This is a genomic window from Neisseria sicca (assembly GCF_014054945.1).
Lineage (GTDB): Bacteria > Pseudomonadota > Gammaproteobacteria > Burkholderiales > Neisseriaceae > Neisseria > Neisseria sicca.
This window is the reverse complement of the sequence record NZ_CP059566.1, coordinates 172,088-229,758: the sequence shown is the minus strand read 5'-3', so window position 1 is coordinate 229,758 and position 57,671 is coordinate 172,088. Positions and strand designations below refer to the sequence as shown.

Sequence of the window (57,671 nt, the reverse complement as noted above, 5' to 3'; positions counted from 1 at the left end):
TTACTATCGAACATCTTTCAAGTAACAACCTAAGTGAATATAAATCATTAGTTAATTTTTTACGTTCCCAATTAAGTTAACTTCTATGTCAACTTGCAATGAAATATGCCCATGCGCCTAACCCAAATCCTATCCCCCGACCTGCCCCAACAAGACCTTATCGCTACCCATCCAAATTGGACGCGTGCTGATTTCAACCGTGCGGTTTTCCGGCTGTCAGGTCGTCTGAAAACAGCAAATGTGCAAACTGCCGCGTTGTGGTTTGACGATGCCGCGCTGTTTGCCTGCGCCGTGTTGGCGGTGTGGCATTCGGGCGGGCGGGTGTTGCTGCTGCCGAATCTGGCGCGGGACAATTTGGACTGGGGGCGGACGGCGGATGTGTTTTTGACGGATTCCGAAGATTTGCAAAGTAAGTTGGACAGTCAAACCGAACAACGCGATGAATCCGGACAGCCGTTGGATGTGCAACCCAACCCACCCGTGTGGCACCTGCCCGATTTGCTGACACACACGTCGCCTGAAAACTCGCCCCCCGCCCCTGAAAACCATCTGATTCCCGACCATGCCGAGGCATGGCTGAAAACGTCGGGTTCCAGCGGCGAGGCGCAGGTTATTGTGAAAACCGCCGCGCAGATGCAGGCGGAAGCCTTGATGTTGGCGGATGCGCTGCCATTCGGACGCGGCGGGGAAACGGTTATCGGCAGCGTCATTCCGCAACACCTTTACGGCTTCACTTTCCGTTTCGCGCTTGCGCTGACAATGGGCTGGCCTATGGAGCGGCGGCAGGCGGTTTATCCTGAAAACCTGCTCGCCAGTACGGCGGCGCATGAAAAAGTGGTGTGGATTGCCAGTCCGGCGGTACTCAACCGCTTAGGTGAAAACCGCAACTGGCAGAGCATCGGCCATAAAATCGCGGGTATCGTGTCGGCGGGCGGTGCGCTGCCCGAAGCCACGGCGGATTTGCTGCAACAGGCTGCCGTCCGCCCGTTTGAAGTGTACGGCAGCACCGAAACCGGCGTGATTGCGTCGCGTCGGGAAAGTTGCGAATGGCGGCCGTTTGCCGGTGTGGAAATCGGGCAGAACGAAGAAGGCGCATTGTGGGCATCTTCGCCGTGGTCGCCCGAACGCCGCCAGACCGCCGACTTAATCGAGCCGCAGCGCGACGGTTTCCTGCTGCTCGGCCGCCAAGACCGCATCATCAAATTCGAGGACAAACGCGTGTCGCTAACCCAAATCGAACACGAACTTTTACGGCATCCGTGGATCGCCGACGCCCATTGCGGCCGCCATCCGCAACATCAACGCATCGCCATATGGGCGGCGTTAAACGCGGACGGTATCGCCGCCCTGCGCGACCAAGGCCGAGCCGCCGTTGCCGACGCGCTCAAACGCTACCTTGCCGCCACGCAGGACACCATCGCCCTGCCCCGTTACTGGCGTTTCGCCGACAGCCTGCCGCGCAACGCTCAGGCCAAAATCGCCGCCGCCGATTTTCAGACGGCCTTTACCGTCGTCCAAACATCGCCCGTTTGGTCAAAAACATCATCTGAAGAAGAAACCGCCGCCGAAACCTTCATCGGCCGCGTGCCGCTCGATTTGGTCTATTTCGGCGGCCATTTCGCCACTTTCCCGCTCGTACCCGGCGTAGTCGAGCTGCAATGGGTACGCGATCTGGCGGCGCGGCATCCGTGGGGCAGGCAGCGCGTCGTCCGCGTGGAAAACCTGAAATACCAGCAGTTCGTCCGTCCGCATGACGAAGTGTCGGTGGAACTGAAATACGATGAAGCCAAAAACAAATTGAGCTTTAAAGTCAGCAATGGCGACAATCCCTGTGCATCGGGACGGATTGTGTTCGAGGTCGTCTGAAAATGCTTTTTTAGGTTCCGCCCTCTCCTGCGGGAAGAGGAAAACCTGCAAATCGGGGACAATCCCGCTCAAAAATATGCGGCCTCGGCATGACCCGTTTTTTAAATGGCCGCAAACCTAATAACAACCCATAATCAAATGAAAAGATAAAAAAATATGCAACTTTTTCCAGCACTAGCACAACGTTATTCCGAAGAACACCAGTCCGCAGGCGAAGCGCAGCGTTTGGCGCAGGAAATCGCCTTTGCGCCGATTGTGTTCCAAGTATCCCGCCTGATGGTGAAATTCGGCATTTTGGATTTGCTGAACGACCATTCAGACGGCCTTACTCAAGCCGAAATCGCCGAAAAAGCGCAAATCAGCGGTTACGCCGCGCAAGTGCTGCTTGAAGCCTCGCTCTCCATCGGCACGGTGCATACCCGCGACAACCGCTATTTCATCAGCAAAGCCGGCTGGTTCTTACTGAAAGACAAAATGGCGCGCGTGAACATGGATTTCACGCAGGAAATCTGTTACCAAGGCATGTTCGACTTGGAAAAAACCCTGCAAACGGGCAAACCCGAAGGGCTGAAAGTTTTCGGCAGCTGGCCGACGATTTACGAAGGCCTGTCCTCGCTGCCGAGCGTCGCGCAGGAAAAATGGTTTGCCTTCGACCACTATTATTCTGACAATTCCTTTGCCGAAGCCTTGAAAACCGTGTTCGCCAAACCGGTTAAAAAGCTGCTCGACGTCGGCGGCAACACCGGCCGCTGGGCGGAACAATGCGTCGGCTACAACGCCGAAGTCGAAGTTACCATCATGGATTTGCCGCAACAAATCGCCCTGATGCGCGAAGCGACCAAAGGCAAAACCGGCGCGGAACGCATCCATGCCCACCCTGCCAACCTGCTCGACCCCGAAGTTCCCTTCCCGACGGGTTTCGACGCGATTTGGATGAGCCAGTTTTTAGACTGTTTCAGCGAAGAACAAGTTACCGGCATCCTGCGCCGCGCCGCCGCTTCCATGAGTGCGCACACCAGCCTCTACATCATGGAACCCTGCTGGGACAGGCAGCAATACGAAACCGCCGCCTACTGCCTGACCATGACCAGCCTGTATTTCACCGCCATGGCCAACGGCAACAGCAAAATCTTCCATTCCGAAGACCTGATACGCTGCGTTGAAAACGCCGGATTGAAAGTGGCGGAAATTTCAGACGGCATCGGACGCGGACACAGCATTTTGCGCTGCGAGAAGGTCGTCTGAAAAACGGTATCCCCATGAAAACCCTAGTGTTAATCCCCCACTACAACCACCCCGCCGCCATCGCCCGCGTCGCACAGACCATGCACGGCTTCGGTTTGGACGTATTGATTGTGGACGACGGTTCGCGCGAAGAATGCAAACCCGTATTGCAGGCATTGGTTTCAGACGGCATCCACGTCCTTTACCGCCCCACCAACGGCGGCAAAGGCGCGGCGGTTAAAACCGGTTTGAAATACGCCGAAGAAAACGGTTACAGCCATGTTTTGCAGGTCGATGCCGACGGGCAGCACCATCTGGACGACACGCCCAAACTCTTGGCGGCGGCGGAACAAAACCCCGAAGCCGTCGTCTGCGGCTGGCCGCAATACGGCGGCGACGCGCCCAAAGCGCGGCTGTACGGACGCAAAATTACCGACTTCTGGAACATGCTGCACACTTGGTCGTGCGACATCAAAGACGGCATGTGCGGCTTCCGCCTGTACCCGCTCGCCCCCGCGCTTTCGGTCGTCCGCGAAGAAACCGTAGGCGACCGCATGGATTTCGACACGGAAATCCTCATCCGCCTGTACTGGCGCGGCGTCAAGCCGGTTTGGATTAAAACGCCCGTGCAATACGCCGCCGACGGCGTGTCCCACTTCAACGCCTTCGCCGACAACGTGCGCATCAGCAAAATGCACACACGGCTGTTTTTAGGGATGTTGCGGCGGCGTTTGGGCACTTTATTCGGAAAGGCCGTCTGAAACCATGACCGACAACACGCAAAACCACTGGGCGGCGCAGCCCGAACGCGGCAGCCGCCTGTTTCTCGCCCTGACCACGCTGATGGTGCGCTATCTGCCTGCCTTCCTGATGAGGCCGTGCATCTGGTTTGTGGTGCTGTATTTCTACGCCACCGCGCCCAAACCGCGCCGCCATATCCTGCGGTATCAAACCCGTCTTCAGACGGCCTTTCCCGATACCGTTTTGCCGAAACACGGCGTATTCAAACAATTTATCGCGTTCGGCGAGGCAGTATGCGACCGATTTGCCGTGTGGCAGCGCAAAATCCGTTATGAAGATTTGGTACTAGAAGACCCGGACGGCGTTTATACGCAAGTGAGCAATTCGGTACGCGGGCAGATTTTCGCCTGCTCCCACTTGGGCAACACCGAAGTCTGCCGCGCGCTGGTGTCGCACCATAAAGGCTTCAGGCTCAATGTGTTAGTACACAGCAAACACGCGCAGGCGTTCAACGAAGCCTTGCAAAAAGCGGGCGCGGAACACATCCGCCTGATTCAGGTCACGGATTTGGATCCCACCCTGATGATGGAGCTGAACCGCCGCATCGAAGACGGCGAATGGATAGCCATTGCCGCCGACCGTGTACCCGTGCGTGGCGAAAAAACCGCCGACATCAACTTTCTAGGCCATACCGCCCCCATGCCGCAAGGCGCATGGCTCTTGGCGGCGCTCTTAAAAACACAAGTGAACACGCTGTTTTGCGTCAAACAAAACGGCCACTACCATTTGAAACTGCGCCGCTTCACCGACACCTCCGACTGGAAACGCGGCAACCGCGAAGCCGCCGTTACCGCCGCCATGCAGGGCTTCGCCGATATTTTGGCGCAAGAATGCGCGCAAAATCCGCTGCAATGGTTTAACTTTTATGATTTTTGGAACGAGGAAGAAGAAAAGGTCGTCTGAATCCTGAACTGCCCCTAAATCTCGGGCATTCAATAAGAGCCTATTCAGGCGCTCCGTGTAGGCCGGGTCTGTAAACAACGCGGTTATTCTCTACACAGCTCAAATTCAGACGACCTTTGTATGTGAACAGGCGGTTTAGGCTTTGCCCGTGCTGCCGAAGCCGCCTTCGCCGCGTTCGCTGGCGGCAAATTCGTCCACGACTTTGAACGAGGCTTGGACGACGGGAACGATGACCATTTGCGCGATGCGCTCCATCGGCTCGATGGTGAACGCTTCTTTGCCCCTGTTCCACACGGAGACTTTGAGTTCGCCCTGATAGTCCGAGTCGATCAGTCCGACCAAGTTGCCCAAGACGATGCCGTGTTTGTGTCCCAGACCGGAACGCGGCAGCAAAACGGCGGCGTAGTCGGGATTGGCAAGGTGAACCGCCAGACCGGTCGGAACGAGATAAGTACCGCCCGGTTGCAGGGTAACGGCTTCGTCCAGACAGGCGCGCAAGTCCAGTCCGGCGGAACCCGGCGTGGCGTAGGCGGGCAGTTTGTCCGCCATTTTCGGATTGAGGATTTTCAGTTCGACTTCGGTTTGCATGATTTTTTCCGTTTCATTTGATTTGACGCGGATTATACACATATTCCCCCTCCCTATCGTTGGAGTCGTCTGAAAAAACGGGGTATGATTCATTCAAACAAACTTGAGTATCGGAGGACATCATGGATTTGCACAATATCCGCGAAGATTACAGCAAGCGCGAACTGTCGGAATCGGAATGCTATGCTGACCCGATTGTCCAGTTCGAGCAATGGCTGAACGAGGCGATTCATTCGCAAGTCAACGAGCCGACCGCCGTCAACGTCGCCTCGGTGGGCGAAGACGGCAGGCCGAACAGCCGCATGGTGCTGCTGAAAGAAGTCAATCCGCAGGGATTTGTGTTTTTCAGCAATTACTTAAGCCGCAAAGGACGCTCGTTTGACGCGCATCCGTTTGCCGCCATGACGTTTTTCTGGCCGGAGCTGGAGCGGCAGGTGCGCGTTGAAGGACGCATCGAAAAACTGGATGCCGCCGCTTCGGACGAATATTTCGACAGCCGCCCCTACACCAGCCGTATCGGTGCATGGGCAAGCGCGCAAAGCGAAGTGTTGTCGAGCAAAGCGATGTTGGTTGCCAAAGCCGCTGCCGTAGGCGCGAAACACCCGCTGCACGTCCCGCGCCCGCCGCATTGGGGCGGCTATCTCGTCATTCCCGACCGCATCGAATTCTGGCAGGGCCGCCCCAGCCGCCTGCACGACCGCATCCAATACCGTTTGGTTGACGGCAACTGGATACGCGAGCGGCTGTCGCCTTAAACTTTCCACAGCTTCAAGCCGATAGGGTAAAATTCCGACTCCAGCAAAAGGTCGTCTGAAATATAAAAACGTTTTAGCAAAACTCGTTTCATTCGTTTCAGGCGACCTTTTATCCGTAACTTATCCTGCCGCCACCGCCGCAGAAGAACCGTTTTCCACAGCGGGTTGAATTTGACTTGCTCAAATTCAACCCGCTGCCATCAAACGCGTTAGGAGAATCCCATGTCCAAGCAACCCACCAGCAAACGCCAATGGCGCGACGGCGCAGCCCCGTCTGCCAAGAAAACCGCCAAACCTTTCAAAAGCAAAGCCCGTCCCAAAGACGAAACGCGCAAAACCGCTTCCAAACCTTACGGACAAAAAGTTTCAGACGACCTCAAGCCGCAAAACACCCCCAAACAGCGTGCCGCCAAAGCCAGAAAACTCGTCGTCCGCAATCCCAACCAAAAAATCATGGAACGCGCGCGCGATTTGAAAGAGCGCCGCAGCGACCTGTCGCGCATGGAGCCCGAACGCCTGCAAAAAGTGCTTGCCGCGTCCGGCGTCGGTTCGCGCCGCGAAATGGAAGAGTGGATCAACAACGGCTGGGTAACGGTCAACGGCAAAACCGCGCAGTTGGGTGACAAAGTCACCCCCGACGACCACGTTACCGTCAAAGGCAGCATCATCAAACTCAAATGGGCAGACCGCCTGCCGCGCATCATCCTGTATTACAAACAAGAAGGCGAAATCGTCTCCCGCGACGACCCGCAAGGCCGCGTCAGCATCTTCGACCGCCTGCCGCAGGCCGCCAGCAGCCGCTGGGTCGCCATCGGACGCTTGGACATCAACACCAGCGGCCTGCTCATCCTGACCACCTCCGGCGAACTCGTCCAACGTTTCGCCCACCCCAGCTTCGAAGTTGAACGCGAATACGCCGTGCGCGTACTGGGCGGGCTGACCACCGAACAAATGCGCAGCCTCACCGAAGAAGGCGTGATGCTCGAAGACGGCTTGGCAAAAGTCGAACGCATCTACGAACAAGGCGGCGAAGGCGCAAACAAATGGTACAACGTCGTGATCAAAGAAGGCCGCAACCGCGAAGTGCGCCGCATTTTTGAAAGCCAAGGCCTCACCGTCAGCCGCCTCGTGCGCGTCGGCTTCGGCCCCATCGGCCTGCCCAACCGCCTCAAACGCGGACAGTTCTACGAACTCAACCCCGCCGAAGTCGCCAACATCATCAAATGGGCGGACATGCTGCTGCCGGGCGAACGCCGCCGGAAGAAAAGTTAATGTAAGATAAATCGGGGCTGAGACCTTTACAAAATCGTCTCAGCCCGACAAAATCTTGCCCAAGTCATAAACATAGTGGGTTAAGTTTAGACCAGTACCGCATTGCTCCGCCTTGTCCTGATTTAAACTTAACCCACTATTCACACATTAAAATCCAAATAAAAAGTGACCCTGCGCTATCGTTGAATCTGCCAATACACTGCTATCAATACTTTTAACAATCAGCATGTGATATTTCTATGGAGCTTGAATCATGCCCCGTTTTTTTCTAAAAACCGTTTCCATACTCACGTTAGCAGCTTTGGCCGCGTGTTCCGGTCCACTCGAACACTCAAGTTCCTCACCTGAAGGTCTTCAGAGTCCACCCAACGCAGCACTGTCTACTGCCGCCGTTGCTGAAGAAAATCTGCCTCTTGCAGAAAACACCGAACGCTACCAAGACCAACCCGACCAACCGGTCAAATCCGTTGCTCAAGAGCCTGTTTCCACATTCAGCATAGACGTCGATACCGGAAGCTACGCCAACGTCCGCCGATTTCTGACCAATGGCGAACAGCCGCCCAAAGACGCTGTACGGATTGAAGAAATCGTCAATTATTTCCCCTACAACTATCCACTGCCTACTGACAACCGTCCATTTGCCGTTCACACTGAAACCATTGATTCTCCATGGCAACCGGAAGCCAAACTCATCAAAATCGGTATCCAAGCACAAGACACCGCGAAGAAAGACCTACCGCCTGCCAACCTCGTTTTCCTTGTGGACGTATCCGGCAGTATGGATGAGGAAAACAAACTGCCGCTGGTTCAAAAAACCCTTCGCATCCTGACCCAACAATTACGTCCGCAAGACAAAGTGACCCTGATTACCTATGCGTCAGGCGAAGATCTAGTGCTTCCGCCCACCTCAGGTGCAGATAAAGAAACCATCCTGAGCGCCATCGACAAACTGCGTGCAGGCGGCGCGACAGACGGCGAATCCGCACTGCAAATGGCTTATGAGCAAGCGCAAAAAGCCTTCGTACCCAACGGCATCAACCGCATCCTACTGGCGACTGATGGCGACTTTAACGTCGGCGTATCCGACACCGAAACCCTCAAATCCATGGTTGCCGAAAAACGCAAAAGCGGCGTTTCACTCAGTACCTTGGGCTTCGGCATGGGCAACTACAACGAAGACATGATGGAACAAATCGCCGATGCGGGCGACGGCAATTACAGCTACATCGACAACGAAAAAGAAGCGAAAAAAGTCCTGCAACAGCAGCTGACCTCCACACTCGCCACCGTAGCGCAGGATGTCAAAATCCAAGTCGAATTCAACCCCGCCACCGTCAAAGAATACCGTTTGGTCGGCTATACCAACCGCACCCTGCGCAATGAAGACTTCAACAACGACAGAGTAGATGCGGGCGACATCGGCGCAGGCCACAGCGTGACCGCCCTCTATGAAATCATCCCGCAGGGCAAACAAGGCTGGCTTGAAGAATCGCGCTATCAAAAAGCTCCGGCCGCCAAAGGCAGCAAAAACGAATACGCCTTTGTCAAAGTGCGCTACAAACTGCCCGGACAAAAAGACAGTCAACTGATGCAGCAAGCCGTCCCCGTCGGCAGCAAACCGCTTGACCAAGCCGACAAAGACACCCTGCTCGCCCTTACCGCCGCTTCCTATGCCCAAGCCCTGCGCGGCGGAGAATACAACGGCAAACTCAGTTGGAGAGACATCGAAAACATGGCACAAAAAGTCCAAGGCGATGACCCGTTCGGCCTGAAGTCCGAATTTCTCCAACTGGTACGTACCGCCGCCGGACACGGAGGAACATCAGGTCCTTTAGTTAAAGAGTAAAATCTCAAAAGGTCGTCTGAAAACTTTTCAGACGACCTTTTATACACCCTGTCTCAACCACCATCAGGAGCCGCTTCATGTTCACACTCAAAACCGACAACGACCGCCTGCTGCTCGCCTCAGCCGATTTGCGCGCGGAAATTTATCTCTACGGCGGACTGCTCAACCGCTACGAAATCCGCCGCCCCGACGGCACATGGTTCAACATCGTCAAAGCCTACGACACCCCGCAACACGCCCGCGAGAGCCTGACCGAATGGTTCCGCAGCGGCAAGCTCAGCCCGTACGCCTGCCGCCTGCGCCACGGCAAATACAGCTTTGACGGCAAAGCATATCAGTGCGGCAAATTCAAACTCGCCGAACACGCGGCACACGGTTTGATGTATGACCGCGAGTTCGCCCTCGTCAACAGCCACGCCGACAGCCAATCCGCCGAAGTCGAAATCCGCGCAGATTACGCACAAGACGACAGCGGCTACCCCTTCCCCTTCAGCCTGACCGTCCGCTACCGTCTCAGCGCAGACGGCTTAAGCATCCGCTCCACCGTCCGCAACCAAGGCGCAACCGCCATGCCGCTCGCAGACGGCTGGCACCCCTATTTCACACTCGGCGGCAAAACCGACGATTGGTCGATGGAAATCGACAGCAGCAAACGCCTGGGTTTCGATGCCGATTTGGTTCCCGACGGCAGCATGATCGATGATACCCGTTTTCAGACGACCTCAAACTTGGCAGGCATCGAATTGGACAACAGCTTTGTCTTGGCACGCAGCAAACCCGCCGCCTGTACGCTTTCAGGCAACGGGCTGACCCTGAGCATTTACCCCGACGCATCCTATCCCTACCTGCAAATCTTCACCCCATCGACCCGCGACACCATCGCCATCGAAAACCTCAGCGGCGCACCCGACTGTTTCAACAACGGCTTAGGGTTAATCAAGCTGGACGCGGGAGAAGAAGCCGCATTTGAAACGCGCTACCATATCGCAGCCAACCGTCCGTAAGCAGCCCGAATCTTTACCGGCAAAGCAAAGGTCGTCTGAAAACGCCCAATCAGGTTTTCAGACGACCTTTTAACCAACTGATGCACTGGTTTCTTTGACTGAAAAACAAAAAACAGCCCGCGTCAATAAACCTAGCATTTTCAATCAAATATGCTGTATTAAATCATAACCTGACCGAAATAGCGTTGCCATATTTTTTCTTTTACCCCACTAAAAGCGAAGTCATACTGAGCGAACCGGCGACAAGGTTGTCGTTGAAAAACGTAATGGCATCATCCGGCTCGCGCAATGCCATAATACAAAGAAAAGGCAGATAATGTTCCGGCGTCGGCACTGAGAGCATCGCCTTTTCGCCCAGCCGTTCGTAATGAATCAAAGTATCGTCATCCCGCTCAACAATCGCCTGATTGACTGTTTCACGGAACGCAAACGCCCAGTCATAACCCGCGCCGATTTGATTAATATGCGCCCTACTCATCACGCTCAGATTATGGATAATATTGCCGCTGCCGATAATCAACACACCCTGTTCGCGCAAGGCGGATAATTTTTTCGCCAAATTGAAATGCCATTCCGCCGATTGCGAACGGTTAAGGCTGAGTTGTACCACAGGAATATCGGCATCGGGATACAGAAATTTCAGCACCGCCCACGCACCATGATCAAAACCGCGTGTCGGGTTCAGTCCGACATTTTCCGGCTGCAATAACGAGCGCACCTGCTCCGCCAATTCGGGCGAACCGGGCGCCGGATACTGCACTTGGCTGAGTTCTTCAGGAAATCCGTAAAAATCGTAAATCATTTCAGGATGTTCACCCGATGTAACCTGCAAACGGCTGCTGTACCAATGCGCCGAAATCATCAAAATCGCTTTGGGTTTGGCAAACTTTTGTGTAATCAGGCGGAGATTTTGGTTGAACGGATTTTCCTTATCCAGCACATTCATCGGACTACCGTGCCCGACAAACAATACAGGCATTTTTTTCATCATTGCCTCCTTAAAATATTTGATGAGGCGGATTGTACGGATAAATGATTAAGCAATAAATCTCAATTTATGAACAACATATTTTCCAAATAGGAAATAATGAAATATTCTTTGGCTTCGCTACAAATGAAACCAAGCGGTTAATATCAATGTAAAAATCCAACACAGAACTGCAAAACTAAAATTATTTCGCCTACCACCCCATGTTACAATAATCCATACATTTCTTAATAATATTTAATATCGATCTTGAGAAACCAAATATGGCTAAAAAAGAAATCAAAACCGATCTTTGGGTTTACGACCTGCTCAAAGAGGCAGAATTAAACTTATGCCCGCAAGGTAGCGATATTGCCGAACTGGATAAAGCATTAAAAACCGCTTCCAAAGCGCAAACAGGCAAAGCGGGCTATCCCGAATACTGCGGCGTTGTGAAAGATTTTGTGATTGTTATTGAAGACAAAGCCGATACCGCCGACCACATCAAACGCGACGATAACGACTTAATTTGTCAAACCGCCGCCAGCGTCAAAGATTTTGCCGTAAACGGTGCGCTGCATTACGGCATCCATTTGGCAAAAAACACCGGCTACAAGAAAATCATTGCCATCGGCGTATCGGGCAACGAAAAACGTCACAAAATCTCACCGCTCTTTATTGACGAACGTGGCGGCTATAAAGAACTGGAAGATGTGGAAACATTCACCTTGTTCAACGAAAAGAACATTGGCGAGTATTACACTAAAAACATCTTGAAAGAGCAGACAGACGAAGAAAAAACCACTGCCGAAATCCTAAAAGATGCCAAAGAACTGCACGAAGATCTACGCAATTACGGCAGTATTCAGGATAAAGACAAGCCGTTGATTGTGTCCGGCATTTTGCTTGCACTGCGTGAAATCGAACATAAAAACTTTGATATAGATAATTTAAACGGCGACGATGTAAAAACCGATGGGCAAAAAATTTACGAAGCCATTCAGTCAAACTTAGAGCGTGCCCAAGTCAAACCACAGGTAAAAAAAGACAAACTGCTCAGCCAGTTTTTGGTTATCCGCGATACCAAAGCCATCAATGAAACCAATTCCATATTGGGCAAAACCCCGCTCAAACACTACACTCAATTTATCTACGACCACATTTACAAAAACATCAAATACATCCATTCCGCTGAAGACTATTTGGGACGCTTTTACGGCGAATTTATGTCCTATTCGGGCGGCGACGGACAGACGCTGGGTATCGTACTGACCCCGCGCCATATTGTTGAACTGTTTTGCGAACTGATTGACATCAAACCGACTGATTCGGTATTCGACCCCTGCTGCGGCACGGCAGGCTTTCTGATTGCCGCCATGCACCATATGCTGCAAAAAACCGATAAAGAAGCTGAAAAACGCAATATCCGCAAAAACCAACTGCACGGCATCGAACTGCAGCCCTATATGTTTACCATCGCCACCACCAATATGATTTTGCGCGGCGACGGCAAAAGTAACTTGGAGCAGGAAGATTTTTTAAAACAAAACCCTGCCCAGCTCCAGCTTAAAGGTTGCAACATCGGCATGATGAATCCGCCCTATTCGCAAGGCTCGAAAGCCAATCCCAACCTTTACGAAATCTCCTTTACCGAACATCTTCTAGATTCTTTAACAGAAGATGGCAAGGCTATTGTGATTGTGCCGCAGTCTTCCATGACGGGAAAAACCAAAGAAGAACAGTCGATTAAAGAGAACATCCTCAAAAAACACACGCTTGAAGGCGTAATTACCCTGAACAAAAACACCTTTTACGGTGTCGGAACCAACCCCTGCATTGCCGTCTTTTCCACAGGCATCCCGCACGACAAAGACAAAACCGTCAAATTCATCAACTTTGAAAACGACGGTTTTGAAGTGCAGAAACACATCGGCCTAGTGGAAACCATCAGCGCAAAAGACAAAAAACAACATCTGCTGGACGTATGGTTCGGACGTATTCAGGCAGAAAGCAAATTCTGCGTGGAAACCACCGTAGAAGCCGATGACGAATGGCTGCATTCGTTTTACTACTTCAATGACGAAATCCCCGCCGAAGCCGATTTTGAGAAAGTGATTGCCGATTATCTGACCTTTGAAGTCAATATGATTACGCACGGTAGAGGGTATTTGTTTGGATTGGAGAATAGTGATGAGTAAATTGAAATTGACGGATAGAAATTGGGGAAGGTTTACGATTGGCGATTTATTCCATATTAAAATAGGGAAAAGTATTGATGGGAATAAGGTGAATCGAGAAAGTGGAAAAATCGCTTATATTACCCGTAAAGAACAAAATAATGGTTTAGATGGATTTATTGATTACGAATCTGACTTCTTAAATAACGATTATCCGGTCTTAACGATTGGCAATGAAACTGCCGAACCTTTTGTGCAATGCTACCCATTTTTTACAGGAACAAAAGTCAATATCTTAAAACCAAGACAAGAGCTTTCTGCGTCTGTTTTATCGTTTGTAGCGGTAAGTTTAAAACAACATAAATCTAAATATTCTTACTCGTTTACGATTAATTCAACACGTTTGAAAAAACAGGTTATTCTGCTCCCCGTCAATTCAGACGGCTTGCCCGACTGGCAGTTTATGGAAGATTTTATGAAGCAAATCGAACGGGATAAAATTGCCGCCGTGCTAAATTATTATAATAATTCATTAAATAACAATGGCTTGCAGGGGGGGGTAGAGCATTGGACACCGTCTAAAAACCGCTGGGCGGCGTTTGCGATACAGGATATTTGCGAGATTCATTCGGGCGTGCGCCTAACCAAGCAGGATATGCAGGAAGGGAAAATCCCGTTTGTCGGGGCAAGCGATTCAAACAACGGCATCACTGCCTTTATTGCGAATAAAAATGCCAGCTTGGATAAGGATGTTTTAGGCGTAAACTACAACGGCAGTGTGGTGGAAAATTTCTACCATCCCTACGAATGTCTGTTTTCAGACGATGTAAAACGCTTGAAAATCAAATCAAAACAGGCTGGGAAATATGCTTATCTGTTTTTAAAAACCATGATTTTGAAACAGAAATCCAAATACCAATATGGTTATAAATTCAACGCAACCCGCATGGCGAAACAGAAAATTCTACTGCCCGTCAATACCGGCAACCAGCCCGATTGGACAAATATCGAACGCTTTATGCAGCGAATCGAACTGGAAAAAATCATGTGTTATTTGAAAAACAGGCAGCACTGAAAGATTACGGCTCACCCTTTAACGGACTGTCCGAACTCAAAGACTGTCTGAAAAGGTAGCACACCTGTTCAAAACCTAAATGCAGGCTGTATCTGTCAATCACATACTACCTGTTTTCAGACGACCTCGTTATCGTTTGAATGTCGCATATCATTGTCGCAGCCGTTCTCAATTCTAGACAACTGGTCGAACTGTTGCCTGAATACGCCATCACTTACGATCCGGTTTACCTCTATTACCCCAGCTGCCGCAGACATTCCAATGTGTTTAAGCTGATTGTGGATGCGCTGCGGGTGGAGGTCGTCTGAAATTTGACGCCACCCTGTCCAAGTGTTATTAATAATTCCTATTCACAAACAAACAGGAACAAACATGAAAAAAGTTGGTAACAAAGTAGTCGTTGTGGGCTTGGGCGCGGTTGGGGTCAGCTATGCCTATTCGATGCTCAACCAAGCCTTGTGCGACGACATGGTTTTAATCGACATCAACCGCACACGCGCGGAAGGCGAAGCGCGCGACTTCCGCCACGGAATGCCTTATGCCGCCTCGCCTGCGCGTATTTACGTCGGCGATTACGATGATTGTTCGGATGCGGATATCGTGTGTATTTGTGCGGGCGCGGCGCAGGCTCCCGGCGAAACCCGTTTGGATTTAATCGACAAAAACCTGCGCATCTTCCGCGACATCGTTTCGAAAGTCATGGCCTCCGGCTTTGACGGCATCTTCTTGGTTGCCTCCAATCCTGTGGACGTACTGTCTTATGCCGTCCTGCGCTTTTCAGGTTTGCCCAAAGAGCGCGTTATCGGCTCGGGTACCATCCTTGACTCCGCCCGTTTCCGCGTTTGTCTGGGCAACGAATTCGACGTCGCACCTTGGAGTGTCGATGCCATGATGATCGGCGAACACGGCGACAGCATCATTGCGCTATGGAGCACCGCCAACATCGCGGGTATGTCGGTTCAGAAGATGTTGGAACAATCAGAAGACGGGCAGGCGCGTATGGACAAAATCTATACCACCGTGCGCAATGCCGCCTACGAAGTCATCGCCGCCAAAGGCTCGACCAGCCACGGCATCGGCATGGGCTTGAGCCGCATCTCCAACGCCATCCTGCACAATCAAGGCGTCGTGCTGCCCGTCTCCACCCTGCTTGAAGGCGAGTTCGGACAAAAGGGTGTGTATATCGGCGTACCGACCGTCGTCAACCGCCAAGGCGCGGTCCGCATCATCGACCTGCAACTTTCCGACGACGAAGCCGAACGCTTTGCCCGCTCGGCGGAGCTGTTGAAAAGCTATCAACGTAAAGTCGATGAAATGGTCGGGTAAACAGAATCGCCTCTAAGTAAAACAAAACGTCGTCTGAAAACTGGAAATTTGGTTTTCAGACGACGTTTTTTATTCACAAACCTAAGTCCTATTTTTCTGCTTTCAACACTCTTTGCCGGCGCGTTTCGCTCAACACCATGCCTGCGCTGACGGAGACGTTCATGCTTTCGACCGTGCCGAACATGGGTATCGACACCAGCATGTCGCAATGTTCGCGCGTCAGGCGGCGCATGCCTTCGCCTTCGTTGCCCATCACCCATGCCGCGCTGTCGGGCAGGTCGCAATGGTAGAGGTCGGAATCGCCGCCCATGTCGGTGCCGATGATCCAGATGCCGTATTCTTTCAGCTCGCGCAGGGTGCGGGCGAGGTTGGTTACGGTGATGTAGGGGACAGTTTCCGCCGCGCCGCAGGCGACTTTGCTGACGGTGGCGTTCAGCCCCGCGCTTTTGTCTTTCGGCGCGATGACGGCGTGTACGCCCATTGCGTCGGCGGTACGCAGGCACGCGCCGAGATTGTGCGGGTCGGTGATGCCGTCGAGTATCAGCAACAGCGGCGGTTCGCTCAGGTTTTCCAATACGTCTTCAAGGTGGACGTGGTTTTTGGAAGCGTCGATAAACCCGACCACGCCCTGATGCCGCGCGCCTTTGCTGATGGCGTTGAGGCGGTCGGCGTCGGCGAAGTGTACACGCACGTTTTCGTTTGCCGCTTTCTCCAACACGTCGCGCGTGCGGGCATCGTTTTTGCCTTCTTGAACATAGAGTTCAGTAATCGATTTCGGGTTTTGCCACAGGCGGGCGTTGACGGCGTGGAAGCCATAGATGAGTCTTTGGTTTGCCATGATTTTGCTTTATAAAAAATTTCAGACGACATTATAACAAGATAAGGTCGTCTGAAAGCAGGTGTAACCGGTCTCACTCAAACGCAGCCGCCTAGCGCATCAAATACCCCAACAACCCCGAACTGCCCACGCCGATCAACACGGTAACCAACATGGAAAACCTGCTTGCGGCAAGCACGGTCAGCGCAATAGCTATCAACTCGTGCGGCTTGTTGGACACGAAATAAGGCGCGATGACGGAAATCAACACGCAACCCGGCGCGGCTTCCATCACAATTTGTGCACGGCGGCTTAAAGTGCGATTGCGCAAGGCGAAAAAACCGATAAGGCGGGTGGAATACGTTACCGCCAGCATACTGGCAAACAGCAGGAACGACTGCCAAGAGAGCAAATCCTTCATTCCTTCTCTCCCCAAAGATAGGCGGCAAGCAGGCCGGAAATCGCACCCATCGGCACATACCAATGCCCGTCCACCGACAAATAAGTCCCGCCCGCCACAATCAGGCTGACAAACCAAGGGCGTGCCGCCTTAAAGCTTTTCCACATACCGCGCAGCAGCACCAAAAACACGGCGGGAAACGCCATGCCGAAACCCCATGCCGCGACATCGCCGAACATCGGCCCGACCGCCGCGCCAAACGCCGCAAAGCCAATCCAAGTGGTGTAGAGGATGAAACACACGCCCGCATAAAACGGCATATTGAATGCCGGCAGCCCCATCGCCTTGCGCTTTTGGATTTCCGCAAACGCCATCGCCCAGCTTTCGTCGCACATAAAAAACAGCGCGGGCATGGCTTTTTTCAGCGGCATATCCCGCATATAAGGCGCGATTGCCGCCCCCATCAAAATATGGCGCGAATTAATCATGAAGGTAACGGTAGCGATGATCAGTATCGGCAGCGGGTTTGCCCACAAGTTGACCGCTGCAAATTCCGAGCCGCCGGCAAAGTTCATGCCCGTCATCATCAGCATTTCCAGCCAACTCATCCCTTTCTGCCCGCCTTGTACGCCGAGTATCAGCGCCCACGGCAAAAGCCCGATAAGCATGGGCGAGGTTTCTTTGATGCCGCGTAGAAATTCGGATTGAGGGGAATTTGGGTGTGTCATTTTGTTGAGAAATTTAAATAGCGTGTGAAGATGAAAAATGAGGGAAGGTATTATAAGTGAAATCGTCAACAATCAGGAGTGCAAGACAAAATCGCAAACAAGGAAACGCCGTATTGATTTCAGTTTCATTTACGGGAACACCCAAAAATACAGCTTGAAATGAAAACAGCCGGATTCTGCAATATGACAGAATCCGGCTGATACAAATCAAATGAACAGGTTTTCAAGAATATCCGAAGTTGGTTGGGCTATTCACATTTTCAGACGACCTTCGATCATCTTTCCATTATTATGAATCCCTGCCCTGATTATAAAGCTTTCAGGCGGGCAATCCGGTTTTCCAAAGAGGGATGGGTGCTGAGCAAAGAATCTTTGGCATCGCTGGCGATACCCATCGCATTCATTTGCTGCGGCAAATCGCTCGGGTTGCCTTTCAAGCGTTGCAGCGCGGCAATCATTTTGGGCGCGCCGACCAGTTTGGCGGCGCCTGCATCCGCACGGTATTCGCGCTGACGGCTGAACCACATCACGATGATGCTTGCCAAAAAGCCGAACACGATCTGCAATACCATGCTGACTAAAAAATATGTGCCTTGCGAAGTGCTGCCGTCGTTGTTGCGTGCAATCATGCCGGAAACGATGCGGGCAAGGAAAACCACAAACGTATTGACCACGCCCTGTATCAAGGTCAGCGTAACCATGTCGCCGTTGCCGACGTGCGCCATTTCGTGCGCCAAAACGGCTTCGACTTCGTCCCGCGTCATGCGCTCGAGCAAACCCGTACTCACCGCAATCAGCGAACTGTTGCGCGTGGCACCGGTTGCAAAGGCATTGGGTTCGGGGGAATGGTAGATCGCCACTTCCGGCGTTTTCAGGCTCCACTGCCTCGCCTGTGCTTCCACAGTCGCCAACAACCACGCTTCCACTTGATTGCGCGGCTGTACGATGACTTCCGCACCGACAGAGTTTTTCGCGATGGATTTGGACATCAATAATGAAATGATCGAACCGGCAAAGCCGACGACGGCCGAGTACACCAGCAGGCTGCCGACCTGATCCGTACTGTGTATGCCAAGTACGGCCAAAACAACGCGGATGACGACCAAAACGGCAATATTGGTTGCGAGAAACAAGAAGATTCGTTTCACCGGGGAGATTCCTTTTTTGGGTATGGTTGGTTTATGTTTTTGATTGATATAAAAGAACAACAAAATTAAACAATATCGGAATATTGAAGTTTACTTTGCATGCTACGCTTTATATCGAAACCGGTTGGAATTCAAATTATCGGTTTGCCCTAAAATTTTCGAGCGAATTCACAATCAGGCTGTAAGACTTATACCGCATTACTGCTAATGCTGCGGTATTTTCTCAAAAAGAGGCGGATTCTAAAATGCCGTACTTGGAAAAGGTATGCAAAACCAAAGTATCATTTTGACTAAACAGGAGATTTAGCGTTAACAAAATGCCATTTTCCCCTCAAAAACGTATTGATTACCCGTCCGAATATACCTAATAAAGACCGTTACTCCTCTTTTGATTGCCACCCCACCCCGAAATCTGATAAATAACGAATATAACATTTACATTAAATCCGTGCGCAAATCATGAAACGCAAAACCTCCCTCAATCTCGTTCTTGCCAGCATTGCGGTTGCCATTGCCTTGATTACGGCTGCGGCTTTTTGGTTTTATCACAGCCCTTACGGTCCGACCATCCCACTTATCCGTACCGGCTCTTCACAATCCATTACCCAACCCGACCGCCCATCCCCGAAAATCGTCCAATCTGCGCGCAACCAAATCGGCAAGACCCTGCGTTATGACTCTGCCTATACCAAACTCAAATATCCGATGGGTGACGTACCGATGAAAAAAGGCGTATGCACCGACGTCATCATCCGCGCCCTGCGCGACCAAAATATGGATTTGCAAGAACTTGTCCATCAAGACATGAGCCGGAACTTCTCCGCCTATCCCAACCGTTGGGGCTTGAAACAACCCGATGCCAACATCGACCACCGCCGAGTGCCCAACCTCATGACTTATTTCACACGCCAAGGCTGGGCGGTACAGGATACGAATTATCAGGCAGGCGACATTGTGACTTGGGAGCTTAAAGGCAACCGTCCCCACATCGGCATCGTCTCCGACCGCAAAATCGGAGACAGACCCTTGATTATCCACAATATCGGTTTAGGAACCCGTGAAGACGACATCCTCTACCGCTATACTATTACCGGACATTTCAGGCTTCCCGTTCAGTAAATTTTCCATCGTGTTATAGTGAATTAAATTTAAATCAGGACAAGGCGACGAAGCCGCAGACAGTACAGATAGTACGGAACCGATTCACTTGGTGCTTCAGCACCTTAGAGAATCGTTCTCTTTGAGCTAAGGCGAGGCAACGCCGTACTGGTTTAAAGTTAATCAACTATACAAACAACCATCCCCAAAGGTCGTCTGAAACCCGATACTCTTTGACAAGGCATCCTGACAAGCGTACGGATGCCTGAATATTCTGACGCAGGCAGGAGGCGGCTGATCAATACATTTGATAACCAAGCCGGTAAGACGGCCCCACCATAGCCCTTTCACAACGTTTTTACTATAATCCCTCATTTCCTCCCCTGCCCCGTGCATCATGCCCAAAGCCACTTTCTACACCCACGCCGCCGACCCCGCCGCCTTCGCCTGCCGCCTGATTGCGCGCGCCATACGCGACGGCGGGCAGATATTGGTCTGGTCGGATTCCGATGAAACCATCCGCCGCCTCGACCGCGACCTTTGGCAGCAAATTCCCGAAAGCTTCATTCCGCATGAAATTTGGCAACCCGGCCAACCCATGTCGTCTGAAACACCCGTATGGCTCGCGTTCGGCGATACTTTACCCACCACCCCTGAAAACGCCACTGTCCTCAACCTCTCGCCCGACTTTTGGAACGAAGCCCCCGTCGTCCCCGCCCGCGTGCTTGAAATCGTAGGCAGCAGCTTGGAAGAGCTCGCCGACGCCCGCGAACGCTTCAGCGCATACAGAAAAAACGGCTTTACCATCGAACACCACGATATGACAGGTAAAGCCTAAAATCGAAGGTCGTCTGAAAACGGCTTTACACGATAAGCCGAAAATTTAAACAGCCTTGATTCCTTTTGATTCAAACTGGGCTATAATCCCGACTTTCTTTTACTGACCCCTTTTAAAAGACGAAAACATCATGAACAAAACTTTCAAATTCAGCGCATTGGCAATCGCCGCCGCATTGGCACTGACCGCCTGCGACAAAAAAGACGCCAATACACCTGCTTCAGCCTCTGCGCCCGCATCGGCATCCGCAGCTTCCGGCACATCTGCCGCAAAAGACGCATCCTCTATCGGCACACCGGTCCAACAAGCCAGCTACGCAATAGGCATGGACACTGGCAACTTATTGAAACAAATGAAGGATCAGGGCACTGAAATCGACATGAAGGTCTTCATCGAAGCCTTGCAGGCTTCTTACGAAGGCAAAGAAAGCAAAATGACTGAAGCCCAAGCACAAGAAGTCATGGTGAAATTCATGAAAGAACAACAAGCCAAAGCGGTGGAAAAACTTCAGGCTGACGCCAAAGCCAACTTGGAAAAAGGCGAAGCGTTCCTCAAAGAAAACGCCACTAAAGAAGGCGTGAAAACCACTGCTTCCGGCCTGCAATACAAAATCACCAAAGAAGGTGACGGCAAACAGCCTAAAAAAGACGACATCGTCGTTGTCGAATACGAAGGCCGCCTGATTGACGGTACCGTCTTCGACAGCAGCAAAGCCGGCGGTCCTGTCACCTTCCCCGTCAGCCAAGTTATCCCCGGCTGGGCCGAAGGCATCCAACTCTTGAAAGAAGGCAGCGAAGCCACCTTCTACATCCCGTCCAAACTCGCCTACCGCGACCAAGTCATGCCGGGCGGGAAAATCGGTCCGAATTCCACTTTGGTATTCGACGTGAAGCTGGTTAAAATCGGCAAACCCGAAGATTTCCAACCCGCTCCCGGTCAAGTTGACATTCAAAAAGTCCAATAAACCTGCGCTTTAACCCGATGCCCGAACCGAATCCGTTTCGGGCATTTCTGTTCTGTATATTCGCAAAACATGGTTTACCCCGTTTCAGACGACCTCCTATCCCATCAAACCCCCAATAAACCCGCGCCATAACATTGCGATTTTGTTTTGCTATACAATAAAACCTACCAACCTCCTACAACCGACGCCATGAAAAACATCGTTATCCTCATCTCCGGCCGCGGCAGCAATATGCAGGCCATCGTCAATGCCGCCATTCCAGACGCCCGCATCGCCGCCGTCCTCAGCAACAGCACAACCGCCGTCGGACTGGCTTGGGCAGCCGAGCGCGGCATCGCCACCGACAGCCTCAACCACAAAGACTTCCCCAGCCGCCTTGCTTTCGACCAAGCCATGATGGAGAAAATCGATGCCTATCAACCTGATTTGGTCGTCCTCGCAGGCTTTATGCGCATCCTCACGCCCGAATTCTGCGCCCATTACTCAAACCGCCTGATCAACATCCACCCGTCCATCCTCCCCGCCTTCACCGGCCTGCACACCCACGAACGCGCTCTTGAAGCCGGCTGCCGCGTCGCAGGCTGCACCATCCACTTCGTAACCCCCGAGCTGGACTGCGGTCCAATTATCTCGCAAGGCATCGTCCCGATCCTCGACGGTGACACGCCCGACGACGTTGCCGCACGCGTCCTGACCGTCGAACACCGCCTTTTCCCGCAAGCCGTTGCCGATTTCGTTGCAGGTCGTCTGAAAATCGAAGGCAACCGCGTATTCAATTCAGAACGCAACGCCGAAGGACAAACCTTACTCGCGTAATCCTGCCCAATGCGCAGCACCCCACAAGGAAACATCATGAGCCAAAACCGGTTGACCCTTTCGGATATCATTTCCGAATCCGACTACCGTAAACGCCAAAGCAAAGCCATCGATTTATTCAACCAAAGCCTCAAAAACAACCCCGAAACAACGCGGGCGGTATGCGATTTTGTTGTCGGAGACCCGCTCAATAACCGCTCTTTTTCTCCCGGTTTCAAGCTGCACTGCCTAAACTGGCTGATCGACCATCACTTGGACCGCTGTGACGAAAGCTACGAGCAGCATCCTGAAGACGACGGCTTTCCCGAAGGCTTCGACGATTTAATCGATTGTCAGTGGAAATTCAAATGGATCGTTCCCATGCTTGCCCGCGACCTCTTTCTCGACAAAAAGGAAATCGAGGAAGCGAACGAAACAATGCGTTACCACTATGAAAACATGCGATTCAGTCTTTCATCATTTTATAAAACCCTGATGCTGCAAAACATCCTGACCGGAGACCACGCCGCCGCCAAAGAAAATTTCCAAAAATGGCAGCAAACCGCCGCAGATGAATTTTCCGACTGCCCCGCGTGCGAACAGTCCGAGCAGGTCAATTTCTACCATTTTATCGGGCAGTACCAAAAAGCCATCGATACCGCCCAGCCCATCTTAACGGGCGAAATGACCTGCGCCGAAGTGCCGCACCTTACCTACTACCCCGTCATCGACAGCATGATAAGGCTGGGCAAATACGAGGAGGCGGAACGCCTTTTGGACGAAGCCATAGACAAAATCAACGTCGAAGAAGACGAAGAGTTCGTCCGCCTGATACCCCTCTTTTCCCAACTGGCGTACAAACTCGGACAGTCGCAACGCGCCCTCGATTTGATGAACCGGCACGGCGACACCATCATTCGACATGCCCCAAACGACAATATGCTCTATTTGGACTACCTCATCGCGCTTTCTCCTTTTGACGAAAAAGCGGCGCAACATGCCCGCGAGTTTGCCGCAGACTTCGACAAACGCAACGGCAACAGCTATTACCAAAGCCAGATAGAATTTATGTTCGGTTCGGGCAATCTCCAATAAACCCAAGCTCGTCTGAAATTCTTTCAGACGACCCAAAACAGGAGGAATGACACCATGAAAACACCCACCCTACTAATCGCCGCCGCCCTCTCCCTAAGCGCCGCAAACGCCTATGCCGCAGGACTGCCCCAATCAGCCACCCTGAAATACTCCGGCAGCTACGGCATACCCGCCACCATGACCTTCACACGCAGCGGCAACCAATACACCATCGTGTCCAGAATCAAAGTCCCGATGTACAGCATCCGCTTCGAATCCGGCGGCACCATCAGCGGCAACACCCTCCGTCCCAAATACTATAAAGACGTCCGCGGCGGCAAACTCTATGCCGAAGCCAAATTCAGCGGCAACAGCATCACTTACGGCAAAGTCGGCTCCAGCGAAACCGCCAAAACCGGCGGCACGACACTCGACCTCTTTACGCTGGCTTGGCAGCTTGCCGCCAACGATGCCCGCCTGCCGTCCGGCCTGAACATCACCAACGGCAAAAAACTCTACCCCGTCAGCGGCATGACCAAAGTCGGCAGCGAAAACTACAAAATCGGCGGCGGTACCACCACAGTCAACAAATACCGCGTCAAACGCGGCGACGACACCGTAACCTATTCGTTCGCCCCCGCCTTCAACAACATCCCCGCCGAAATCAATTACACCGACGACGGCAAAACTTATGACCTCAAACTCACATCCGTCACCATCAACGGAAAAGCCGTCAAACCATAACGGCGCCAAACCCTTCCCGACAAACGACCGTTTCCCAAAGGTCGTCTGAAACCGAACTGCACCCCAAAAGTTGGACATTCCCTCCAAACTATTAAGGTGCAGTTTTTTATCGCCAAACCATACCGATGCGCCTTTGGCGTATTTCCATCTCAAAAGCGTCCGCCGTTTTTTTTCAGACGACCTCGATTTTTCAGTTGAACCGTATGCGTTTACAGGTTGGCAACCTTAATCCACTATATTTTTCAGATTGTAAACAATATGTTTAGCCTGATTTGGCACACGCTTGAGGCATAGCGGCGAAAATCTTTTAAAAAAGAAAGATATTGTGTTCTTGAATATTCTGTGCTGAAATTACATGACACTACAAAAATAGTGGTGCGTAAAAAATATAAAACAGACAAAGGAGAAACTCATGCAATGGTTTTTAGACAACCTCAAAGCCTTTTTCGAAACCATCAGCGGCTGGGTCTGGGGGCCTGTCATGCTGGTGCTGCTGGTCGGCACGGGCATTTTGCTGACCGTCACGCTGAAGGGCTTGCAATTCACCATGTTGGGCTATGCGCTGAAGCAGGCTTTCGTGCCGTCAAAGAAGCATGAAGACGGCGAAGACCACGAAGGCGATATTTCCCATTTCGCCGCTTTGATGACTGCCCTGTCCGCCACCATCGGCACGGGCAATATCGCTGGCGTGGCGACTGCCGTAGTGACCGGCGGCCCGGGCGCGGTATTTTGGATGTGGATGACCGCCGTTTTCGGCATGGCGACCAAATACGGCGAAGGCGTGTTGGCGGTGAAATACCGCGTGACCAACTCCAAAGGCGAAATGTCCGGCGGCCCTATGTATTACATCGAAAACGGTTTGGGTAAAAACTGGAAATGGATGGCGTTGGCGTTCGCTTTATTCGGCACATTCGCTTCGTTCGGCATCGGCAGCTCCGTACAGTCCAACTCGGTTGCTCAAGCGGTTCAGACGAGCTTCGGCGTCGAACCTGTCTATACCGGCATTACGTTGACGGTTCTGACTGCCATCGTCGTTTTGGGCGGTATCAAAGGCATCGCTAAAGCCGCTTCTTTCATCGTACCCGCTATGGCGGTGTTTTATGTGGTGGGCGGTATTTCCATTATCGTCATCAATTCCGATGCGCTGGTGCCTGCCGTCAAGCTGATTTTCTCCGATGCGTTCAGCGCGCAGGCAGTGGCGGGCGGCGCTATCGGCACGGTAATCCGCTACGGCGTGGCGCGCGGCGTGTTCTCCAACGAAGCGGGCATGGGTTCTGCACCGATTGCCGCCGCAGCCGCGAAAACCGACCATCCCGTCCGTCAGGCATTGGTTTCCATGACCGGTACGTTTTTGGACACCATCGTCGTTTGTTCGATTACCGGCATCATTTTGGTGATGGGCCTGCTCGGCGCGGGCGGCGAGTTTGTCAAACCTGAATTGAGCGGCGCGGCACTGACGACCGTCACCTTCCAAAAAATGCTGCCCGGCATCGGCGGCTGGATTGTCACCATCGGTCTGATTTTCTTCGCCTACTCAACCATTTTGGGCTGGTGCTATTACGGCGAGAAATGCGCGGTTTATGTATTCGGCGAGAAGTTTGCCGGTTTGTACCGCGTCGGTTATGTCTCTTCCGTCATGCTGGGTACAGTCTTGAGCCTTGATTTGGTATGGCTGGCTTCGGATACGTTCAACGGCCTGATGGCATTGCCCAACCTGATCGCACTCCTTTTGATGATTAAAGTCATCGTCAATGAAACGCGCGACTTCAAACAAAAAGTCAAAGACGGAGCGTTGCCGCATTGATGCCTGAGGTCGTCTGAAAGGTGTTTCAGACGACCCGATATCTGTATTTATAGTGGATTAACTTTAAACCAGTACGGCGTTGCCTCGCCTTGCTGTACTATCTGTACTGTCTGCGGCTTCGTCGCCTTGTCCTGATTTAAATTTAATCCACTATATCAAACCAGTCGGCGGAGGAACAAAATGAAAGTGCTCGTTTTAGGTGCCGGAGTTGCCGGCGTATCTTGCGCGTGGTATCTGGCGGAAGCCGGACATGAGGTAACGGTAATCGACCGTGCCGAAGACGTGGCAATGGAAACCAGTTTCGCCAATGCGGGTCAGCTCTCTTACGGCTATACCACGCCTTGGGCGGCACCCGGCATTCCGGCCAAAGCACTGAAATGGCTGTTTAAAAGCCATCCTCCCCTGCTGTTCCGCCCCGACGGCAGCCTGTATCAAGTCGAATGGCTGTGGCAAATGCTGCAAAACTGCACGGCATCCTGCTATCAAATCAACAAAGAGCGCATGGTCAGGATTTCCGAATACAGCCGTGAAATGTTCCGCCGTTTTGAAGCGCAAACCGGCATGAATTTCGAAGGACGCAAAAAAGGAACTTTGCAGATTTTCCGTCAAGCCAAAGAAGTCGAAGCGGCAGAACAAGACATTAGCGTTTTGGAACGGTACGGCGTACCCTACCGTCGTCTGAAACCCGAAGAATGCGCAGAATTCGAGCCTGCACTTGCACGCGTTACCGCCAAAATTGCCGGCGGCCTGCACCTGCCTGCGGACGCGACCGGCGACTGCCACCTCTTCACCCAAAACCTGTACAAACTGTGTCTGGAAAAAGGCGTACAGTTCCATTTCAACCGAACCATCCGCCGCATCGAACACAACGGTCAGCGCATCAGCGCAGTCGAAACCGAAACAGAACGCTTTGAAGCAGATGCCTTCGTCTGCGCGCTCGGCTGCTTCAGCAGGACGGTTTTGGCGCAGTTGGGCCTCGATCTGCCCATTTACCCCGTCAAAGGCTATTCCTTGACCCTGCCCGTCAAAAACTCAGACGGCGCGCCGGTTTCCACTGTTTTGGATGAAAGCTACAAAGTCGCCATCACACGATTCGACAACAGAATCCGCGTCGGCGGCATGGCGGAATTGTCCGGCTACGACATCAAACTGTCCGAAAAACGCCGCGAAACGCTGGCTTTGGTCGTCAACGATTTGTTCCCCGAAGGCGGCGACTTGAATCAGGCATTGTTCTGGAGCGGTCTCAGACCGATGACGCCCGACAGCACGCCGCTAATCGGCCGCACCCGCTTTGACAACCTGTTCCTGAATACAGGTCACGGCACTTTGGGCTGGACCATGTCGCTGGGCTCGGCAAAATTGACCGCCGATATCGTGTGCGGCAAAGACACCGAAATCCGCAGCGACGACTTGAGCCTGTCGCGCTATCCGTCTTGAGCTTTAAACCGATAAGGTTTGAGCGGCACTATAGTGGATTAAATTTAAATCAGGACAAGGCGACGAAGCTGCAGACAGTACAGATAGTACGGAACCGATTCACTTGGTGCTTCAGCACCTTAGAGAATCGTTCTCTTTGAGCTAAGGCGAGGCAACGCCGTACTGGTTTAAAGTTAATCCACTATACAAACTCAAAGGTCGTCTGAAAACGCAATATGGTTTTCAGACGACCTTTCTCACATTCCCGCGAAACCCAACATCCCTAAAAGCAAACCTGACGGCTGCCTCTGAACACATTTAAGGTTTCGCCAGAAATCCGTCACGTTTAAAACTTAAAGTTCACGCCGCCGGTGAAGCTGCGTCCTATTTGCGGAGTGTCGGACAGGAAGCTGCTGTGGGCGTAAACGGACTGATTGAGCAGGTTGTCTGCTTTGACGTACCAATTCCACTCGCCATAGCGCGTATTGCGGCGGTAGTTTGCGCCGAGGTTGAGCATATGGTGTCCGGGCGTGCGCGTTTCGTAGCGGGCGAGTTTGTTTTGGGCGAACACGCGGTAGTAGTCGAGATGGGCATCGATGCGGTCGGTCAGCGCGGCATTCAGGTGGAAGCCGAGCCGTGCGGCGGGAACGCGCGGGGCGTTTTGGTCGGCTTGGGCGATGTAGGGACGGTTGCCGTAGGCGTCTTCCCTACCGGGCAGCGACGGGAGGTTTTTCAGACGACCTCTGACGTAGTCGCCGGAAAGTCCGATGCGGTAGCGCGGCGTGGGCTTGAAGTAGATTTCGCCTTCCGCGCCGTAGAAGTCGGCGCCGGATTGGTTGTAGCGCACGAGCTTCATTTCGCTGTCGTCTTCGATGGATTTGGGGCCCCGTCCGTCGTTTAAGGTTTGGGCGTAGATGTAGTTGCCGAAGCGGTTGCGGTAGAGTGCCAGATTGTATTGCCAGCGGTCGCCTTCGTAGCCCAGCGCGAGTTCGATGTTGTTGGAACGCTCTTTGTTGAGGTGTTTGTTGCCGACTTCAAAGGTGTTGGTGGCAACGTGTTTGCCGTGTGCGTACAGCTCTTGCGTTGACGGCAGGCGTTCCTGATGGGAGGCGGTCAGGCTGAGTTTGTGGTGTGGCGTGAAATACCAGTTGCCGGAAAGCGCGAACGAGCGGGCGGTTTGGCGGTGTGCACCGAGGTCGGGCAAGGGTTGGTTGTAGTAGTTTTCCCGATCAATCAGGGCTTTGTCGTACTGAATGGCGGCTTTTTGTTTTTCCACGCGCACGCCGCCTTCAAGCGAGAAGTTGTCCCAGTTTGCCTGTTCTACGCCGAAAAAGCTGTAATGATGCACATCGTTGTCGATCAACATCGGCTGTTGGACGGTTTCGGGAATGGCGGAAAGCGCGCTGGATTTTTGGGTGAGGTATTGCACGCCCCAACTGCCTTTCAGACGACCTATGGGCAGGTGGCGCAATTCGATGCGGGCGTTTTGCGTTTTGTTTTTGAAGAAGTTTTCCACCGCATCGCCCGCTTTTTCGTCGTGGCGGTAGTCGTTGCGGTTCAGATGCACGCGCAGGGCTTCGAAACCGGGGAGCGGCTGCTTCCATTCGGCGCGGATTTCGTAGCGTTTGTTGCGCAGGTCTATCCACGGTCTGCCGCTGTGGGTATGCGCGTGTGCATTATCGTCGTCGTGGAAGCCACAGCTCAAGCCCGGATTGTCGTAATCGATGTCTTCTTCGGTCAACAGGTGCGGATAAAGCTGCAAATAGCGTTTGTTAATCAAACTCTTCTGCCAGATGATGTCGGCGTGGCAGTCGTCGTAGAGGTGACTGTGCGCAGGCAGGCCGTAGCGGTCACGACGGTCGCTGTACGCCGCGCCGATAAAGCCTTTCTCGCCCACCCAAGACAGCCCGATGCTGCCTGTTTGCGAATCGGCATGGCTGTCGGGCAAGCGTTTCAGACGACCCTCTTCTTTGCGGTAACGCGGTACGGCGTAGTCGCCCGATTTGCGGTACAGCCCTTCCGTGTGCAACACGAAGTTTTTACCCAGTCCGACATTGATGCCGCCTGACGTGAGTTTTTCTAGATTGCCGCTGCTCAAACGCAGCCCCAGTTCGCCCGATACGCCGTTTTCAGGCATTTTTTCGGGGATTTTTCCGTCGGCAACATCCACCAGCCCCGCCACATTGCCCGAGCTGTACAACAGCGTTACCGGCCCGCGCAGGATTTCGACTTGTTGCGACAAGGCGGTGTCCACCATCAGGGCATGGTCGGGCGAGAAATCCGCCATGTCGCCCGTTTCGCCGTGATGGTTCAACACTTTAATCCGCCTGCCCGTCTGCCCGCGTATCACAGGCGCGGACGCGCCGCCGCCGTATTGCGAAGCATGGACGCCCGGCACGCCGTTGAGCGCGTCGCCGAGATTGACGGCTTTTTGCCGCAAAGTATCGCCGGCAATGATTTTGTCGGAGGCGGTTGAACTGTGCAGCAGCCCCGAAGTGGCGCGCGGATGGCTTTTACCGACGACGTTGACCGTTTCCAAGTCCACCGTCTGCTCGGTTTCATGCGCTTGGGCGAGAATGGGGGAACTGATTAAAAGAATAGATAAAACAATAGGTTTAAGCGTAGTTTGTGTCATTTTGGGTTTCCCGTCATATTTCAAATAGATTGTTATTATATAACATCACATCATTAATATGACAAGAATTCAAGGAACAAACCGCATTTGATTCGGCAAAACAGCCAAACCCAAGCCCATACAAACAGCGAAAACCAAAGGTCGTCTGAACCCAATATCTTGAAAATGATAAAAAAGACGGAAACAGCGGCAGCGCGCCATCCCCCCGTTTGCTTGGAACGAATCATGTTGCCTAAACAGCAAAAAAGGTCGTCTGAAAACGCAATACGATTTTCAGACGACCTTGTCGGTTTGATGACTGCTATTTGGCAGCTTGGGCGGCGGCGGTTTCGGCAATCAGGTCAAGGAAGACCAGCGGCTCTTTGCCGGTGTTTTTCAGCGCATGGGACTGACCGGGGCGGGCGATGGTGATGTCGCCGGCGCCGACTTCGGTCTGTTTGCCCGTGCTGTCGGTAAACACGCCTTTGCCTGATACGATGATGTAAACGTCTTCGTTGTCGGTGTGTTTGTGTTCACCGATGGATGCACCCGGCGGCAGGGTCAGCCAGCCGATTTCCCTGAACGCGTCTTGGGCGGCGGTCTGGTGGCGGTTGAAGGCGAAGCGGCCGAGCAGCGGGCCTTTGCCTCCGGCTGCGTTTTCGCGGTTCCACTCTGCCAAGTCGGCTTTTTTGTACACTTGGACGCTGCGGTCGGTAGGTTTGACCTGTTCCGCGGCGTGAACGCTGACGCTCGTGCCGAGCAGAAAGGCGACGGACAATGCGGCAAATAGCGGTTTCATCATGGTTCTCCGTTTGTTTTTTTGGGGCAGATAAAGCGCAGGCTGCATTCAGGCAGTTTTCGTATCAATATTGACGACAGGTAAGATTACATAGCATCATTTCCCAGCTTTTCAGCACAGGATTTTCCTTATTACCCAACATCGTTAAGAGACAAAAGCATGACCGAAACACAAAAAATCTATACTGCATGGACACAGATGTGGAATGGCAATCTCAACATTGCCGATGAACTGCTGTCAAACAACTTCAAAGCACATCTGACCGCTGATTCCACTCCACCACCCGCACCCGTAACTGACATAGCCAGTGCAAAGGCTTGGATAGCTACCATTCGTGCTAAAGCAGATTTGCATTATGAAATCGTACTCGGTCCGTTCCACGACGGCGACACAATTTCTGCATATTGGCGTGTAACCGCTACGCTCGGTAACCAAACCGCCGTCAAAGTCGGTACGGATTTTCTGAAAATCAAAGACGGTAAGATTACCGACTGCTGGACGATGAACAACAACGCTGCATAATGGGGTTACCAAACCCGATATGTTTTCGATCAGCCTGCATTAGTTGATGCGTTCCGTTTTCAGACGGCCTGCGGGGTCGGTTGCTTGCCCCGCAGGTGTCCAACTTTATTTCACGTTGCGCAGATAGTTCAGCAACAGGGGAACGGGGCGGCCGGTCGCGCCTTTTTCGCTGCCGGATTTCCATGCCGTACCCGCGATGTCGAGGTGCGCCCACGGGTAGTCTTCGGTGAAATAGGACAGGAAGGTGGCGGCGGTAATCGTGCCTGCGCCGGGCGTGCCGATGTTGGGAATGTCGGCGAAGTTGGATTTGAGCTGGTCTTTGTAGGTTTCAAAGAGCGGCAGTTGCCATGCTTTGTCGTCTACGTTGCGGGAAGCAGCCAGCAGGCTGTCGATCAAATCCTGATTGTTGCCCATCACGCCGCTGACGTCATGGCCCAAGGCGATGATGCACGCGCCGGTCAGGGTGGCGACGTCGATGACGGCTTTAGGCTTGAACTGCTCGGCGTAAGTGAGCGCGTCGCACAAAATCAGACGACCCTCGGCATCGGTGTTCAACACTTCGATGGTCAAGCCTTTCATGCTTTTCACGACGTCGCCCGGTTTGTTTGCCGCGCCGGAAGGCATGTTTTCGCAGGTGGCGACGACGGCGACGAGGTTGATCGGCAGTTGCAGTTTGACGGCGGCGCAGAAAGTGCTGATGACGGTTGCCGCGCCGCACATGTCAAACTTCATTTCGTCCATGTTCAGACCGGGTTTGAGGGAGATGCCGCCGGTGTCGAAGGTGATGCCTTTGCCGACCAAGACGACGGGGGCGGCTTCTTTGTCGGCTGCTCCGAAGTAGCTCAATTCAATCAGATAGGGGTCTTCCACGCTGCCTTTGGCGACCGACCAGAACGAACCCATGTTTTCTTTAATGTAGTCTTTTTCGATGATTTTGGCGTGTGCGCCCAGTTTTTCGGCTTCGGCTTTGGCGGTGCGCGCTAAGAATTCGGGCGTGCATTCGTTGGGCGCGGCGTTGCCCAAGTCGCGGCAGAGGCTTTGTCCGTAAACCTGCGCTTCGGCGACGCGCAGGGCTTCTTTGACGGCGGCTTCGTGTGCGGTGTAAAACACGGCTTGTGCGAATTTGGCGGGCTTGGCTTCTTTTTTGTAGCGGTCGAAACGGTAGGCGGCGTTGCCGAACGCGATGGCAAAGGCTTCGGCAACGGCGGCGGCTTGCGCTTCATCGAAGGCATGAATGTCCGCATTGACCGTTTCCTGATTTTGCGCCCATTTGGCGGCTTCGGCAGCGGCCTTGTTCAGCGCGGCGCGGTCGGTTTTTTCGAGGCGGACGACGGCGACTGCCTGCAAACCGTTGTCCGTCGGGATTTTGGTGTCGGCAAAAGTTTGACCTTCTTCAAGCGAAGACAAAAGGGCAAGGGCGGTCGGGTGGTTTAATTGCGCCTCTTCGGTGCAGACAAATAACTGCGCGCCTGCCTGTTGCGGCTGCAAGGTTCCGGCTTTTGTGCTAAATTCCACGTTTATTCTCCTGATTGAGATGGTTTCGGGTAGTTTCAGACGACCCTTTGCATTAAGGGGTCGTCTGAAAACGGTTGGAAAGATTGTACTCCATTTGAGAGGTCGTCTGAAACCTTGCGCAGACAATCCGCCTGCGCCGAACCGCTACCGCTCCTAGCCGCGATTCTATGATTTATCAAAGAAACTTCATCAAAGAACTCTCTTTTACCGCCGTCGGCATTTTCGTCGTCCTCTTGGCGGTGTTGGTCTCCACTCAGGCAATCAACCTGCTCGGCCGTGCCGCCGACGGGCGCGTCGCCATCGATGCCGTGTTGGCATTGGTCGGCTTCTGGGTCATCGGCATGACGCCGCTTTTGCTGGTTTTGACCGCATTCATCAGCACGCTGACCGTATTGACCCGCTACTGGCGAGACAGCGAAATGTCGGTCTGGCTCTCCTGCGGATTGGCGTTGAAACAGTGGATACGCCCCGTCATGCAGTTTGCCGTACCGTTTGCCCTGCTGATTGCCGTCATGCAGCTTTGGGTCATGCCGTGGGCGGAACTGCGCAGCCGTGAATACGCCGAAATCCTCAAGCAGAAACAAGAATTGTCCATGGTGGAAGCAGGCGAGTTCAACAGCCTGGGCAAGCGCAACGGCAGGGTTTACTTCGTCGAAACCTTCGACACCGAATCGGGCATCATGAAAAACCTGTTCCTGCGCGAACAGGATAAAAACGGCAACGACAACATTATCTTCGCCAAAGAAGGCAATTTCTCGCTGAACGACAACAAGCGCACGCTCGACCTGCGCAACGGCTACCGTTACAGCGGCACGCCCGGCAAAGCCGACTACAACCGCGTTTCCTTCCAAAACCTCAGCCTGATTATCAGCACCACGCCCAAACTCATCGACCCCGTTTCCCACCGCCGCACCATCCCGACATCGCAGCTCATCGGCAGCAGCAACCCGCAACATCAGGCGGAATTGATGTGGCGCATCTCGCTGACCGTCAGCGTCCTCCTGCTCTGCCTGCTTGCCGTGCCGCTTTCCTATTTCAACCCGCGCAGCGGCCACACCTACAACATCCTCGTCGCCATCGGGCTTTTCCTGATTTACCAAAACGGACTGACCTTCCTGCGCAATGCCGTGGAGGATGGCAAAATCCATTTCTGGCTCGGACTGCTGCCCATGCACATCATCATGTTCGCCATCGCCGTCGTACTCCTGCGCGTACGCAGTATGCCCAGCCAGCCCTTCTGGCGGGCGGTTGGCAAAAGTCTGACATTGAAAGGCGGAAAATGAACCTGATTTCACGTTACATCATCCGCCAAATGGCGGTTATGGCGGTTTACGCCCTCCTGGCCTTCCTCGCCCTGTACAGCTTTTTCGAGATCATCAACGAAGTCGGCGACTTGGGCAAAGGCAGCTATAACGGCGCAACCATGGCGCAATACGTCCTCATGCAGATGCCCGCGCGCGCCTACGAACTCATGCCCCTCGCCGTCCTCATCGGCGGACTCGTCTCCCTCAGCCAACTTGCCGCCGGCAGCGAACTGACCGTCATCAAAGCAAGCGGCATGAGCACCAAAAAACTGCTGCTGATCCTGTCGCAGTTCGGACTGATTTTCGCCATCGCCACCGCCGCGCTCGGCGAATGGATTGCCCCCGTCCTCAGCCAAAAAGCCGAAAACATCAAATCCGCCGCCATCAACGGCAAAATCAGCACCGGCAATACCGGGCTTTGGCTCAAAGAAAAAAACAGCATCATCAACGTGCGCGAAATGCTGCCCGACCATACCCTGCTGGGCATTAAAATTTGGGTGCGCAACGACAAAAACGAACTGAGGCAGGCGACGGAAGCCGAGTCCGCCGTTTTAAACAACGACGGCAGTTGGCAGTTGAAAAACATCCGCCGCAGCACGCTTAGCGAAGACAAAGTCGAAGTCTCGACTGCCGCCGAAGAAAACTGGCCGATCGCCGTCAAACGCAACCTGATGGACGTATTGCTCGTCAAACCCGACCAAATGTCCGTCGGCGAACTGACCACCTACATTAGCCACCTCGAAAACAACAACCAAAACACCCAGATCTACGCCATCGCCTGGTGGCGCAAATTGGTTTACCCCGTCGCCGCCTGGGTCATGGCACTCGTCGCCTTCGCCTTCACCCCGCAAACTACCCGCCACGGCAATATGGGCTTGAAACTCTTCGGCGGCATCTGCCTCGGCTTGCTGTTCCACTTCGCCGGACGGCTCTTCGGGTTTACCAGCCAACTCTACGGCGTCCCACCCTTCCTCGCCGGCGCACTGCCCACCATAGCCTTCGCCCTGCTCGCCGTTTGGCTGATACGCAGGCAGGAGCGGCGTTAAGCTCAAGAATATAGTGGATTAAATTTAATCCACTATAAAAAAACAGAACAGCGAAAACTGTTCTGTTTTTTTTGTTTTCAGACGACCTCATAGGGTTAGCCATTGAAGAGGTCGTCTGAAACGGTTTTACCTACTTATTAAACATTCACGGTTTCGGCTACTTCGTTGTAGCTGTCGATTTCGTTGAAGTTCATGTAGCGGTAGATTTGATCGCCCTGTTCGTTGATGATACCGATGTTGGCTTGGTATTCTTCAACGGTCGGGATCTTGCCCAGTTTGGAGCAAATCGCCGCCAACTCTGCCGAGCCGAGGTAAACGAAGGTGTTTTTACCCAAACGGTTCGGGAAGTTACGGGTGGAAGTGGACATGACGGTCGCGCCTTCGTGTACTTGGGCTTGGTTACCCATACACAGCGAACAGCCCGGCATTTCCATACGCGCGCCGGCGCGGCCGAGTACGCCGTAGTGGCCTTCGTCGGACAACTCTTTCGCGTCCATTTTGGTCGGCGGTGCCATCCACAGGCGGACGGGGATGTCGGACTTGCCTTCCAAGAGTTTGGAAGCGGCGCGGAAGTGGCCGATGTTGGTCATGCACGACCCGATGAACACTTCGTCGATTTTGGTGCCGGAACGTTCGGACATGAAGCATACGTCGTCCGGGTCGTTTGGGCAGGCGATAATCGGCTCTTTGATGTCGTCCATGTTGATTTCGATCACGGCGGCGTATTCGGCATCTTTATCCGCTTCGAGCAATTCGGGGTTTGCCAACCATGCTTCCATGGCCTTGATGCGGCGTTCCAGCGTGCGCGGGTCTTGATAGCCGTCGGCAATCATGTTTTTCATCAACACGACGTTGGATTTCATGTACTCGATAATCGGCTCTTTGTTGAGCTTCACGGTACAGCCGGCGGCAGAGCGCTCAGCAGACGCGTCGGTCAATTCAAAGGCTTGTTCCACTTTCAAATCAGGCAAGCCTTCGATTTCGAGGATGCGGCCGGAGAAGATGTTTTTCTTACCGGCTTTGGCAACGGTCAGCAAACCTTGTTTAATCGCGTAAAGCGGAATGGCGTTTACCAAATCGCGCAGGGTTACGCCCGGTTGCAGCTTGCCGCTGAAACGTACCAGTACGGACTCAGGCATATCGAGCGGCATGACGCCGGTGGCTGCTGCGAAAGCCACCAAGCCGGAGCCTGCAGGGAAGGAAATACCGATAGGAAAACGGGTGTGGCTGTCGCCACCAGTGCCGACAGTATCGGGCAACAGCAGGCGGTTGAGCCATGAGTGGATCACGCCGTCTCCCGGACGCAGAGATACGCCGCCACGGGTAGAAATAAAGGCGGGCAGTTCTTTATGGGTTCTGACATCGACAGGTTTCGGATAAGCCGCGGTGTGACAGAAAGACTGCATCACCATATCGGCGGAGAAGCCCAAGCAAGCCAAGTCTTTCAACTCGTCGCGGGTCATCGGGCCGGTAGTGTCTTGCGAACCGACAGTCGTCATGCGCGGTTCGCAATAAGTACCCGGGCGTACGCCTTGTCCTTCGGGCAGACCGCAGGCGCGACCGACCATTTTTTGCGCCAATGTGAAACCGGCTTTGCTTTCGGCAGGCGCTTGAGGCAGGCGGAATTCGGTAGAGGCAGGCAGTTTCAGGGCTTCGCGCGCTTTGGCGGTCAGACCGCGACCGATAATCAGGTTGATACGGCCGCCCGCTTGCACTTCGTCCAGCAATACTTGGGATTTCAGGCTGAACTCGGCAACGGTTTCGCCGTTTTTCACGATTTTGCCTTCATAAGGCAGAATATCGACGACATCGCCCATTTTCAGCGCGGAAACATCGACTTCAATCGGCAGCGCACCGGAGTCTTCTTGAGTATTGAAGAAAATCGGCGCAATTTTTCCACCCAAGCATACGCCACCGAAACGTTTGTTCGGTACGAACGGAATGTCTTCGCCGGTATGCCAAATGACGGAGTTGGTCGCGGATTTGCGTGAAGAACCGGTACCGACCACGTCGCCGACGTAGGCAACAGGATGACCTTTGGCTTTGAGTTCTTCCAACAATTTAATCGGACCGACTTCGCCCGGTTTGTCGGGCGTGATGCCGTCGCGCGGGTTTTTCAGCATGGCCAGCGCGTGCAGTGGAATATCGGGACGGCTCCATGCGTCGGGCGCGGGAGAGAGGTCGTCTGTATTGGTTTCGCCGTCAACTTTGAAGACGGTAACGGTAATTTTTTCGGGAACTTTGGCGCGTGAGGTAAACCATTCGGCATCTGCCCAAGATTGCAAAACTTCCTGCGCATATTTGTTGCCTTTTTCGGCTTTTTCCTGAACGTCGTGGAAAGAATCGAACATCAGAAGCGTATGTTTCAAACCTTTGGCAGCGATAGGCGCGAGTTTGTCGTTGTCCAAGAGTTCGATTAAGGCATGAATGTTGTAACCGCCAAGCATTGTACCTAAAAGTTCGGTCGCATATTCGGGGGAAATCAGCGGGCTGGATGCACTGCCTTCGGCAACGGCAGCCAGGAATGAGGCTTTGACTTTGGCGGCATCGTCCACACCGGGCGGAACACGGTGGGCAAGCAGTTCGACCAAGAACTCGCCTTCGCCTGCGGGCGGGTTTTTCAGCAGCTCGACCAAATCGGCGGTTTGCTGCGCGTTCAAAGGGAGGGGCGGGATACCGAGGGCAGCACGCTCGGCGGCGGCTTTGCGATAGGCTTCTAACATCTCTTTGTTCCTTTTTTCTGTTTTTCTTCTATCCGTTGCAAATGATTTGCAATCAAAGAATTGTAAACAATCCTTTTAGGTATCATAGACCAGTTTGGCAAAAATTGGAATATTTATGTTATCGGATGTAATAGGTGTTTGCTATTGAAACGAATTATCTTGAAAAATACGAAAAGGTCGTCTGAAAACAGGGTTTCAGACGACCTTTTATATTTTATCGGAATGACCGGTTCGTTCTTTTACCGGGTGTTTGCCTGATATTCGCTTCCGTCTTCACGCAGGAGCTTGGGCTGTTCGCCTTTCTCAATGACGTTTTTACCGATGACAACTTTGGTCACGCCTTTCAAATCAGGCAGTTGATACATAGTATCCAAGAGGCAGCGTTCAACGATGGAACGCAGGCCGCGCGCGCCGGTTTTGCGTTCCATTGCCTGACGGGCGATGCTGCGCAGGGCTTCTTCTTCAAATTCCAATTCGACATTTTCCATGCCGAACAGAGTTTGATATTGTTTCACCAAGGCATTTTTCGGCTCGGTCAAAATGTTGACCAATGCGTCTTCATCCAATTCCGCCAGCGTGGCGATAACGGGCAGACGGCCGATTAACTCGGGAATTAAACCGAATTTAATCAAGTCTTCAGGCTCAACGATTTCAAACAATCCGGTAATGTCGGCATTTTCGTCCTTACTGTGAACGGACGCGCCAAAACCGATACCACCTTTTTCAGTACGCTGACGGATGACTTTTTCCAAGCCTGCAAACGCGCCGCCGCAGATAAACAGGATGTTGGTCGTATCGACGTTGATAAATTCCTGATTCGGATGCTTACGGCCGCCTTGGGGCGGAACGCTGGCAACCGTACCTTCAATCAGTTTCAGCAAGGCTTGTTGCACGCCTTCGCCGGATACGTCGCGGGTAATTGACGGGTTGTCGCTTTTACGCGAGATTTTGTCGATTTCGTCAATATAAACGATACCGCGCTGGGCTTTTTCGACATCGAAATCGCATTTACCCAAAAGTTTGGTAATGATTTGCTCGACGTCTTCACCGACATAACCCGCCTCGGTCAGCGTGGTCGCGTCCGCCATCACGAACGGTACGTCCAGTTTGCGCGCCAAGGACTGCGCCAACAGCGTTTTACCCGAACCGGTCGGACCGATAAGCAGGATGTTGGATTTCGACAATTCGACGTTGCCGTTGGCTTTGGGATGGCGCAGGCGTTTGTAATGGTTGTACACCGACACCGCCAAGGCTTTCTTGGCTTGTTCCTGACCGATAACGTGATCGTTGAGGTTGGCGACGATTTCGGCAGGCGTGGGCAGCTTGTTGTTCGGATGGGACGCATCCGTTGCAGATTTGTCTGCGGAGAGGTCGTCTGAACTTTGCAGCATTACGCCGCAAGTTTCTACACATTCGTTACAGATAAAAGCGTTTTCGCCTTCAATCAGGTTTTTGACTTCATGCTCGGATTTTCCGCAAAACGAGCAGGAGCGTTTTTCTTCAGTCATAATTTATCTTCTGTTTTCAAGCAATATCGGCAAACCGTTATCCGAATGTTGTGGGAACGGTTTTCGGCAAAGTCGGTAAGTATAATCAGTATCTTAAGGTTTATCAAATACCGTATGGCAAGCTGTTGGGCGTAAGGTTTTCAGACGACCCTCCGACGCGTGGCAACACACCATGATTTCCCATCCTTAAGATTGTTTCCAATTTGGGAAAAAGATGCAAACAAACGCAAAAAAGCCATATTAAACTTTACATTTTGTTGTATTTTAAGCAAAATATCCCCTTTAATAATTCAATTGTCTTAAATTCTACTGGTTGAAGTATGTCGGTTATGAAATTTTATAAAACACTGAGTGCCGCCTGTTTGGGTATGGCGTTGACTGTCGCCGCCGCCCCTGCCGCTGCAGACGATATGGACGTTTTGGGTCAATTTTTGGAACAAAATTTTCCAACCCAAAATGACCCGATGGAAGCTTTCGCATTAAGCCACGCACAAAAAATCGAGGCTCAGGCGATGATGGCGGGGCCGCTTTTGACATCGCAGTCCGCCCTGATTTTTAACAACAAAACAGGCGAAATCCTCTATCAGAAAAACGCAGACCGCGTGATGCCGATTGCATCCATTTCCAAACTGATGAGTGCGATGGTTGTCTTGGATGCGCGTTTGGATATGAACGAACGCATTACCATTACCTCCGACGAAATCGACCGTCTGAAAGGTACAGGCAGCCGCCTTGCCGTCGGCACGACGCTGACGCGCGGCGAATTGCTGCACCTGAGCCTGATGAGCAGCGAAAACCGCGCAACACACGCGCTGGGCCGTACCTATCCGGGCGGTATGTCGGCGTTTGTTGCCGCCATGAATGCCAAAGCGCAAAGCCTGGGCATGCACAGCAGCCGTTTCTACGAACCTACCGGCCTGAATTTCCAAAACGTATCAACCGCCAACGATTTGAACCGTATGGTCGCCGCGGCAAGCAAATATCCGCTTATCCGCAAAAACACAACCTCCAACTACGGCTCGGTTTGGACGGCAAACGGCCGCCAAAACTATAAAAACTCCAACGCCCTCGTCCGCGAAGGCAGCTGGAACATTGAGCTTCAGAAAACCGGTTATATCCGCGAAGCAGGACGTTCGATGGTGGTTAAGGCAAACGTCCAAAACCAACCGATTACCATCGTATTGCTGAACTCGCCGACTTCGACAACCCGAGTCAACGACGCGCGTAAGATCGAATCTTGGATGTTGCAGCGCCGCTCTTAAAATATTTGTTATGCCGTCTGAAAATCAGGCGGCATTTTTTATATGATGTGCAGAAATACTGTATGCAATCCGCTTGAAGAATCTTGATTTTAACAATATTAGGAGATGCAAATGCCGAACAAACAAATATACAAAAAACAGTTGATGCAGCTGGGAGCCATTATGGCTTTGACCGGCTGTACTTCCGTTGCCGATATGGTGGGATACGATACGGCATCGCTCAACGAGGCCGCCGCCAAAAACTATTCGCAAGTGGTACAGCAAGCGCAGTCGCAGCGCGTTTTGGACAACACCTCCCACACTTCGCGCCGTATCAAAGCCGTATTCGAGCGCCTGAAGCCCTATGCCAACCAGGCCAACCAAACCGGCACACCTTTCAATTGGCAGATGAATGTTTTCCGCGGCAATGAATTGAATGCTTGGGCAATGCCCGGAGGCAAAATGGCGATGTACACCGGCATGGTCGAGCGTTTGAAATTGACGGACGACGAAATCGCCGCCGTTATCGGTCACGAGATGACCCACGCCCTGCTGGAACATGGCAAAAAAGCGATTGGCGGCCAAGTGCTGACGGGATTGGGCGGTTCTATTTTAGCAGGTGCATCCGGAGTCGATGCCAATATTGTCGGATTGGGTACGGATTTACTTGCTTCCAAGCCCTTTTCGCGCCATCAGGAAAGCGAAGCGGACGCAGGCGGCGTACGTTTGATGGCTCAGGCGGGCTACAATCCGGAGGCTGCCATCAGCGTTTGGGAAAAGATGAGCAAACTTGAAGGCAGCTCGTCCATTGCGATTTTGTCCACCCACCCGGCCAATCAGACGCGCATCAACGCCATCCGCAGAATGCTGCCTGAACTCATGCCGATTTATCAGAAAAATAAACGATAAATTTTTTGGATAAACCTTCCGTAAACCGACATCGATTTTTTCAAATCAGCCTATAACCTTTGGTTTAAATCCCTGCAAAATCAATTTAAATCAGAGTATTGCATAAGCTTCAATCAAGATTTTTCAGACGACCCTTCCGCCCCACCCAGCTCAGGTCGTCTGAAAAATTGTCAACATTTTCACCCAAATTACCAAGCAGCCCAGACCCATTCGGCGTATAATACAGCCTTTCCCAACCGCATTTGAGAGCTGAATCATGTCTGTTGTTTTGCCCTTGCGCGGCGTTACCGCCCTTTCCGATTTCCGTGTTGAAAAACTCTTGCAAAAAGCGGCCGCACTCGGCCTGCCCGAAGTGAAACTGAAAAGCGAATTTTGGTATTTTGTCGGCAGCGAGAAAGCACTGGATGCCGCGACTGTCGAAAAACTGCAAGCCTTGTTGGCGGCGCAAAGCGTTAAAGAAACGCCCGAAGCGCGCGAGGGCTTGCATTTATTTTTGGTAACGCCCCGTTTGGGCACGATTTCGCCGTGGGCTTCCAAGGCGACCAATATCGCGGAAAACTGCGGTTTGGAAGGCATAGAGCGCATCGAACGCGGCATGGCGGTGTGGCTGGAAGGTCGTCTGAATGATGAACAGAAACAGCAATGGGCGGCTTTGCTGCACGACCGCATGACCGAATCCGTGCTGCCCGATTTTCAGACGGCCTCCAAATTATTCCACCATCTCGAATCCGAAACCTTCTCTACCGTTGATGTTTTGGGCGGCGGTAAAGAGGCTTTGGTCAAAGCCAATACCGAAATGGGCTTGGCACTCTCCGCCGACGAAATCGATTATCTGGTTGAAAACTATCAGGCTTTAAACCGCAATCCGTCCGATGTGGAGCTGATGATGTTCGCGCAGGCAAACAGCGAACACTGCCGCCACAAAATCTTCAACGCCGATTTCATCCTCAACGGCGAAAAACAGCCGAAATCCCTTTTCGGCATGATTCGCGATACACACAACGAGCATCCCGAAGGCACGGTCGTCGCCTATAAAGACAATTCGTCCGTGATCGAAGGCGCGAAAATCGAGCGTTTCTATCCGAATGCGGCGGAAAACCAAGGCTACCGTTTCCACGAGGAAGACACGCATATCATCATGAAAGTGGAAACGCACAACCACCCGACCGCCATCGCGCCGTTTGCGGGTGCGGCAACGGGCGCGGGCGGCGAAATCCGCGACGAAGGCGCAACGGGCAAAGGTTCGCGTCCGAAAGCAGGCTTGACCGGCTTTACCGTATCCAACCTCAACATCTCCGACCTCAAACAGCCGTGGGAACAAGACTACGGCAAGCCGGAACATATTTCCTCGCCGCTGGACATTATGATTGAAGGCCCCATCGGCGGCGCGGCGTTCAACAACGAATTCGGCCGCCCGAACCTCTTGGGCTATTTCCGCACTTTTGAAGAGAAGTTTGACGGTCAGGTTCGCGGCTACCACAAACCGATTATGATTGCGGGCGGCTTGGGCAGCATTCAGGCGCAGCAGACGCATAAAGACGAAATCCCCGAAGGCGCGTTGCTGATCCAACTGGGCGGCCCGGGTATGCTTATCGGCTTGGGCGGCGGCGCGGCTTCTTCGATGAATACCGGCACGAACGACGCCTCTTTGGACTTCAATTCCGTACAACGCGGCAACCCCGAAATCGAACGCCGCGCGCAGGAAGTGATCGACCGCTGCTGGCAGCTCGGCAACAAAAACCCGATTATCTCCATCCACGACGTCGGCGCGGGCGGCCTGTCCAACGCCTTCCCCGAACTCGTTAACGATGCCGGACGCGGCGCGGTATTCAAATTACGCGAAGTGCCGCTGGAAGAGCACGGCCTCAACCCGCTGCAAATCTGGTGCAACGAATCGCAAGAGCGTTATGTGTTGTCGATTTTGGAAAAAGATTTGGACACGTTCCGCGCCATCTGCGAACGCGAACGCTGCCCGTTTGCCGTAGTCGGCACGGCGACCGACGACGGCCATTTGAAAGTGCGCGACGATTTGTTCTCCAACAATCCCGTCGATTTGCCGCTGAACGTCTTGCTCGGCAAACCGCCCAAAACCACGCGCAGCGACAAAACCGTGAGGTCGTCTGAAAAACCATTCACTGCCAAAGACATCGACATCACCGAAGCCGCCTACCGCGTTTTGCGCCTGCCCGCCGTAGCCGCCAAAAACTTCCTGATTACCATCGGCGACCGCAGCGTCGGCGGCATGACCCACCGCGACCAAATGGTCGGCAAATACCAAACCCCCGTAGCCGACTGCGCCGTTACCATGATGGGCTTCAACACCTATCGCGGCGAAGCGATGTCTATGGGCGAAAAACCGACCGTCGCCCTGTTTGACGCGCCCGCCTCGGGCAGAATGTGCGTCGGCGAAGCCATCACCAACATCGCGGCGGTCAACATCGGCGACATCGGCAATATCAAACTTTCCGCCAACTGGATGGCGGCATGTGGCAACGAGGGCGAAGACGAAAAACTCTACCGCACCGTCGAAGCCGTTTCCAAAGCTTGTCAGGCATTAGATTTGAGCATTCCGGTAGGCAAAGACAGCCTGTCGATGAAAACCGTGTGGCAGGACGGCGAAGAGAAAAAATCCGTCGTCTCGCCGTTGAGCCTGATTATTTCCGCGTTCGCGCCAGTTCAAGACGTACGCAAAACCGTTACGCCCGAATTGAAAAACGTCGAAGACAGCGTATTGCTGTTTGTCGATTTGGGCTTCGGCAAAGCGCGTATGGGCGGCTCGGCGTTCGGTCAGGTCTACAATAATATGAGCGGCGACGCGCCCGATTTGGACGATACAGGTCGTCTGAAAACGTTTTACAACGTGATTCAGCAACTTGTCGCCGAAGACAAACTCTTGGCGTATCACGACCGCAGCGACGGCGGCTTGTTTGCGACGCTGGTGGAAATGGCGTTTGCGGCACGGTGCGGCTTGAATGTGGATTTGACTTCACTGGTTGCCAACCAAGCCGACGTCAACGAAGCCAGCATCCGCGCATTGTTCAATGAAGAACTGGGCGCAGTGATTCAAATCGCCAAACGAGATGTCGCGGCAGTAGAAGCCTTGTTCAAAGCGGCTGCGCTGCCCTTGCATACTGTTGCCACCATCGGTTCCGACGAAAAAATCGTTATCCGCAATCAGGCAGGCATCGTGTTGGAACAAACCCGCGCCGACCTGCAACGCGCATGGCAGGAAACCAGCCACTCCATTCAGAAACTGCGCGACAACCCTGCCTGCGCCGACAGCGAATTCGCCCTGATTGGCGACAATGAACGCAGCGCATTGTTTGCCGACGTGAAATTTGACGTGAACGAAGACATCGCCGCGCCTTTCGTCAACAGCGGCGCGAAACCCAAAATCGCCATCCTGCGCGAACAGGGTGTAAACGGGCAAATCGAAATGGCCGCCGCGTTCACCCGCGCCGGATTCGATGCCTACGACGTGCATATGTCCGACCTGATGGCAGGCCGCGTCCACCTTGCCGACTTCAAAATGCTGGCGGCGTGCGGCGGCTTCAGCTACGGCGACGTACTCGGTGCGGGCGAAGGCTGGGCGAAATCCATCCTGTTCCACCCCGCCCTGCGCGACCAGTTCGCCGCCTTCTTCGCCGACCCGGACACGCTGACACTGGGCGTGTGCAACGGCTGCCAAATGGTCAGCAACCTCGCCGAAATCATCCCCGGCACGGCAGGCTGGCCGAAGTTCAAACGCAACCTGAGCGAACAGTTCGAAGCGCGCCTGAGCATGGTTCACGTCCCCAAATCAGCCTCCCTGATTCTGAACGAAATGCAAGGCTCCAGCCTGCCCGTCGTCGTCAGCCACGGCGAAGGCCGCGCCGATTTCTCGCTTCACGGCGGCAAAATTTCAGACGGCCTCGGCATCGCGCTGCAATATGTGGACGGTCAAAACCAAGTTACCCAAACCTACCCGCTCAACCCCAACGGCTCGCCGCAAGGCATCGCCGGCGTTACCAACGCCGACGGCCGCGTTACCATCATGATGCCCCACCCCGAACGCGTGTACCGCGCCGCACAAATGAGCTGGAAACCGGAAGACTGGACGGAACTGTCCGGCTGGTACCGCCTCTTCGCCGGAGCAAGGAAAGCGTTGGGTTAACCGGTAGTTTGATTTGATTCGGCTTTTTAAAGAAAAGGTCGTCTGAAAACAATTTAGCGGATTCTGCTATATCTGTTTTCAGACGACCTTTATATGTTCTTTTGCGTATGAAGACCGAACCAACCGCCGTCATTCCCGCGCAGGCGGGAATCCAAACCTCTGCATTTCAAAAATATTTAAAAATTACTGCAAATCCAAACTTCTGGATTCTCGCCTGCGCGGGAATGACGACCTAGATTTTTTTTGTCCCGAACCTATATATACAAACAAACTTAATTGAATCTATAGAAAAGATTTGGAGAATCTTATGTCTGACATAAAAATTTTTGAAGATATGCCGAATGATAATGACTATAATAAATGGATTAAAGAAAACCCAAATGGATTTGTATTAAATATAGAACGACGTAAAGACCCTTCTAATATTCATGAAAGTCATCCCAGAATACATTTTGCTAATTGTAGCCAACTGAATAAAAAGCCGGGAAGCAGTACAACTGGAGACTATTTCAAAGTTTGCTCAAACTCAATTGAAGAACTTGAACAATGGAGCTGGTTCAAATACCAAAAAGGACTAAATCCATGCGGAACCTGTAAGAAAAACGGATTACCGGTAGAACAGCTCACAGGAATACAAAATTTTCAGGTAACTTCTGCCCTATCCTTAAAATCTGATATAGACGAACTCGAAAAACGTTTAGCCTCCGAGACCAATTCAAACAAGCGAACCGAAATTGAAACTTTGATCAAAGCCCGTTTAGGGCAAGGCAGATTCCGGAAAAAACTACTCGAACTGTATCCGAACTGCCCGCTAACAGGTCTAGATGTTCAGTCTTTACTTATTGCCAGCCATATTAAACCTTGGAGCAAGTGCAACAATGAAGAGCGTCTAGACCCCTCCAATGGTCTGATGCTCGCACCCAATATCGACGCATTATTCGATAGCGGTCTGATTACGTTTGAGACCGACGGTACGATAAAAATCAGTCCGAAAATCGATCTGAAAAATCAAAAGCGGCTTGGGATTTCTTCCGATATGAAATTGAAAATTCGACCGAAAAGCAAAAAATATTTCGAGTATCACCGCAACCACGTTTTCCAAAAAGAAGAATAGATAGTGTTGAACAGTCCGTTGATTTAAGGTCGTCTGAAAACGATTTAGCGAACCACTCTATACCTGTTTTCAGACGACCTTTTTGCGTCCTTTTGTATACGAATACTAACCAATTACCGTCATTCCCGCGCGGGCGGGAATCCAGACCTCTATATTTCAGAAATACTTAAAGATTACTGTAAATCCAAACTTCTAGATTCCCGCCTGCGCGGGAATGACGGCGGCGAAGTGTTTTTTGGATTCCCATTATCGGCATTCTATTAGCGTATTCTGCAAGCAGAAGCATCATTCCGTATAATCCCCTTAATTCCCTATCCACTATAATCGGCACATTCAGACGACCTCCAGACACCATGACCCGACAAGCCTTTATCCTCAGTGATTGCGAATTTTCCGAATGTGGCGAAAAGCCTTATGCGCTGTTGACGGCGAATCCGACCAAGGAACACCACTATATCGCCCAGACCGAGCAGCGGCAGCATGCGCATAATCCGCAGGTCAGCCCACAGAATCAGAATGTTTACAAGCTGCCTTTGTCCATGTTCCGCGAACCGGCTGCCGCCCGACGCCCCCGCTCCGGCGACAAGGTTCGCGGCGGGAGCGAAAATCGCAGTGCGGCGGCGAGTGTCAACATCATCGGCAATCTGGCGGCGAAAAACCTCTACACGCTGACTTTCGTGGAAAACACCGCCAACCAGTACAATTTGGAAAGCTGGTTCAACCGCCACGAAAGCGGCTACGAAGAAGCCTGCAACCATCTGCGCACGCTGCCCGAAGGTCGTCTGAAAACGGGCGAAACCGATACGGTCAAAGTTCCCGAGGCATTGTGGCGGATATTGCGGCTGAAATTCCTCGGCATCCTGCGCAATCCGCACAACCATAAAAACCTGTTCGCCCACCGTCTGCATGAGGCCGTTCGGGCGCGGCTGCCGGAGGTTGGGTTTGAGTTTGTGCGCCTGATCAGTAAGCGCGATCCGAGCCGCATCGAAGCTATCATGCAAAACTACCGTTTTTCGTTTCTCGGCTATGTCGATTGGCTGGCGGGGCTTTACGGTATGTTGAGCGAAGGCGTGGCTCAGCCGTCGCTGTTCGAGCGGCTGTTTTGCACCATATTCGCCGAACCCGATGCGGTGAAAATCGAGCTGTTCCGCTATGCCGAAAACGAGGGGCTGTGCCTGTTCGGCGACAGCAGTTTCTGCCTTCAGGCTTCGCCGAAACTCATCAGCGTCGGCGTGAATATTTCGCACGATATGTTTGCCGTCGTCCACCTGCAAACCGACCGCTGGCTTGCGTTTAAAAATACTTTCCACCACGACGCGCCGAAATTGGAAGGCAGGGTAAGGATTATCGACGGCGACCAAACCCAGCGGCTGATGTTTAACCGGTTGACCATCAGTCAGGCGCATGAAGCCGTGTTCGGCAGAAGCCCGAATATCGATGATTATCTTTAACGCTTGGATGATGTAACCGCGCGCTTGATGTGAAGCGTATCGACGCTGAACAAAAGGTCGTCTGAAAACGATTTGGCAAACCCACTACTTTCGTTTTCAGACGACCTTGTTTGTACTCGGCGCGTAAGCCTTGTTTTGCGCTGCCGCTATTTGCACTGCCCCACAGCCGCCGGATAAACCGATACCTGCGTCTGCGTCAGGGCAAACAGGTTTTCAAGCTGCGTTTGCGCTTGGCGGTTGGCGTGATCCAAAATTTGGGCTTTGCACGCGCTGGCGAGGACTTGTTTTTTGGCTTCGTCCTGCACGGTTTTGAACACTGCCTTATCCACGGGCAAAAGGTTGAACGAGCCGGTTTGGATGTCGTACACCTCGATATTTTCCAAATCGACGCTGAGGATTTCTACGGGCGGCAGGCTGATGAGGACTTTTCCGTCCACGATATTGACGTTGTCGGCGTGAAGCTTGTCCAAATCCAAGCCCGCCAACACTTTGCCGCGCACGATAAACAGACCGCTTTGCGAGTCCTGCCACAATCTGCGCCAGTCGCCTTTTTTCTCGGTGCGGATGATGGTGTCGATGTAAAAAGCCGTGCTTTCCAAGCGGTTCATCTGCTTAATCTGCATCAAAACGCCTTCGCGCGAAATCGCTTCATGGGTGTTGTCGTTGCGGTGCTGGGCATAAAACCAGCCGCCCGCCGCTGCGAGCGCGCAAAAAATAGATATTAAAATCAATCGGTAAACCATTTTCATCAGGTTAGACCCTTTTCGGTTGCGTTAAACTTATAGTGGATTAAAATTGCAATGATACGGCGTTGCCAACGCCCTTATGTACTACCCGTACACGGCGGGCGTTGCCGCCTTGTCTCATTTTTATTTTAATCCACTATAACGCCCATATTCTTTCAAATGTTCAGATTTCAAGCAAAGGTCGTCTGAAAACGCCATTTTTGTTTTTCAGACGACCTTCTGCCGAAACATTACCAAAAAGTAATAAAAATCCGCCTTCAAACAAAGTTTGCCTTTTGGTAAAGACAAGACTACAATCGCCTACATCCTTTCAGCCACCCCACACATCATGAACACCACCGACCTGCGCCGCCGCAACCTGCGGCAATGGATAGCGGACAAATACGGCGGCCAGCAAACCCGTTTTGCCGAAGCCATCGCCATCAACCAAGGCGAATTGTCCGCCCTTCTGAAAAACAAATCCTTCGGCGAGAAAAAAGCCCGCAAAATCGAACAGGCGGCGCAAATGCCCGCCATGTGGCTGGATCAAGAACACGCCACAGCCCAACCCGACCATCAAGAAAGACGCACCATGCCCCACATTTCCTCCATCCCCGAAATCCTTGCCGACATCAAAGCCGGCAAAATGGTTATCATCACCGACGCGGAAGACCGCGAAAACGAAGGCGATTTGCTGATGGCGGCACAGTTCGTCACCCCCGAAGCCATCAACTTCATGATCAAACACGCGCGCGGACTGGTTTGCCTGCCGATGGAAGGCAGCATGGTCGAGCGGCTCGGCCTGCCTATGATGACCCAGAAAAACGGCGCGCAATACGGCACCAACTTCACCGTTTCCATCGAAGCGGCGCAAGGCATCACTACCGGCATTTCCGCCGCCGACCGCGCCCTGACCATCCAAACCGCCGTCTCCCCGACCGCCAAACCCGAAGACATCGTCCAACCCGGCCACATCTTCCCCCTGCGTGCGCAAAAAGGCGGCGTCCTAGTACGCGCCGGACACACCGAAGCCGGCGTCGACTTGGCACAAATGAACGGACTCATCCCCGCCGCCGTCATCTGCGAAATCATCAACGACGACGGCACCATGGCGCGTATGCCCGAACTGATGAAGTTCGCCGAAGAACACAACCTCAAAATCGGCACGATTACCGACCTTATCGAATACCGCAGCCGCACCGAAAGCCTGCTCGAAGACATGGGCAACGCCCCCGTACAAACCCCGTGGGGCGAATTCCAGCAACACGTTTACGTCGACAAACTCTCCGGCGAAACCCACCTCGCCCTCGTCAAAGGCAAACCCACCGCCGACACCGAAACCCTCGTCCGCGTACACGAACCCTTCAGCGTCATGGACTTCATCCAAGCCAACCCGCGCCATTCCTGGTCGCTGCCCAAAGCCCTTGAACGCATCCAGCAAGCCGACAGCGGCGTCGTCATCCTCCTGCACCGCACCGAAGACGGCGCCACCCTGCTCGACCGCACCCTGCCCAAAGGCGCCAACCAAGCCTACAAATGGGACAGCAAAAGCTACGGCATCGGCGCGCAAATCCTCGCCGGCCTCAACGTCGGCAAACTGCGCGTATTAGGACAGCCCTCCGCCTTCACCGGCTTGACCGGCTTCGGCTTGGAAGTCGTCGGTTTTGAAGAAGCAGAAAACAAATAAACCGCCCGTCTTATCAAAAGGTCGTCTGAAATCCCGATTCCGGTTTTCAGACGACCTTTTGCTATAAATTACCTGATTCAGCCAACCTCCCATGAAAATTATAGTGGATTAACTTTAAACCAGTACGGCGTTACCTCGCCTTAGCTCAAAGAGAACGATTCTCTAAGGTGCTGAAGCACCAAGTGAATCGGTTCCGTACTATCTGTACTGTCTGCGGCTTCGTCGCGCCTTGTTCTGATTTAAATTTAATCCACTATATTACTATAATTTATTTCAAATAAAAATAATAATATAATAATTATAAAATAATTCAAGAATAATTTTTATTGTATTTAAAATACAAATATAGCATAATACTCATCATCAAAAAGGATATTCTCCTCCTGATATCTTATTTAACTCTAAAAACAAAAGGATATAATTATGTCCAACAGCTTTATCGACCGCCGCACAGAAATATATAACCAACGAAATCAAAATAAGATTACGTTGAGTTTACGTTTATCCATTAAAGATGATTTGATTTTGCAAGAGCTTGCCGATGCTTGGGAAACAACCCGCCAAGACATCATTAATGATTTAATTCAAGAATTCATTATTCAAGACTGGGAGAACAAACGAATGATTGACAAACAAAAAGACGAAGAATTTGATAATTCAACTACAACACGATATTTCTTATTAAATACTAATAGTGCCAACGACCTGGAAGACCATAATTTCATGATGACAAACCAAGTAGCTGCTGCATTTGAAGATGGCTACAAAGAAAAAATCTGTCGGATTAAAAAAGGAGACTATGTATTCCTATACGCCTCCGGACAAGGAATTGTTGCATACGGTCAAGCAACAGGAATCGTAGAGAAAACTCATCATTATGGCGTTGATAATAAAACATTTTTTCAGAAACTAGAACATTTTGTCGATTTAAGTCAAAATCCAATCAAAGCAAGACAGGTTAAATCCATTTTGGGACGTTCTTTTCCTTTTGCCCAAACATTATCTCAGATTACTGATGGGGAAAAACTTTTGGAGAATCTCAAATAAGACAAAGTAAGGCTACAAGTATCCTGTAAAACGGCAGTTAAATTTCAAAAGGTCGTCTGAAATCCCGATTCCGGTTTTCAGACGACCTTTTGCTATAATACCCGCCAGTTTGAAAACGGAAGAAACCCATGTCCCGAATCGCCGCCCTGCCCGACCACCTCGTCAACCAAATCGCCGCCGGTGAAGTGGTCGAACGCCCCGCCAACGCCCTGAAAGAAATCGTCGAAAACAGCATAGACGCAGGCGCGACGGCGATTGAAGTCGAGTTGGCAGGCGGCGGCATCCGCCTCATCCGCGTCAGCGACAACGGCGGCGGCATCCACCCCGACGACATCGAACTCGCACTCCACCGCCACGCCACCAGTAAAATCAAAACCTTAAACGATTTGGAGCATGTCGCCAGCATGGGCTTTCGCGGCGAAGGCTTGGCAAGCATCGCCTCCGTCAGCCGCCTGATCCTGACCAGCCGCCAAGACGGCAGCGCGCACGCGACCCAAGTCAAAGCCGAAGACGGCAAACTCAGCAACCCCACCGCCGCCGCCCATCCTGTCGGCACCACCATCGAAGCCGCCGAACTCTTCTTCAACACCCCCGCGCGGCGCAAGTTCCTCAAATCCGAAAACACCGAATACGCCCACTGCGCCACCATGCTAGAACGCCTCGCACTGGCGCATCCGCACATCGCCTTCTCGCTCAAACGCGACGGCAAACAAGTGTTCAAACTCCCCGCCCAAAGCCTGCACGAACGCATAGCCGCCATCGTCGGCGAAGACTTTCAGGCGGCATCCTTAGAAATCGACAGCGGCAACGGCGCACTGCGACTCTACGGCGCCATCGCCAAACCCACTTTTGCCAAAGGCAAAACCGACAAACAATACTGCTTCGTCAACCACCGCTTCGTGCGCGACAAAGTCATGCTTCACGCCGTCAAACAGGCATACCGCGACGTATTGCACAACGCCCTCACCCCCGCCTTCGTCCTCTTCCTCGACCTGCCGCCCGAAGCCGTGGATGTCAACGTCCACCCCACCAAAACCGAAATCCGCTTCCGCGACAGCCAGCAGGTACACCAACTCGTGTTCCACACCCTCAACAAAGCCCTCGCCGACACCCGCGCCGACTTGACCGAAAGCGTCAGCAACGCAGGCGAAGTGTTGCACGAAATCACCGGCATCCGTCCCACGGCAACGTCGTCTGAAAACGAGCATCATCAGTTTCTCCAAAACCCGACCGCGTCGTCTGAAAACATTTTCGCCGCCGCACCAAATACACACGCCTCCGAACCGCGCAGCACCTTCGGTTCCGGCAAAACCGCCCCCATGCCCTATCAAGCGGCACGCGCACCGCAGCAACGCAGCCTGTCCCTGCGCGAAAGCCGCGCCGCCCTCAACACCTATGCCGAACTCTTCAAAAACACCGCAGCCGATGAAGCCGATATCGAGTTGGCACAATTCGAACAAGCCCGCTTCGGCAACACGACCGCCACGTCGTCTGAAAACCCCGCACGCGCCTTTTCAGACGACCCCAAACCCGAACTGCCGCCGCTCGGCTTCGCCATCGCCCAACTATTAGGCATCTACATCCTCGCCCAAGCCGAAGACAGCCTGCTGCTCATCGACATGCACGCCGCCGCCGAGCGCGTCAACTACGAAAAAATGAAACGCCAGCGGCAGGAAAACGGCAACCTGCAAAGCCAACGCCTGCTCATCCCCGTTACCTTCGCCGCGTCCCACGAAGAATGCGCCGCCCTCGCCGACCACGGCGACACACTGGCAGGCTTCGGGCTGGAACTGTCCGACATGGGCGGCAACACCCTCGCCGTCCGCGCCGTCCCCGCCATGCTCGGCAAAGCCGACGTCGTCTCGCTCGCCAAAGACGTCTTGGGCGAACTCGCCCAAGTCGGCAGCAGCCAAACCATCGAAGAACACGAAAACCACATCCTCGCCACCATGTCCTGCCACGGCTCCGTCCGCGCCGGCCGCCAGCTCACCCTGCCCGAAATGAACGCCCTCCTGCGCGACATGGAAAACACCCCGCGCAGCAACCAATGTAACCACGGCCGCCCGACCTGGGTAAAACTGACGCTGAAAGAATTGGACGCACTGTTTTTACGCGGACAATAAAACCGACGAAAAACAAAGGTCGTCTGAAAACGGATTTAGATTTTCAGACGACCTTTTAAGTAGGCTGGGCGGCAAAACAATATGCGAGATAGTTGCGTCAGATTAAAAACCAATCTCCCTAAAGATTTCATATATAACCGCGGCTTGTTTAATTGAAATTCTCCTGATCTAAAAATTCTAACTCTATTTCCCGGCAAACTATATCTATGCTAAAACCGGTCGGAAGATCATACCTACCGCCTATCAATTCCAGCGTACCTCCATAATCCAAGATTTCATCATCCTGCTTTAATTCTCCAAGCTCCAATACATTTTTGATATTTTTATCTTGGCTCTTCGTAGCGTATCCATAGATAAATTTCAGATAGCTGAACTGATTAAATTTAATTTTTACCCAGTCTGTATAATTGGGAGTAGAGATCTCTTGAGGAAAGTCCGGATAGTCCACACAATTGACGATGATATGGAATTCATCATTTTTCAAAGTATAACTTAATAGAGATCCCTCAATTATATGCAGAGATTGATAATATTTTCTTGGAATAGTATAAGCTGTCATATTATTTTACCTTTTCAAAAACAATGGTTTAAGCAAGTATAGATTGAGGTAAAACCCAACAAGAATTATTGAATATTCTGCGATTCCAATTTCCAACTCAATCTACCGTCAAATCAAAAGATTTCAGACGACCTTTCTCCTGAATTCAATCAACAGTAAAATGGTCTCGTTGGATTAAAACAGAACCTACTTCAGGACTGAAGGTTTTATGCAAGCTTATAACCAACAAACCATGTGCAAGGGCCACCCCATACATCCTACTTATAAAAAAGCATTTTATACAGACTACAGGCTTCTTAAATTTCGAAAGGTTCCTTCTCAACCAAATCCACATAGTCAGGATCTTCTTCGAGACACGCTGCTACCCAACCAGCTTTATCCTTTACATAAGCTGATTTCCTATAAGAAAATTTTTGGATAATTCTAGAAATATCTTTATCTAAAGCTTCTTTTGTACCCCATGTATTTGAACACTCTCCGCAACCAAAAAAAATCTTTATTATTATCAATAAAATGAACAACCCAACCAGTACAATGTTGCGTCGGGCACCTAATAACGAAATCCTCTACTGGTATTTTTGGTTTTAAAGAAGAATCTTCAGTATAAGCCGTACTGTTATGACATACAGGGCACTCTACCATGACAAATTTTAATCCTGTTTTCATCATTTGATTGACAAAATCTTTAGCCTTCAGAGTTAATTCAGACTTATTACCACAGTGTGCACAAACTATAAGCATTATTCATTCCTAATTAAAACCATATGGACCATGACCTGACACATACCAATACAAAATCTTATTATATTCTTGATGAGAATCAGCAAGCATAGGTTGGGTAAAATACAATAAATTTTGATTTTATTTAATTTTAAACTTAAAATCTAACCTGCGCTTGTTATATAAATTTTTAATACACATGTTACAAATTATGATATTAATCATTATCACAATAATAAACACTTATTGGTAGGCTAACTTTGTATTTTGCCAACTCTGCTAATAATTCACTATTGAAAATTTCAAAATTGCATTGATCTGAATAGTAAGCCTCAATAAAAATTCTAAGATCATCAGCATTATTTAATCTTAATAATTGATGATTTTTTCTAAAAAAATCTACGAATTCCTGTTCATATTCACTATCCCAATATTCTTTTGAAAATTCATTTTTGTGATTTACTACCAGACATCCATAATCATTTATTTCCCCAAATTCATCTTCTCCTCCAACATCAAAATAGTCAGTAACTTCAAGAGAAGTCTCAAGGTTATTAACCATTTTACTAGGCTTGAAATTATCGCCAAAGATCATAATTGTAAACCTTAGATACATAAAAATACTCCTTTTATTTCATAAATTTATCATCTATTCGGAACATCTTGCCACTCAAATTTCCCTTGCCATAAATATTTCCACTTTTAGCAAGCGTAGGCTGGTTCAAAACTCAACAAGAACCTTGAACATTCTACAATGTCCAATTTTCACCCTAATCTACCATCAAATCAAAGGTTTCAGACGACCTTTTAGCCTGAATTCAATCGACGCCCTCGTAGCGTGGGCTTTGCCCACGAAAAAACCACCGCCAATCCATCTTTTAAAAACTCAAATAAAAACGTCGTCTGAAAACCCAAAATCCGGTTTTTCAGACGACCTTTCCCTTCCCTACCTATTTCCTCTTCTTCAACAGCCTCAACGCGTTGCCCACTACAAACAGGGAGCTGAGGCTCATGCCCAATGCGGCGATCCAGGGTTTGACGTAGCCTAAGACGGCGAGCGGGACGGCGATGATGTTGTATGCGCTTGCCCAGGCGAGGTTTTGGCGGATGATTTCGCGTGTGCGGCGAGCTTGGGCGATGGTGGCGGGCAGGATGTTCAAATCGTCGTTGAGCAAGACCAGATCGGCGCCGTCGCGTGCGACATCGGCGCCTGCTGCAACGGCGGCGGATACGTCGGCTTGGGCGAGGACAGGGGCATCGTTGATGCCGTCGCCGACCATCAAAACTTTTCTGCCCTGTTTCTGCAAGTCTTCAACATAGGCGAGTTTGTCTTCGGGCGTGGCTTCGGCGCGGTAGGTGTCCAAACCGAGCTCCTGCGCGACTTGTGCGACGGCATTGGTGCGGTCGCCGCTGAGTAGGTGGGTGCGGATGCCTTGTTGTTTGAGGGTGTCGAGCATGGCGGCGGCGCTGTCTTTGATTTGGTCTTCGAGCAGGAAGACGGCTTGGAAACCGCTTTGGTTGCCAAGGAACACCATGCTGCCTGCGTGTTCGATGTTGGCGGCTTGGTCAGGCAACACGCCGGCTATTCCGGCGACGAAATCGGCGCGTCCCAATGCCCAAACTTGGGTTTCGTCTTTATAAGTCATTTGCGCACTGACGCCTTGTCCGATGCGGTTGACGCGTTGGGAGACTATGTATTCTGGCGCAGGGGTGGGGTCGTCTGAAAGCGTGTGGTTCAAGATGGCACGGGCGATGGGGTGTTCGGATTGTTGCTCCAGGGCTTGTGCGGCGGCGAGCGCTTCTTCTGTTTTCAGACGACCTAAGGGGATGATTCGGCTGACGGAAAGTTGTCCTTTGGTCAGCGTGCCGGTTTTGTCGAACACGACATCGTCGATTTGGGCGAGCGTTTCAAGGCTTTGTTTGCCGCTGATTAACACGCCGTCGTCGGCAAGCGCGCCTGTGGAGGCGGCAAGCGCGGTCGGCGTGGCAAGTGAAAGTGCGCACGGGCAAGTAATGACCAGCAGCGCGACGGTAATCCACAAGGCGGTTTGTGCGTCGGCATACCATGTCCAGCCGATGAAAACGGGGATGGCAAGCAGCAGCTCGCCAAACACGAAGCTGGAGGCGTATTTCTCGGCAAGCTCGGCGGCGCGCGGTTTTTGGGCGAGCGCACGGTCGAGCAGTTTGACGATGTGCGACAGACGCGTGTTGTTGCCGGTGCGGTCGGTTCGGATAACAAGCGGGCTGCCTGTATTGAGCGTGCCTGCGGTAACGTTTTCAG

The 57,671-nt window shown here is 52.2% G+C and carries 48 protein-coding genes (2 of these 48 running past the window's edge); 33 read left to right on the top strand and 15 right to left on the bottom strand.

The window, feature by feature from the left end; translation table 11 throughout:
- The 5 genes from H3L95_RS01095 to H3L95_RS01075 form a co-directional block, all read left to right on the top strand.
- Positions 1-80: the 3' portion of an ATP-dependent nuclease gene (locus H3L95_RS01095; protein ID WP_003757536.1), read on the top strand. Its footprint begins 1,387 nt before the window's first position; 80 of the gene's 1,467 nt are visible here — the last part of the coding sequence; its start codon lies off the left edge, out of view; it ends in the stop codon at positions 78-80.
- 31 nt (positions 81-111) lie between these two features.
- Complete coding sequence (locus H3L95_RS01090; protein WP_182096186.1) at positions 112-1,866, top strand: ApeI family dehydratase; 1,755 nt, start codon at positions 112-114, stop codon at positions 1,864-1,866.
- Between the two features lie 156 nt (positions 1,867-2,022).
- On the top strand, positions 2,023-3,111 hold the full coding sequence (locus H3L95_RS01085) for a FlxJ family methyltransferase (RefSeq protein WP_003757529.1): 1,089 nt from the start codon (positions 2,023-2,025) through the stop codon (positions 3,109-3,111).
- Positions 3,112-3,125: 14 nt separating this feature from the next.
- Positions 3,126-3,851 carry a glycosyltransferase family 2 protein gene (locus H3L95_RS01080; RefSeq protein WP_003757524.1) on the top strand — a complete coding sequence of 242 codons (726 nt, stop codon included), beginning with the start codon at positions 3,126-3,128 and terminating at the stop codon, positions 3,849-3,851.
- A gap of 4 nt (positions 3,852-3,855) precedes the next feature.
- Complete coding sequence (locus H3L95_RS01075) at positions 3,856-4,794, top strand: lysophospholipid acyltransferase family protein (protein ID WP_003757523.1); 939 nt, start codon at positions 3,856-3,858, stop codon at positions 4,792-4,794.
- Positions 4,795-4,929: 135 nt separating this feature from the next.
- Here the strand turns inward: H3L95_RS01075 and dut are convergent, their stop codons facing one another.
- A complete protein-coding gene (gene dut, locus H3L95_RS01070) occupies positions 4,930-5,382 on the bottom strand; it encodes a dUTP diphosphatase (protein WP_040668318.1) in 453 nt (150 codons plus the stop codon).
- A 122-nt stretch (positions 5,383-5,504) separates the two neighbouring features.
- Between dut and pdxH the strand changes: the two genes are divergently transcribed.
- The 4 genes from pdxH to H3L95_RS01050 all read left to right on the top strand — a co-directional run bounded on the left by pdxH (position 5,505) and on the right by H3L95_RS01050 (position 10,259).
- Complete coding sequence (gene pdxH / locus H3L95_RS01065; protein ID WP_003757518.1) at positions 5,505-6,137, top strand: pyridoxamine 5'-phosphate oxidase; 633 nt, start codon at positions 5,505-5,507, stop codon at positions 6,135-6,137.
- Between the two features lie 222 nt (positions 6,138-6,359).
- Complete coding sequence (locus tag H3L95_RS01060) at positions 6,360-7,409, top strand: pseudouridine synthase (protein WP_040668303.1); 1,050 nt, start codon at positions 6,360-6,362, stop codon at positions 7,407-7,409.
- Positions 7,410-7,662: 253 nt separating this feature from the next.
- Positions 7,663-9,255 carry a vWA domain-containing protein gene (locus H3L95_RS01055; protein ID WP_182096185.1) on the top strand — a complete coding sequence of 531 codons (1,593 nt, stop codon included), beginning with the start codon at positions 7,663-7,665 and terminating at the stop codon, positions 9,253-9,255.
- Positions 9,256-9,332: 77 nt separating this feature from the next.
- Entirely contained in the window at positions 9,333-10,259 is a 927-nt protein-coding gene (locus tag H3L95_RS01050) for an aldose 1-epimerase (RefSeq protein ID WP_003757511.1), read from the top strand.
- 202 nt (positions 10,260-10,461) lie between these two features.
- Here the strand turns inward: H3L95_RS01050 and ygiD are convergent, their stop codons facing one another.
- The gene (ygiD, locus tag H3L95_RS01045) at positions 10,462-11,247 is read right to left on the bottom strand and encodes a 4,5-DOPA-extradiol-dioxygenase (protein WP_040668300.1); all 786 of its coding nucleotides are present in this window, start codon (positions 11,245-11,247) and stop codon (positions 10,462-10,464) included.
- A 263-nt stretch (positions 11,248-11,510) separates the two neighbouring features.
- Between ygiD and H3L95_RS01040 the strand changes: the two genes are divergently transcribed.
- The 4 genes from H3L95_RS01040 to H3L95_RS01025 all read left to right on the top strand — a co-directional run bounded on the left by H3L95_RS01040 (position 11,511) and on the right by H3L95_RS01025 (position 15,804).
- Positions 11,511-13,424, top strand: a complete 1,914-nt coding sequence (locus H3L95_RS01040) for an HsdM family class I SAM-dependent methyltransferase (RefSeq protein WP_003757508.1) — start codon at positions 11,511-11,513, stop codon at positions 13,422-13,424.
- Entirely contained in the window at positions 13,417-14,478 is a 1,062-nt protein-coding gene (locus H3L95_RS01035) for a restriction endonuclease subunit S (RefSeq protein ID WP_003757505.1), read from the top strand. The genes H3L95_RS01040 and H3L95_RS01035 overlap by 8 nt, the downstream gene beginning before the upstream one ends.
- A 140-nt stretch (positions 14,479-14,618) precedes the next feature.
- On the top strand, positions 14,619-14,786 hold the full coding sequence (locus H3L95_RS01030) for a type 2 periplasmic-binding domain-containing protein (RefSeq protein WP_128887909.1): 168 nt from the start codon (positions 14,619-14,621) through the stop codon (positions 14,784-14,786).
- A gap of 64 nt (positions 14,787-14,850) precedes the next feature.
- The gene (locus H3L95_RS01025) at positions 14,851-15,804 is read left to right on the top strand and encodes an L-lactate dehydrogenase (protein WP_003757499.1); all 954 of its coding nucleotides are present in this window, start codon (positions 14,851-14,853) and stop codon (positions 15,802-15,804) included.
- 88 nt (positions 15,805-15,892) lie between these two features.
- Here H3L95_RS01025 and rlmB read toward each other — a convergent pair whose 3' ends face one another.
- The 4 genes from rlmB to htpX form a co-directional block, all read right to left on the bottom strand.
- The gene (gene rlmB, locus H3L95_RS01020; protein ID WP_003757497.1) at positions 15,893-16,642 is read right to left on the bottom strand and encodes a 23S rRNA (guanosine(2251)-2'-O)-methyltransferase RlmB; all 750 of its coding nucleotides are present in this window, start codon (positions 16,640-16,642) and stop codon (positions 15,893-15,895) included.
- Positions 16,643-16,733: 91 nt separating this feature from the next.
- The gene (locus H3L95_RS01015; RefSeq protein ID WP_003757495.1) at positions 16,734-17,042 is read right to left on the bottom strand and encodes a branched-chain amino acid transport AzlD family protein; all 309 of its coding nucleotides are present in this window, start codon (positions 17,040-17,042) and stop codon (positions 16,734-16,736) included.
- Positions 17,039-17,749: an AzlC family ABC transporter permease gene (locus H3L95_RS01010; RefSeq protein WP_040668299.1), complete on the bottom strand. Its 711-nt coding sequence runs from the start codon at positions 17,747-17,749 to the stop codon at positions 17,039-17,041. Before H3L95_RS01010 ends, H3L95_RS01015 begins: the two co-directional genes overlap by 4 nt.
- Positions 17,750-18,057: 308 nt before the next feature.
- Positions 18,058-18,897, bottom strand: a complete 840-nt coding sequence (gene htpX, locus H3L95_RS01005) for a protease HtpX (protein ID WP_003768141.1) — start codon at positions 18,895-18,897, stop codon at positions 18,058-18,060.
- Positions 18,898-19,356: 459 nt separating this feature from the next.
- Between htpX and H3L95_RS01000 the strand changes: the two genes are divergently transcribed.
- The 8 genes from H3L95_RS01000 (at position 19,357) to H3L95_RS00965 (ending at position 27,651) form a co-directional block, all read left to right on the top strand.
- On the top strand, positions 19,357-20,016 hold the full coding sequence (locus H3L95_RS01000) for a DUF1287 domain-containing protein (RefSeq protein WP_003757490.1): 660 nt from the start codon (positions 19,357-19,359) through the stop codon (positions 20,014-20,016).
- A 376-nt stretch (positions 20,017-20,392) separates the two neighbouring features.
- The gene (locus tag H3L95_RS00995; protein ID WP_003757488.1) at positions 20,393-20,833 is read left to right on the top strand and encodes a DNA polymerase III subunit chi; all 441 of its coding nucleotides are present in this window, start codon (positions 20,393-20,395) and stop codon (positions 20,831-20,833) included.
- A gap of 130 nt (positions 20,834-20,963) precedes the next feature.
- On the top strand, positions 20,964-21,797 hold the full coding sequence (locus tag H3L95_RS00990) for an FKBP-type peptidyl-prolyl cis-trans isomerase (RefSeq protein ID WP_040668294.1): 834 nt from the start codon (positions 20,964-20,966) through the stop codon (positions 21,795-21,797).
- A gap of 189 nt (positions 21,798-21,986) precedes the next feature.
- Complete coding sequence (gene purN / locus H3L95_RS00985; RefSeq protein WP_003757480.1) at positions 21,987-22,613, top strand: phosphoribosylglycinamide formyltransferase; 627 nt, start codon at positions 21,987-21,989, stop codon at positions 22,611-22,613.
- A 36-nt stretch (positions 22,614-22,649) separates the two neighbouring features.
- Positions 22,650-23,687, top strand: coding sequence for a tetratricopeptide repeat protein (locus H3L95_RS00980; protein WP_040668291.1), 1,038 nt, complete (start codon positions 22,650-22,652; stop codon positions 23,685-23,687).
- 54 nt (positions 23,688-23,741) lie between these two features.
- A complete protein-coding gene (locus tag H3L95_RS00975; RefSeq protein WP_040668290.1) occupies positions 23,742-24,410 on the top strand; it encodes a DUF3108 domain-containing protein in 669 nt (222 codons plus the stop codon).
- 412 nt (positions 24,411-24,822) lie between these two features.
- Positions 24,823-26,214 (top strand): alanine/glycine:cation symporter family protein, encoded by a 1,392-nt coding sequence (locus H3L95_RS00970; protein WP_182096184.1) that lies wholly within the window; start codon positions 24,823-24,825, stop codon positions 26,212-26,214.
- A gap of 180 nt (positions 26,215-26,394) precedes the next feature.
- Entirely contained in the window at positions 26,395-27,651 is a 1,257-nt protein-coding gene (locus tag H3L95_RS00965; protein WP_003757469.1) for a D-amino acid dehydrogenase, read from the top strand.
- Positions 27,652-27,976: 325 nt separating this feature from the next.
- Here the strand turns inward: H3L95_RS00965 and znuD are convergent, their stop codons facing one another.
- A complete protein-coding gene (gene znuD, locus H3L95_RS00960; RefSeq protein ID WP_003757465.1) occupies positions 27,977-30,265 on the bottom strand; it encodes a TonB-dependent zinc receptor ZnuD in 2,289 nt (762 codons plus the stop codon).
- 301 nt (positions 30,266-30,566) lie between these two features.
- On the bottom strand, positions 30,567-31,043 hold the full coding sequence (locus tag H3L95_RS00955) for a cupin domain-containing protein (RefSeq protein ID WP_040668314.1): 477 nt from the start codon (positions 31,041-31,043) through the stop codon (positions 30,567-30,569).
- Between the two features lie 159 nt (positions 31,044-31,202).
- Here H3L95_RS00955 and H3L95_RS00950 point away from each other — a divergent pair, with 159 nt between their 5' ends.
- A complete protein-coding gene (locus tag H3L95_RS00950) occupies positions 31,203-31,565 on the top strand; it encodes a nuclear transport factor 2 family protein (RefSeq protein ID WP_003757461.1) in 363 nt (120 codons plus the stop codon).
- Positions 31,566-31,670: 105 nt separating this feature from the next.
- Here the strand turns inward: H3L95_RS00950 and H3L95_RS00945 are convergent, their stop codons facing one another.
- The gene (locus tag H3L95_RS00945) at positions 31,671-33,080 is read right to left on the bottom strand and encodes a leucyl aminopeptidase (RefSeq protein WP_003757458.1); all 1,410 of its coding nucleotides are present in this window, start codon (positions 33,078-33,080) and stop codon (positions 31,671-31,673) included.
- On the opposite strand from H3L95_RS00945, the gene H3L95_RS00940 reads away from it, so the two are divergent.
- From H3L95_RS00940 to lptG, 3 genes are read left to right on the top strand one after another with little or no spacing between them, the layout of a single operon-like run.
- A complete protein-coding gene (locus tag H3L95_RS00940; RefSeq protein ID WP_003757459.1) occupies positions 33,067-33,237 on the top strand; it encodes a hypothetical protein in 171 nt (56 codons plus the stop codon). The two genes, H3L95_RS00945 and H3L95_RS00940, sit on opposite strands and share 14 nt — an antisense overlap.
- Positions 33,238-33,247: 10 nt before the next feature.
- Positions 33,248-34,363 carry an LPS export ABC transporter permease LptF gene (gene lptF / locus H3L95_RS00935; RefSeq protein WP_003757455.1) on the top strand — a complete coding sequence of 372 codons (1,116 nt, stop codon included), beginning with the start codon at positions 33,248-33,250 and terminating at the stop codon, positions 34,361-34,363.
- Complete coding sequence (gene lptG, locus H3L95_RS00930; RefSeq protein WP_003757453.1) at positions 34,360-35,430, top strand: LPS export ABC transporter permease LptG; 1,071 nt, start codon at positions 34,360-34,362, stop codon at positions 35,428-35,430. Before lptF ends, lptG begins: the two co-directional genes overlap by 4 nt.
- Positions 35,431-35,567: 137 nt before the next feature.
- Here lptG and acnB read toward each other — a convergent pair whose 3' ends face one another.
- Together acnB and clpX are read right to left on the bottom strand one after the other, a co-directional pair.
- On the bottom strand, positions 35,568-38,153 hold the full coding sequence (gene acnB, locus H3L95_RS00925; protein WP_003757451.1) for a bifunctional aconitate hydratase 2/2-methylisocitrate dehydratase: 2,586 nt from the start codon (positions 38,151-38,153) through the stop codon (positions 35,568-35,570).
- Positions 38,154-38,392: 239 nt separating this feature from the next.
- On the bottom strand, positions 38,393-39,661 hold the full coding sequence (clpX, locus tag H3L95_RS00920) for an ATP-dependent Clp protease ATP-binding subunit ClpX (RefSeq protein ID WP_003757450.1): 1,269 nt from the start codon (positions 39,659-39,661) through the stop codon (positions 38,393-38,395).
- A 368-nt stretch (positions 39,662-40,029) separates the two neighbouring features.
- Here clpX and H3L95_RS00915 point away from each other — a divergent pair, with 368 nt between their 5' ends.
- The 5 genes from H3L95_RS00915 to H3L95_RS00895 all read left to right on the top strand — a co-directional run bounded on the left by H3L95_RS00915 (position 40,030) and on the right by H3L95_RS00895 (position 48,529).
- Positions 40,030-40,923: a serine hydrolase gene (locus tag H3L95_RS00915; protein ID WP_372338582.1), complete on the top strand. Its 894-nt coding sequence runs from the start codon at positions 40,030-40,032 to the stop codon at positions 40,921-40,923.
- Positions 40,924-41,034: 111 nt separating this feature from the next.
- Entirely contained in the window at positions 41,035-41,811 is a 777-nt protein-coding gene (locus H3L95_RS00910; protein ID WP_039863107.1) for a M48 family metallopeptidase, read from the top strand.
- A gap of 256 nt (positions 41,812-42,067) precedes the next feature.
- The gene (gene purL / locus H3L95_RS00905; protein ID WP_003757441.1) at positions 42,068-45,964 is read left to right on the top strand and encodes a phosphoribosylformylglycinamidine synthase; all 3,897 of its coding nucleotides are present in this window, start codon (positions 42,068-42,070) and stop codon (positions 45,962-45,964) included.
- A gap of 307 nt (positions 45,965-46,271) precedes the next feature.
- A complete protein-coding gene (locus H3L95_RS00900; protein ID WP_003757438.1) occupies positions 46,272-47,078 on the top strand; it encodes an HNH endonuclease in 807 nt (268 codons plus the stop codon).
- Positions 47,079-47,431: 353 nt separating this feature from the next.
- Positions 47,432-48,529: a hypothetical protein gene (locus H3L95_RS00895; RefSeq protein ID WP_003757435.1), complete on the top strand. Its 1,098-nt coding sequence runs from the start codon at positions 47,432-47,434 to the stop codon at positions 48,527-48,529.
- Positions 48,530-48,675: 146 nt separating this feature from the next.
- Here the strand turns inward: H3L95_RS00895 and H3L95_RS00890 are convergent, their stop codons facing one another.
- Positions 48,676-49,278 carry a DUF4230 domain-containing protein gene (locus tag H3L95_RS00890; RefSeq protein WP_003757432.1) on the bottom strand — a complete coding sequence of 201 codons (603 nt, stop codon included), beginning with the start codon at positions 49,276-49,278 and terminating at the stop codon, positions 48,676-48,678.
- A 325-nt stretch (positions 49,279-49,603) separates the two neighbouring features.
- Here H3L95_RS00890 and ribBA point away from each other — a divergent pair, with 325 nt between their 5' ends.
- The 3 genes from ribBA to mutL all read left to right on the top strand — a co-directional run bounded on the left by ribBA (position 49,604) and on the right by mutL (position 54,111).
- Complete coding sequence (gene ribBA, locus H3L95_RS00885) at positions 49,604-50,941, top strand: bifunctional 3,4-dihydroxy-2-butanone-4-phosphate synthase/GTP cyclohydrolase II (protein ID WP_003757428.1); 1,338 nt, start codon at positions 49,604-49,606, stop codon at positions 50,939-50,941.
- 423 nt (positions 50,942-51,364) lie between these two features.
- Positions 51,365-51,988: an EVE domain-containing protein gene (locus tag H3L95_RS00880; RefSeq protein WP_003757427.1), complete on the top strand. Its 624-nt coding sequence runs from the start codon at positions 51,365-51,367 to the stop codon at positions 51,986-51,988.
- Between the two features lie 128 nt (positions 51,989-52,116).
- Positions 52,117-54,111, top strand: coding sequence for a DNA mismatch repair endonuclease MutL (gene mutL / locus H3L95_RS00875; RefSeq protein WP_003757426.1), 1,995 nt, complete (start codon positions 52,117-52,119; stop codon positions 54,109-54,111).
- 148 nt (positions 54,112-54,259) lie between these two features.
- Here the strand turns inward: mutL and H3L95_RS00870 are convergent, their stop codons facing one another.
- From H3L95_RS00870 to H3L95_RS00860, 3 genes are all read right to left on the bottom strand, one after another.
- The gene (locus H3L95_RS00870) at positions 54,260-54,670 is read right to left on the bottom strand and encodes a hypothetical protein (RefSeq protein ID WP_003757423.1); all 411 of its coding nucleotides are present in this window, start codon (positions 54,668-54,670) and stop codon (positions 54,260-54,262) included.
- 937 nt (positions 54,671-55,607) lie between these two features.
- Positions 55,608-55,985, bottom strand: coding sequence for an interleukin (locus tag H3L95_RS00865; protein WP_241429712.1), 378 nt, complete (start codon positions 55,983-55,985; stop codon positions 55,608-55,610).
- A 355-nt stretch (positions 55,986-56,340) separates the two neighbouring features.
- On the bottom strand, positions 56,341-57,671 hold the 3' portion of the coding sequence (locus H3L95_RS00860) for a heavy metal translocating P-type ATPase (RefSeq protein ID WP_040668283.1). Its footprint extends 1,141 nt past the window's final position; 1,331 of the gene's 2,472 nt are visible here — the last part of the coding sequence; its start codon lies beyond the right edge, outside the window — the gene reads right to left on this strand; the stop codon is at positions 56,341-56,343.

Coding starts and splice junctions, on each gene's coding strand:
- H3L95_RS01090 (WP_182096186.1), top strand. CDS start 112: ATGCGCCTAACCCAAATCCTATCCCCCGACCTGCCCCAACAAGACCTT.
- H3L95_RS01085 (WP_003757529.1), top strand. CDS start 2,023: ATGCAACTTTTTCCAGCACTAGCACAACGTTATTCCGAAGAACACCAG.
- H3L95_RS01080 (WP_003757524.1), top strand. CDS start 3,126: ATGAAAACCCTAGTGTTAATCCCCCACTACAACCACCCCGCCGCCATC.
- H3L95_RS01075 (WP_003757523.1), top strand. CDS start 3,856: ATGACCGACAACACGCAAAACCACTGGGCGGCGCAGCCCGAACGCGGC.
- dut (WP_040668318.1), bottom strand. CDS start 5,382: ATGCAAACCGAAGTCGAACTGAAAATCCTCAATCCGAAAATGGCGGAC.
- pdxH (WP_003757518.1), top strand. CDS start 5,505: ATGGATTTGCACAATATCCGCGAAGATTACAGCAAGCGCGAACTGTCG.
- H3L95_RS01060 (WP_040668303.1), top strand. CDS start 6,360: ATGTCCAAGCAACCCACCAGCAAACGCCAATGGCGCGACGGCGCAGCC.
- H3L95_RS01055 (WP_182096185.1), top strand. CDS start 7,663: ATGCCCCGTTTTTTTCTAAAAACCGTTTCCATACTCACGTTAGCAGCT.
- H3L95_RS01050 (WP_003757511.1), top strand. CDS start 9,333: ATGTTCACACTCAAAACCGACAACGACCGCCTGCTGCTCGCCTCAGCC.
- ygiD (WP_040668300.1), bottom strand. CDS start 11,247: ATGAAAAAAATGCCTGTATTGTTTGTCGGGCACGGTAGTCCGATGAAT.
- H3L95_RS01040 (WP_003757508.1), top strand. CDS start 11,511: ATGGCTAAAAAAGAAATCAAAACCGATCTTTGGGTTTACGACCTGCTC.
- H3L95_RS01035 (WP_003757505.1), top strand. CDS start 13,417: ATGAGTAAATTGAAATTGACGGATAGAAATTGGGGAAGGTTTACGATT.
- H3L95_RS01030 (WP_128887909.1), top strand. CDS start 14,619: ATGTCGCATATCATTGTCGCAGCCGTTCTCAATTCTAGACAACTGGTC.
- H3L95_RS01025 (WP_003757499.1), top strand. CDS start 14,851: ATGAAAAAAGTTGGTAACAAAGTAGTCGTTGTGGGCTTGGGCGCGGTT.
- rlmB (WP_003757497.1), bottom strand. CDS start 16,642: ATGGCAAACCAAAGACTCATCTATGGCTTCCACGCCGTCAACGCCCGC.
- H3L95_RS01015 (WP_003757495.1), bottom strand. CDS start 17,042: ATGAAGGATTTGCTCTCTTGGCAGTCGTTCCTGCTGTTTGCCAGTATG.
- H3L95_RS01010 (WP_040668299.1), bottom strand. CDS start 17,749: ATGACACACCCAAATTCCCCTCAATCCGAATTTCTACGCGGCATCAAA.
- H3L95_RS01000 (WP_003757490.1), top strand. CDS start 19,357: ATGAAACGCAAAACCTCCCTCAATCTCGTTCTTGCCAGCATTGCGGTT.
- H3L95_RS00995 (WP_003757488.1), top strand. CDS start 20,393: ATGCCCAAAGCCACTTTCTACACCCACGCCGCCGACCCCGCCGCCTTC.
- H3L95_RS00990 (WP_040668294.1), top strand. CDS start 20,964: ATGAACAAAACTTTCAAATTCAGCGCATTGGCAATCGCCGCCGCATTG.
- purN (WP_003757480.1), top strand. CDS start 21,987: ATGAAAAACATCGTTATCCTCATCTCCGGCCGCGGCAGCAATATGCAG.
- H3L95_RS00980 (WP_040668291.1), top strand. CDS start 22,650: ATGAGCCAAAACCGGTTGACCCTTTCGGATATCATTTCCGAATCCGAC.
- H3L95_RS00975 (WP_040668290.1), top strand. CDS start 23,742: ATGAAAACACCCACCCTACTAATCGCCGCCGCCCTCTCCCTAAGCGCC.
- H3L95_RS00970 (WP_182096184.1), top strand. CDS start 24,823: ATGCAATGGTTTTTAGACAACCTCAAAGCCTTTTTCGAAACCATCAGC.
- H3L95_RS00965 (WP_003757469.1), top strand. CDS start 26,395: ATGAAAGTGCTCGTTTTAGGTGCCGGAGTTGCCGGCGTATCTTGCGCG.
- znuD (WP_003757465.1), bottom strand. CDS start 30,265: ATGACACAAACTACGCTTAAACCTATTGTTTTATCTATTCTTTTAATC.
- H3L95_RS00955 (WP_040668314.1), bottom strand. CDS start 31,043: ATGAAACCGCTATTTGCCGCATTGTCCGTCGCCTTTCTGCTCGGCACG.
- H3L95_RS00950 (WP_003757461.1), top strand. CDS start 31,203: ATGACCGAAACACAAAAAATCTATACTGCATGGACACAGATGTGGAAT.
- lptF (WP_003757455.1), top strand. CDS start 33,248: ATGATTTATCAAAGAAACTTCATCAAAGAACTCTCTTTTACCGCCGTC.
- lptG (WP_003757453.1), top strand. CDS start 34,360: ATGAACCTGATTTCACGTTACATCATCCGCCAAATGGCGGTTATGGCG.
- acnB (WP_003757451.1), bottom strand. CDS start 38,153: ATGTTAGAAGCCTATCGCAAAGCCGCCGCCGAGCGTGCTGCCCTCGGT.
- clpX (WP_003757450.1), bottom strand. CDS start 39,661: ATGACTGAAGAAAAACGCTCCTGCTCGTTTTGCGGAAAATCCGAGCAT.
- H3L95_RS00915 (WP_372338582.1), top strand. CDS start 40,030: ATGGCGTTGACTGTCGCCGCCGCCCCTGCCGCTGCAGACGATATGGAC.
- H3L95_RS00910 (WP_039863107.1), top strand. CDS start 41,035: ATGCCGAACAAACAAATATACAAAAAACAGTTGATGCAGCTGGGAGCC.
- purL (WP_003757441.1), top strand. CDS start 42,068: ATGTCTGTTGTTTTGCCCTTGCGCGGCGTTACCGCCCTTTCCGATTTC.
- H3L95_RS00900 (WP_003757438.1), top strand. CDS start 46,272: ATGTCTGACATAAAAATTTTTGAAGATATGCCGAATGATAATGACTAT.
- H3L95_RS00895 (WP_003757435.1), top strand. CDS start 47,432: ATGACCCGACAAGCCTTTATCCTCAGTGATTGCGAATTTTCCGAATGT.
- H3L95_RS00890 (WP_003757432.1), bottom strand. CDS start 49,278: ATGAAAATGGTTTACCGATTGATTTTAATATCTATTTTTTGCGCGCTC.
- ribBA (WP_003757428.1), top strand. CDS start 49,604: ATGAACACCACCGACCTGCGCCGCCGCAACCTGCGGCAATGGATAGCG.
- H3L95_RS00880 (WP_003757427.1), top strand. CDS start 51,365: ATGTCCAACAGCTTTATCGACCGCCGCACAGAAATATATAACCAACGA.
- mutL (WP_003757426.1), top strand. CDS start 52,117: ATGTCCCGAATCGCCGCCCTGCCCGACCACCTCGTCAACCAAATCGCC.
- H3L95_RS00870 (WP_003757423.1), bottom strand. CDS start 54,670: ATGACAGCTTATACTATTCCAAGAAAATATTATCAATCTCTGCATATA.
- H3L95_RS00865 (WP_241429712.1), bottom strand. CDS start 55,985: ATGATCTTTGGCGATAATTTCAAGCCTAGTAAAATGGTTAATAACCTT.